The sequence below is a fragment of the Streptomyces sp. LaBMicrA B280 genome (genome assembly GCF_049222185.1).
Lineage (GTDB): Bacteria > Actinomycetota > Actinomycetes > Streptomycetales > Streptomycetaceae > Streptomyces > Streptomyces murinus.
This window is the reverse complement of record NZ_JBMJCT010000058.1, coordinates 1-57671: the sequence shown is the minus strand read 5'-3', so window position 1 is coordinate 57671 and position 57671 is coordinate 1. Positions and strand designations below refer to the sequence as shown.

The window sequence follows — 57671 nt, the reverse complement described above, 5'->3', positions numbered from 1 at the left end:
GCGGGGACGGCGGCGCGTCCGCGTCAGCGGCGCGTCAGCGGTTCCTGCCAGTCTTCTTCCTGTGAACGGCACCGGGAACCACCGGGGCCGGGAACAGGGAGAGGTGCCCGGAGCGGCTTATCGGGGACCACCGAGCTCGTCTCGAGGTCGGGCCCTTCGGGGCCCACGCAGGTTCAAATCCTGCCCTCTCCGCCTCCAGGGCCCGCGTGCCGGGCCGTGCGGTCATGGTGCCGGTCGTGTCGGGGTACCGGTGGACCACTGCGGCGGCCGGATCGTCGCGATCGGAGCGGTCCGCAGGGCGGAGAGCCGGGCGGCGGTGTCCGCGGCGCGGGGTGAGCCGAGTCGGCGGTAGAGGGCGAGGGCTTCCTCCAGGCCGGACAGGGCGGCGGCGCTGTCCCCGAGAGCCAGGGCGCAACGGGCGGCGCCTTCCAGGGCGCGCGCCTCGTTCAGCGGGCTGTGGGTGTCCTGGGCGAGCGCCAGCGCCTGCTGATGGAGGAGCAGCGCCGAGCGCGCGTCCGCCGTCCGTTCGCTCAGCGCTCCCAGCGCGAGCAGGGCACCGGTCTCACCGACCCGGCTGCCGATCTCCCGGTAGAGCGCCAGCGCCTGCCGGTAGAGCGCGACGGCGTCACCGCTGTCACCCAGCGCGTCGCGGGCCCGGCCCAGGCCGAGCAGCGAGTCGGCCTCGCCATGGCGGCTGCCCGCTTCCCGGCAGGTGTCCAGCGAACGCTGGTGCAACTCGGCCGCGGCGCGGTGGTCACCGACGGCGTGCCGGACCCGGCCGAGCCCGCGCAGGGTGTTGGCCACGCCCTGCACGCTGTTGAGGTCCTCGTAGATCGACAGCGCCTCCTGATAGAAGTCCCCGGCGCTGTCCCGGTCACCCATGTCGTCCAGGACGTAGGCCAGGTCGTGCAGGGCGGCGGCCTCGCCCCGGCGGTCTCCCATGGTCCGGTAGAGGGCGAGTACCTGCAAGGTCAGCTCGACCGCGGCGGGGGAGTCGCCCGAGGAGTGCCGGGCCCGGCCCAGATCACACAGCGCGCGGGCCTCGCCCAGCCGGTCGCCGAGGGCCCGGAAGGCGGCCACGGCCCGTTCGTGCAGCCAGGCCGCCTCCTGGATCTCCCCGGTGAGCAGCCGGATGCGGCCGAGCTCGTGCAGGTCGTTGGCCTCGCCGTGCCCGTCGCCCAGCTTCTGGTGGATCGCCAGGGCCTCCTCGTACAGCTCCGCGGCGGCCCGGTAGTCGCCGGTCGCGTGCCGGGCCCGGCCCAGATCGCACAGGGCGTCCGCCTCGCCGCGGTGGTCATCGGCGGCCCCCGCCGCGGCCACCGCGGACCGGTGCAGCGCGGCGGCCTGGTCCCAGTGCCCCTCCAGCAGGAGGAAGGCCGCCAGGTCGGCGGAGAGCGACACGGTGAACGAGGGCAGGGTGGTCAGGGCGGGGTGGCCGAGGAGCGCGAGCAGGTTGCGGTGCTCGCTGCGCATCCAGGCCAGGGCTTTCGGCCGGTCGGTCAGCGCGGGGAGGGCAGCCGGTGCCGACGGCTCGGGGCGCCGCCCGGGGCGGGTACGGCGTGCCAGGTGCGCGTTGGCCCGCGCGGCGGTGTCCTGGTAGTACCTGGCCAGCCTGCGCAGCGGGGCGTCGCGGTCCGCCTCCCCGGTCTCTTCCCCGGTCTCTTCCCCGGTCTCCTCCTCGGCTTTCGAGCGGGCGTAGAGACCGACGAGGTCGTGGAAGAGGTAGCGCCCCGGGGCGCGCTGGAGCAGCAGGTTGTGGTGCAGCAGGGATTCCAGCAGCCGCTCCGCGCCGCGGTGGTCGATGCCGGCCAGGGCGGCGACGGCACAGGCGTCGACGTCGTAGCCGGGGAATCGGCCCAGCAGCCGCAGCAGATGCTGTTCGTCGGGGGCGATGGAGGCGAAGGAGGTCGCGAAGACGGCGGTCAGGCTCCGGTCCTCGTCGGTCAGATGGGCCAGGCGCTGATGCTCGTCGCGGAGCCTGTCCACCAGGTCCTCGACGTCCAGGCCGCGATGGTGGCGCAGCCGCGCGGCGGCGATACGGATCGCCAGCGGCAACTGGCCGCAGAGCCGCACGAGTTCGTCGGCCGCCGGATGACCGGCGGGGATCCGGCCGGGGCCCGCGCCCTCGTGCAGCAGCGCGACCGCGTCCGCGTCCGGGAGCACGCCGACGGCGAGACCGTGCGCGTCGTCGAGGCCGGTCAGCCGCTCGCGGCTGGTGATCAGGACCAGGCAGCCGGGCGTGCCGGGCAGGAGCGGACGCACCTGCGCGCTGCTCGCGGCGTTGTCGAGGACGATCAGGGTGCGGGTGTCGGCGAGCCGTTCCCGGTACAGCGCGGAGCGGGTGCTCAGGTCCTCGGGTATCTGCTGCGGCGGTACGCCCAGCGAACGCAGCAGCCAGTCCAGGGCGTCGGCGGGCGGGACCGGGGCGATCCCGGCGGTGTGGCCGTGCAGGTCCACGAAGAGCTGCCCGTCGGGGAACTGGCCACGCGCCCGGTGTCCGGCGCGGATGGCCAGCGCGGACTTGCCCACGCCGCCCATGCCGTCGAGCGCCGAGATCACCACCATGCCGGAGGCGCTGCCCGCGGGCGCCGACCTGGCCAGCGCCAGCAGTTGGTCGAGCTCCCGGGCCCGGCCGGTGAACAGCCGGGTGTCGTAGGGGAGCTGGCAGGGCGCACCCGGGCGTGGCCGCGCCGTGCCGCGGGCGGCGGCGGGGCGGGGCGGCGCGGATACGGTGCGCGCCGCCGCGAGCAACTGCTCACGGCGGCGCGGATCGAGCGCGAGGGCCTCGGCGAGGCGGCTCACCGAGGAGAGCCGCGGCTGCCGCCGCCCCGCCTCCAGCACGCTGATCGAGTGCGACGACACACCTGACCGGTCGGCTAACTCGTCCTGTGTCCAGCCGGCCGAGAGCCTGCAGTCGCGCAGAAGCTCCCCAAAGGCACTACCGCCCATTTCCCCCCCTGGAAACGGTTGGCCGTCGAAACGGCACAAGTCAGTCGAACCATTCTCGGCCAAGGGCCGGTACGGGTTCAACCGCCGCTCGTTCTGGGGCAGGTAAGGACAAGTCGGCACCGGGCTCGCGGCCGGTCCGACAGGGGGAAGCGCGGTGCGAGGGCCCCTGTTCAGGGTGCGGGCTCCTCACTCAGCCATGGTGGCCACCCCCGTTCAGGACGGCGGTGGCGTTGCGCACGGTCCGGGCGATGACGGCTGGGACGGCAGCGAGTTCGGCGGCGTGGCGGGCGGCCGCCTCGGTCTGCAGGGTCCGTTCGACGGAGTACCAGACCGACAGGAGCCCGACCTGGCGTTTGCAGGCCACGTCCGCGCGGGCCACCGCCACCTCGCGCGGGCCCGGCGCCGGGACCGGGCCGGTCCCGCTGGGCGCCGTGCCGACGAGCGCCTTGTCGCGGGCGGGCGCGGTCGGGTCCGGATAGTGGTACCCGGCCTGCCGCATGCAGGCCGACCAGGCGTGGAAGACCGCCTGAACCTGGGCGGTGCGCCGGGAGAGCGCGTAGCTGTCGTCGGCGATGGCGCGGATCACGTCGGGGAGGTCGACGCGGCCTCCTCCATCGGCCAGTGCGCCGCGGGCCGAGCCGAAGCAGCCGCCCGTGGGGACGGGGCGCCCGTTGCGTCCGTGCCGGGACGTGCCGAGCAGCGCGCCGTACTCCTCACCGGTCGGGTTCAGGGCACCGGCGCCGTCGGGCGCGGCCTTGCGCAGCATCCAGCGGTATCCCTGGGCCGCCTGGGCCTCCGTCACCGGGCCGTAGCGGAAGGCGTTGTGGTCGGGGCCCGGGCGCAGCCGCGTGGGCAGGTCGGTGGAGTAACCCAGCTCGCGCATGCAGGAGTTGGCCAGCGAGTAGACGGCGGCCTGGAGCTCGGCGGACTGGGCCGGTGTGTACTGGTAGGCGTCCATGGGCAGTTGCCAGGCGGTCGGGGACGCGCCGACCGATGTCACCGGGACCCGGGCGGGCAGCGGCATGTCGGCGGCGCCGGCCGTGGCGTGCCCGGCGCCGGGGTGGGGCCGAGCCGTCGGCGGCCCGTCGCAGGCGGTCGCGGCGCCCGTCAGTACGGCCGCGAGCAGGAGCGGCGCGGCGGCGCGGCCAAGGCGGTTCGGCTTCGGGATCACGGGCGGGACCTCGGCTCCATCGTGATGCGGATACGGCGGGGACACGGCAGGGATGCGGTGAGGGCAGGACCGGCCGGCACGGCGGCCACTTCCGTGGCACGCCGCACCGGCCGGTCCGCGATCGCGGTTCCGGACGCCGGTGTCAGTTCCAGTCGGGCGTCCAGCTCAGCGAGTTGAGGAGCCCCAGGCCCTCGAGGTTGTTGCTGGAGGTCCCGGCGTACTGGATGTGCAGGTTCCCCTGGCCCCAGGCGCCGGAGTACATGTTGGCGTTGCGCCAGCTGTCGTTCTCCGCACTCCAGACCTGACCGCCGGTGACCGTGACACCGTTGCTGAAGGTGATGCCGGAGGTGTCGTGCCAGGTCGCCCAGAACTCCTCGCAGGGCCCGGAGTAGCCGGTGAGGTAGAAGGCCCGCAGGGCACCGTAGGAGTTGGAGCACTTCGTCGACACGTTCGCGGAGGGCGACCCGGTGGCGGCCTGTGCCTCGCCGGCGAACGCGAGCCCGGAGGCCAGCAGGCCGGCCGTCGCCGCCACGGCGAGCTTTGTGCGGAACTGCATCGGAGGCTGTCCCTTCTGCCGACAGGAGGCGACGGGTGCCGGGGTGGCCCCTGTTCTCGCCCCTGCCGTTGCATCACATCCTCGGCGCCCCGGGCGGCCGCCTCCATGACGGCGGCTTGACGTTCGCCTGGCGTTCGGACCCGGCCTGGTCGCGCTCGGCGGTGGTCGACCGCGGGGCGCGTGTGCGTCAGGGGCGAGGACCGGCGCGCCCCGGGGAACCGGCCCGGCGGCGAGGCCGACGCCACCGGGCGAAGCCGCAGGCTCAGGCGTCCGACGGCTCGCCGGTGCTCCAGGCGATCGCCGGGTGCGGCACCCGCCCGCACAGCGGTTGGCCCTGGGCGTCGGTGAGGGCGAGCCGGGCCACCAGTACGCCGCTCAGCCGCGCCTCGGCGAGCACCCGCGGCGCGATCTCGTCGAGCATCAGCTTGGCGCGCCGGAACATCCGCGAGACCTCCTCGCCGGGCCGCGTGCCCAGCCAGGAGAGGTAGACGAAGCGTCCGCCGAGCCGGTTCTGCACGTACGGACCGTGCGGTGCGCCGTCGTCGGTGAACGCGCAGGGAAGCGTCCAGGCCACCGTCGGCGCGTCGCCGGGCTGCGGATCGAGCAGCTCGGCGGGCCGGTCCTTGCGCTGGACCGCGACCTCGATCCCGCTGACCTCCGGGAAGCGGGCGTCGGGGCCGCAGTTCCGGCCGGGCAGGGTGTGACCTTCGATGCGCAGATACATGCCACCAGTGTGGACGCGGCGGGGGAGGGGGCATGCCCCTTCCCGGGCTCCGACGCCGGAGGACGCGCGCGGACCGACGCGAGCCGTGCGGTCGCCGCACCGGCGGCGGGCCGGGCCGGGAGGGGGCATCGGGGACGCCGGGATCAGCTGTTGTTCAGGCGTTCCGCCAGGTAGGGGCTGCACGCGGACGACTGGATGCCGTTGGCGGAGACCCAGTATCCGGGCGGGGTGGGGGAGTCGGCGCAGGCGATGATGCCGTTGTAGGCCACGTTCAGGCGGCCGCCCAGATACTGGCCGCATCCGCTGATCTGGAAGTTCGCGGTGATCACGTAGGTGGCGGGGATCGGCGAGTTGCCGCAGAACGTCATGCCGTCGGAGGCGGTGTTGAGCCGGGCGCCGAGGTAGATGCCGCAGGCCGCGTTCTGGTAGCTGGAGGTGATCACGTAGCCGGCCGGGATCGGCGAGTTGCCGCAGACGGCGATGCCGTTGCTCGCGAGGTTGACCGTCTCGCCGTACCACTGCGCGCACGTGCTGTCCGGTCCCTCGCCGGTGATCACATAGCCGTTCGGCAGTGAATCATTGGAGTTCCCGCAGATCCGCATGCCGTTGGTGACCGTGTTGATCCGGCCGGTCTGGTACTGGCCGCAGTTGTTGCTGCTGTAGATCGAGGTGACCGCGTAGCCGGTCGGGACCGGGCCGTTCAGGCAGACGGCGAGGCCGTTGGACGGCGGCTGGATCGTCTCGGTCAGATAGCCGCCGGTACAACTCGCGGTGAGCGACTCCGAGGTGATCACGTAGCCCGGCGGCACCGAGACGTTGCCGCATATCGTGGCGGCCTGGGCGGTCCCGGATAAGAAGACGACTCCGCCCGCGACCAGCGTGAGCGCGGACAACAGGCGCACCAGCCATGCGGTGGCGGTGCCGAGGGGTCTTGGAGAGGCCATGTGCGACTCGCTTCCGATCGAGTGGAGAGGCTGCCGAGAGATTAGTGGCCGCGCCCGTCGCCCGGCCATGCCGCGTCCTCCACCGGCGGCCAGGACCTCACGCCACCGGCCGGCACCACGCCCGGAATCCCGGCCTCCGCCGCGCTGGACGGATCCCGCCGAGAACCGGTCCCGGATCGCTCACGGCCGACGGCTATACACTCCTCGCCGGGATCGACTTGTGTGGGGGAGACGGCCGTCATGGGCACCGAGATCTACTTCAGCAACAACCACCGCGACCTGTGCGTCCAGCAGGGCACCGGCGCGGGCTTCCAGTTCGAGTTCTCGTGCTCGCGCTGCTGGGACACCTGGCGTTCCCCGTTCGAGCCGTTCCGGGCCGGGCAGATGGCGGGCTGGCTGTCCCGGGGCGTGAACGCCGCCTGGTCGGTCATCGGCGGCAGCACCGGCCAGAGCGTGACCAACGCCGCGGACGGGCTGGCGGGAGCGAACTTCGGCAGCCAGCGGGACGCCGCCTTCACCCGTGCCATCGAACGTGCCCAGGGGCATTTCAACCGCTGCCCGCGCTGCACCTCCTACGTCTGCGCCCGCTGCTGGAACCAGGGGCAGGGGCTGTGCCTGACCTGTTCGCCGGACACCGCGGCCGAGGCGCAGGCGGCCCAGCAGCGCGGCCTGAACGACATGGTCACCGAGCGTGCGTACGACGTCGGCCGGCAGCAGGGGACGGGGTACGACGTCACCACCCCCCGCCAGCTGGTCTGTCCCAACTGCCGTACGGAGACCCGAGGCGGCGCCTTCTGCCACGGCTGCGGCCACCATCTGGCCCAGCCCCTGAGCTGCTCCGCGTGCCGGCAGAGCCTCCCGCACGACGCCGCCTTCTGCCCCTCCTGCGGAGCCAGGCGCTGACCCCGGTGTCCCAGGGCTCTGCTCGGCCCCGCGCGGCGTGCCTGGGCCTTCAGGGGAGGAGCTGTGTGAAGTCGTACACCGCCCAGTCGGTCACCCGGACATAGCCGAGGCGCTGGTAGAGGGCGTTGCTCGTCGCGTTGGCCGCGTTCGTGAACAGGACGACGCTCTCGGCGCCCGCGGCCAGCGCCGCTCGGCTCACCTCCACCGTGACCGCACCCGCGTACCCGCGCCCCCGGAGGCGGGCCGGGGTGTAGACGGGGTCCACCTGGGCCACCCCGGCGAGCATCGGGTTGACCCCCGCCATGGAGACCGGCACGCCGTCGGGCGACTCCCAGAACGTGTACCGCTTGCGGGCGAACCGCGTGCCCGCCCAGGTATCGGCGTCGATGGCCACCTCCTCCCCGACATCGGCCGCGAACTCCCGGCACCAGTCCATCAGTCGGTCCCGGTCGCCGCCCCGCTCGCCGACCGGCCGCCCGCGCCCCGCCGGTACCGGCCGCCGCGGTGTCAGTTCCCCGAGCCGGTACAGACACAGCCGCACCCGCACCGCCGCCTCCACCCCGGCGTGCCGCCGCCACGCCTTCGCGAACGCGGCCGCGGTGTCGCGGTCCGCGCTGACATAGGGCAACGCGTGTCCGAGGCCGGCCAGCCGGGCGGCGAGAGCGTCCGCCCGCGCGGGGGAGAGGGGGGTGAGCCCGATGCCGCCGGAGGGCAGGTGATAGAAGGTCCCGCCGATCTCACCGGCCCGCTCCACCCACCCGAAGACGGGCCCCCGCGTTCCCGCCGCGGGGGCCGGTGCGCCGCTCGCCGCCGCTTCCCGCTCGCGCAGTCTCTGGAGCGCGGACAGGGTGACGAGGTGCCGTACGGGACGCGCGCGCAGGAACGCGCCGGTCCGGCCGAGGAAGCCGTCGGCATCGTGCGTGAGGTGCCAGTCGTCCGCTCGCATGCCTCACCCTCCCCGGTCGCCCGGCCGGGTGGGAAGACCGGATCCGGGATATTCTCGCGGTCATGTCGCCTCGGGAATGCTCTATAACGGACACCTTGAGTCTTGTGGGGGAGCGGTGGGCCCTGCTCATCGTGCGTGAGCTCAGTCATGGTGTACGGCGCTTCGGGGGGATCGCGGCGAACACGGGCGCGCCGCGGGACATTCTGACCACCCGGCTGCGCAAGCTGGAGGCCGGCGGCATCGTGCGCCGTGAGCTGTACAGCGCCCATCCCCCGCGTTACGAGTACCACCTGACCGAGGCGGGCGCGGAACTCAACGATGTGCTGCTGACGTTGATGGCGTGGGGAGACCGGCATCTGAACGCCGAGGACCCGCCGATGCGCCTCCAGCACGCGTGCGGGCACCGCTTCGAGGCGGCGGTGGTGTGCGCGCACTGCGGTGGCCCGGCCCGCGAGCAGCTTCACTCGCCTTCCGGCCGCGGCGTCATCACAGAACCGACCGGATAGACCGGGCGGACGGGGCCTCACCGGTGCCGGTTCACGGCGCTGCCGCCCCCTTGGCCGGGCGTCCCTGGAGATGGTCGCGGGTGACCTTGGTGATCTCGTGCCAGAACGGAACCGCGGTCAGATAGAGCCCCAACGCGCTGAGGATGCCCAGGGAGACGTCCACACTGACGCGTCCCTGCCTGGCCCAGTACACGTCCTTGAGGTCGAGGAGCAGGGCGAACTCGTCGGCGATCAACGCCGAACCGGCACCGTACAGGGCGCCGATCCCGGGGTGGCCGACGTAGGCGTCGTCGCCGCGGACCGCCACCAGTCCGACGCCCGCGAGCGTGGCGATGCCGAAGTTGTAGTGGTGCAGATGTGTCTGACCGGCGGAGATGTTTCCCCAGGGCAGCCAGCCGCCCCGGATGCCGTGAGTGATCAGCCGGGCCGTGCCGAAGGTGCACCCGAAGCCGAGCCAGGCGGCCATGAGCGAGCGCTGGGCGGGCACGGTGTGATCGTTCAGCGCCCTGCGCCAGCGTGCCCGCAGAGGAGGGCGCCGGACATCGTCCGCGGGCCAGGACGCCAGGTTCGGGGACATTCGCACTCCTGATCGTGGCCAGAGTGACCGGGAGGTCGCGCTCGCGCCCGGCCACCGCTCAGACCTACCACCAAGGGGACGGGCTGATGCCGATGTGTCGCCCGGATGACACGCGGCCGGACACGACAGGCTCCCGCGACGCCCACGCCGTCCGTCCACTCCCACGCCTGAGACCGCGCCGGCCGGGCATACGGGTCTCACTTCCTACCGAGAGGGGCTTGTCATGCTCGGCATCGTCGCGGCAGTGCTGTTCTTCGTGTCGTTCCTCGTCAACGCGGCCGAGATCAGCACCAATCACACGTTCTCGTCCGTCAACATCATGCTCCTGGGACTGACCGCGCTGGCCCTGCACATCGCGGGGATCGGCAGCGGCTGGACCCGCAGAAGGTGACGGGGCCGCGTACGGCCGCGTCGGCCGACGTGGGGCCGGGGCGGCGGAGACACGGGTGGCACCCGGGCCGCACAGGCCCGGGTGCCACGGTCATGCGAGCGGGAGCGGGACGGCTCAGTGCACGTCGACCCCGGTCCAGGCCGCCTCGACCGCCTTGTACTCGGCGCTGTCGGCGCCGTACAGGTCGGTCGCCGCGGACAGCGTGCCCGTGCGGGCGGCGGCGTAGTCGGTGGTCGACGTGAAGTACGTCGTCAGCGCCTTGTACCAGATCTGCAGCGCCTTGTCCCGGCCGATACCGGTGACCGTCGAGCCGTCCTTGGTCGGCGAGTCGTAGTCGACCCCGTTGACGGTCTTCGCGCCGCTGCCCTCGGACAGCAGGTAGAAGAAGTGGTTGGCGACGCCGGACGAGTAGTGGACGTCCTCGTCGCCGACGGAGGAGGTCCAGTAGTCGGCGGAACCGCCGTCCTTGCTGGGCTTGTCCATGTAGCGCAGCGGGGTGCCGTCGCCGTTGATGTCGATCTTCTCGCCGATGAGGTAGTCACCGGGGTCCGAGCTGTTGTTCGCGTAGAACTCCACGCCGGTGCCGAAGATGTCGGAGGTGGCCTCGTTCAGACCGCCCGACTCGCCCGAGTACTCGAGGCCGGCGGTGTTGGAGGTGACACCGTGGCTCATCTCGTGGCCGGCGACGTCCAGCGCGGTCAGCGGGTCGTTGTTCCCGGAGCCGTCGCCGTACGTCATGCAGAAGCAGCTGTCGTCCCAGAAGGCGTTCACGTACGAGTCGCCGTAGTGGACACGGGAGTAGGCGCCCACTCCGTCGTTCTTGATGCCGCTGCGCCCGAACGTGTTCTTGTAGAAGTCCCACGTCTCCTGCGCGCCGTAGGCGGCGTCGGCCGCGGCGGTCGCGGCGTTCGACGTGGTTCCGTCGCCCCAGGTGTCGTTGTCCTGGGAGTACAGCGTGCCGGTGCCGTCCTGCTGGTGGTCCAGGTTGTACGTCTTGTGGCCGCCGCGGGTGTCGTCGGTGAGGGTGTACGACGAGCCGGACTGCGCCGTGGCCAGGTCGACCTTGCCGCTGTACTGGGTGTTGCCGACGCCGGTCTCGATGCCCTGGTACTGGAAGAGCTTCTTGCCGGTGGCGGCGTCGGTGACGACGTGCAGCTTGCTCGGCGTGCCGTCGTCCTGGAAGCCGCCGATCACGGTCTCGTAGGCGAGGACGGGCTTGCCGCTCGCCGCCCAGACGACCTTGCGCGGAGCCCGGTCGACGGCGGGCTTCGCCGAACGGTCCTTCTTCGCCAGGCCCAGGGCCTGCTGCCGCGCGGTGGCCGCGGCGATCCGCGGAGTGAGCGAGGCGAGCTTCAGCGTGGCCTTCGACGCTCTGGTCACGCCCTCCGTCCTGCCGGACTTGGCGGTGTGCACGATCAGGTCGCCGCCGAGCACCGGGAGACCGGCGTAGGTGCGCTCGTAGCGGGTGTGGACGGTGCCGTCGCCGTCCTTGACGACATCCTTGACGACCAGCTTCTCCTGGCTGCCCAGGCCGAGGGCCTTGGCGGTCCCGGCGAGTCCGGCCTGCGCGTGCCGGATGAGACCGGTGTGGGCGGCGGCCGACAGGGCGACCGGCGCTCCGGCCGGGCGTGCGGCGTCGGCGGTGGGCCGGGCGGTGGCCGAGGCGGTGAGCGAGGTGCTCAGCAGGGCCGCCGCGGCGGCGACGGCGGTGGCCGCCGCGAGGGTCGTGCGCCGGCGACGTATATTGCCGTGGGTCATGCGGGCTTCTCTTTCCGTGGGGGGATTTCCCGGTCGGTGTGGGGCCGGCCGGGGTGAGCCACATGAGGGGCACACCCCTGGAATGGCAGGGGCATGCCAATGCGAAATGAAGGTCGGTGTCCTGCCAACTCCCCTTGTCGCGTGGGGGTTTGGCGGTGACACCCAGAGAAAACCCCAGCAACGGCCGCTCGCGCTATGCACCTGGGGCACAAACGACAACAACCCCACGCCTCCTTCACAGGCGACGCACAGCCTGTTCGGCATGTGTACACCGCGCGAACTGCCGCGAAGGCGCGCGCACCGCCCCGCGGTGGAACGGGACGGGCCGCACGGCAGGTCAGGGCCTCGGGGCGGCTCCCTCGTCGACGGGCAGGGCGACGGGTTCTTCGGCCGGGAGCGGCCCGGCCTGCCCGGATCCCGCGGCCGTGCCGGGTGCCGTACCGGCCTCCCGGGTCCGCGCCGCCCGGTTCGCGCGGCGCAGCGCCAGATGGAGGACCGGGATCAGCACGCAGGTCACGGCGGCCGACTGCCACAGCAGGGCGTCGAGCCGCCCCGCCGCCAGAAAGGCGCCCGCGGCCACCGCGGCCAGGGCGCACACACCGCGGTCCACGATGCTCTCCATCGACAGCAGGGTGGCGCGCGGAGCGCCCTTCGGGATCGCGTCGTTGATGAGTTTGCGCTGTACCGGATAGCAGAAGCCGGTGATCGCGGCGAATCCGCAGAGCAGGGCGGCCACCGTCCACGGGCCGCCGACGGTGGTGCCCGCCAGCGTGGCCGCGAGCGCGACACTGAGCAGGGACACCCAGGCGGTGGGCGACAGCCGGGAGCCCAGCCACTGGGGCCGCGCGGACGCGACCGCCTCGGCGACGGTCATCGCCGCGAGCACACCGCCGGTGTCGCTCTCGCCGATGCCGTGGTGCAGCAGCATCGGCTGGAAGAGGTTGACCTGGCAGATCCGCGACAGCGTGAAGACGGCCACGCCCTGCACCATGAGCAGGGCGAGCCACGGCGACGACCGCAGGACCCGCAGCGCGGCGCCGGTGTCGCGCAGCAGCGCGGCCTCGCGCCGCCCGCGGGCGCGCCCCCGCGGGCGCGCCGCGCCCCGCTCGCGTCGCGCGGAGCGAGCCGTGGCAGGGCGAGGGCGCAGCCGAGGGAGCCCGCCGCGCTCGCCGCGCTCAGTACGTACGGAGCCTGGGGCGCGAGCATCATCAGCGGCCCGACGAGCGGCCAGCAGACGACCTTGGCGGCGAGGCCGAGGGCCCGCGCCGTGCCCTCCGCACGGAGATAGTGGGCGTCCGCTCCTTCCGCGCGCAGCCCGTCGTAGAGGCAGGCGCTGGCCGCGCCCGAGGTCAGGGAGCGCCCGGCGGCGATGGCCAGGAAGTGCAGGAGGAAGCCCGGGTAGGAGGGGGAGAACACCGGCATCAGGTTCGCCGCCGTCATGACCACCGCGCCCGCCCACAGGCAGTTGCGGGCGCCGATGCGGTCGGCGACGAGTCCGGTGGGGATCTCGAAGAGGCAGAAGGCGATGTAGTAGATGCTCTGGATGCCGAAGATCTGGCCGTCGGACAGGCCCGCGTCCCGCTGGTAGGCGTAGAAGACGGGCATCCACCACAGCAGGTTGAACAGCAGCTGGAACCCGTTGTTGAGGCGGATCACCCGGCGGGCCGCCGGGGTCAGGTCCTCCCGCGGAGCGCGGCGCCACGGAGCGGGCCCCCGGCGCCTCATCGGGCGTACGGGCGGACCTGGACCAGCTGGAACGCCCCCTCGTCGGTCAGCAGCCACTCGATGTCCAGGGCGTCGTCCGGGTCGTCCTCGCTGAAGTGGGACTGCAACAGGCGCCCCGCCAGGGCCAGTTCGGCCAGCGTCTTCCTGGTGTCCGCCGGCAGGTCGGTGCCCGAGGATCCGACGGCCACCGTACGGCCGCCGCCCTCGACCGTGTTGTACAGGTACTGGTGGGGCAGGACCGTGCCGTCCACCACGCGCTCGGGCGAACCGGCCGTGCAGTTGAGGTACACGTTCCGGAAGTCCTCCGGGCGCGTCGGGTTGCAGGTGACCAGCACGCCCCCGAGGTCGGCCGGCGTGTACTCCTGGACGATCACCCCCATGTAGGTGTCGTCCAGCGAGATGCCGACCTGGTGCCGCATCCGCACGCTCCGCGGCGACAGCAGCGACGCCCACACCTGGATGACGGCGTCCATCAGCTGATCCGCGCCGTGCACCGTCGTCACCGAGTCGTAGATGCCCGCCGCCGAGAACCCCGGCAGATCCTCGGCGTTGGAGGAGGAACGCACCACCAGACGGCGGCCGTCGGCCAGCAGCCGCGGCACGGCTCCGGTGATGGCTCGCGCCACCTCCTCGGGCATCGGCGTACCGCGCATCAGGTGCTGGAGATCCAGCGAGAGCGAGTCGATCATGTCGAGCGCGTCGAGTTCGAGCGCCATCTTCAGCTTGCCGATGCCCTGTTGGAGCGCCGGTGACGAGGTCAGATACAGATGGTGCAGATGGAACGGCAGCGCCACGCCCCGGGGCGCCCGGACCGCCCGGGCCACGCGTTCGGCGGCCGTGAACCGGAGCCGTTCCAGGGGCACTTCGGGCTCACCGAGCCGGGTGCCGAGATGGGCGAGCAGATCCGGGCGCGGCGGGCGCGGGCGGGCGTAGAAGGCCGTCAGGTCCGCGGTACGGCTGTCCAGCACATGGTGCAGTTCGCCGAGGTGGGCGGCCTTGGTGCCGTAGCCGTCGCGGTCGGCGAGCCGCAGCCGGTGCAGTTCCATGATCGGCGCGTCCCCGATGAGCGGCGCGTCGATATGGATGCGCTGGGTGTCCCAGACCGGCCGCTCCAATGCCGGGGCGCAGGACAGCGGTTCCAGGGTGACGGCATCCTCCCGTACCCGGTAGCGGACCCAGGCGTCGTCCAGGCCGTGCCGCTCCACCAGAGCGTCCAGGTCGCGGACGATCGCGTTCGGGATGCCCCAGCCCGAGGCCAGCACGTTGGTGTGCGAAAGCGGTGTCGTGGGGCGGGTGTTGATGAATCCGGCCACCCGGGGCACGTCGTCGGGCAGGCCCGCCATGGCGACGATGTCCGCCCAGCCGAGGTCCGCGGCCCCGGCGTCGTACTCCTGCGGACTGCGGAAGTACCGCAGACGGCCCTCCGCCACACCCGGGTTGAGGCAGGTCCGGGTGCGGCTGCCGAACAGCTCCTGGCTCAGGATGCGCGGGATGCGGGCGTCGCCGACCTGGGCCAGCTCATGCTCCTGGCCGTGGTTCGCCGGTTTCAGCAGCAACGGGAGGCGGCCGTCGACGCGGTGGCGGACGTAGTCGTAGAACTCCTGGAGCAGGGCGCCGTGCATGGTGTCCGCCTCCGTCGTCTCCAGGACGAGGAAGGGCCGTTCGGCGCCGCCGGAGTCCTCGTCGCTGTGCAACGAGAGGATGCCCAGCAGGAAGCGGCGGTCCGGCGCCATGTACACCGAGGCGTTGAACGCGTCCAGCTCCGCGTCGAGCGCCTGCGGTGTCATGCCGAGGACGCGGGTGGCGATGTAGTCCACGTGGAAGGGGTGCACCCGGGTGTCCAGCAGATGCCAGGTGTCCTCGGCCCGGTCCACCACGACCTTCAGATACGGGTGCCCGGCGAGCACGCCGGACAGCGTGCGGAACAGCGGCAGCGACAGGTTGACGCCGACCACGGTACGGTCGCCCGCCGCGTCCGGAGCGCGGGCCTCGTCCGGCGCGGGCGTCATGCGCGTGCCTCCTCGGCGGTGTCCACATGGAGGATGTCCGGCAGCGCGGCCACCAGGGCGGTGAAGTCGCGCACGACGGACTGCGGCCGGTCCGCCGACAGCAGGCACAGCCCCGCCATGGTGTTGGCGCCGCCCGCCGGGTCGTAGACGGGGACCGGCGAGCCGTCGGGCAGGGAACTCTCCCGGACCACGGACAGCGTGCTCCCGGCACCGATCGGGGCCTTGCGGACCACCGACGAGGAGTCCCACAGATGCCGCCGCGGCCACGGCGTGCCGTCGCCGTCGACCGCGAGCACCACCAGGGAGCCCGTCGCGCCCTCGGCGTCCGCGGGCGTCAGCGTCCGCGCGGGCCAGCCGGGCGAGCGGCCGAGCAGCTGGTCGGTGAACATGCCGACCAGGTCGAGGCCGAAGACGTCCTCGATCTGCGGCACGGTCATCGCGCCCCCGAACCGGGCGGCCGTCTCGATGACCCACATGCGGCCGTCCGCGCCGAGCTTGATCTCGGTGTGGGTGCCGCAGTTCTCCAGCCCCAGCGCGTCGACGGCCCGCCGGGCCAGCTCCACGATCCTGCGCTGGGCCCCGCTGTCGACGGCGGCCGGAGTGATACCGGCGCGCTCGGTGAACGGCCACACGGTCGGCATGCGCCCGCTCAGGCAGACCGGCCGGAAAGTGCCGTCGTCGACGACGCCCTCGACGCTTACGTAGTCACCCCAGCCGGGGCCGTCGAACCACTCCTCGGCCCGTCCGGTGACGATCTCCTCGACGATGAAGTCCTCCGACGCGCCCCGCACATGCATCTCGGCGAAGCCGAGCTGTGCCGACTCCGCCATGACCTCGCGCGAGCGGCGCCAGGCGCCCCGTGCCTGCCCGGGCTCGTCGATGATCTGGTGCGCGGTGGAGCCCGCGCTCCAGGCGGCCTTGAGTAATAATGGGCATGACAATACGGTGGTGGCCTGCTCCAGTTCGGCGAGCCCCGCGACCGGGCGGAAGCGGGGCTGCGGAACACCCTGGCGTTCCCACTCGGCGCGCATCAGCCGCTTGTCCCGGGCCAGGGCGGCGGCCGCCCCGGCACCCCTCAGGCCGAGCCGCCGGCACGCCTCGGCCACCGCGACCACCGCGTACTCCGAGAAGGTGACGACGGCGTCCGCCCCCACCTCGCGGGCGCGCGTGGTGATCAGCTCGACGAGGTCCGCGTGCCCCGTCCGGGGAGGCGTCAGCACCGAGGCGCACAGCCGCGCCGCGTCCTCCGCCACGCCCACGGGCAGCCCGCTCAGCGCCAGCAGGTGCACCGTGGCCCGCCCGGCCACCCGCGTCAGAGCGTGACCCACCGGGGGACCGCCCTTGGCATGCACGTACAGCACCTGGCTCACGTAGACCCATCTCCTTCGATGTCGAGGCACTTGATGTCGGGGTACTTGATGTGTGTGGGGGGAGCGCTCACGCCCGCCGGTTCTCCTCCTTCAAGCGAACCAGTCCGAACCCACCTCCCGATGGCCGCACCACGCGAACCATTCAGGCAAATGCCTTATCCGGTACGGCAGTCGGCGTCATGTGAAGGTGCCGTGATGCGCTAGCGCCCGGATGGTGCAGAGCCTGAGAGCGCCCGGTCCTCCCGTGTTCCCGGAGTGCTACGGCTTACGCACGAGACGTCACCCAACGTCATGTCGTGCGGTATTGAAGGAGTGGGCCCGTGGACGAGACGGAACGCAAGGCATCGTCGGACGAAGCGGCACCGCCCGACCGGAACCCCTTCGGAGCCCTTGCCGAACTCACCCCGGCCGCCGCGTTCATGCGCGACGGCACCGGCCGCTACGTGTGGGCGAACCACGCCTACGCCCACCTGTACGGGACGACCCGCGACGCGGTGATCGGCCGCCATCTGTCCGACCTCGACGAGCCCGCCAACGCCGGCCGCTTCCTCGCCATGGACCAACAGGTCCTGACCGACGGCAAGTCCATACGGCACGCCCTCACCTACCGCCGCCCGGACGGCACGCCCGCACACGCGGCGGGTTACCGGTTTCCCGTCCGCTGGGGCGACGAACGCTGCGTCGCGGGCATCTACGTCGACGTCACCGACTACGTCCGGGCGATGGACCAACGGCACCGCGCCGAGGCGGACTTACGCGCCCTGCGCGACCACAGCGGACTGGCCTGCGTTCGGCTCGCCCCGGACGGCAGAGTGAGCGAGGCCGGCACCGCCACGGCCGAGATCCTGCGCGTCCGCCTCTCCGACCTCACCGGTCTGCGCGCCGCCTCCCTGCTCGCCGACACACCCGAACGCGGCGCCCTGCTGCGCGTCTGGGACGACCTGATCGCCGGGCGGCGCAGGAGCGCCCGCGCCTCGGCGGTGCTCGTCGACGGGGAGGGCTGGCAGCGCCGGGCCCGCATCCGGCTGACCACCGTCGGCGCGGCGGCGCCGGGCGTGACCGGCGTCTGGGCCGTCGTCACCCATCTGGGCCGACGCCAGCGGACCCAGCCCACCCTGACCGCCGCCCAGGTACGCATCGTCGCCCTGCTCGCGGCCGGCCGCAGCAACGCGGGCATCGCCGAGGAACTGCGGCTGTCGCGGCAGACCTTGGACTACCACCTGAGCCGCCTTCGCGTCCTCCTCGAAGCACCGACACGCCCAGCGCTGGTCGCCCGGGCCTACGTCCTCGGCATCCTCTCCCCCCGGACCTGGCCACCCCGCTCACCCACGGCGGCCCACCCCTCCAGCCCGGTGTGACGTCCGCCGCGATGTGCGCGGACACCGTCCGGCCGGTTGAACTCCACGCTCACACGGGCCCGTTCCGTCCCCGCACCCGTTGCGATCAGTCGCCCGTCGCTCCGTCGATCCGCTCTCGCAGGAGGTCGGCGTGGCCGTTGTGGCGGGCGTACTCCTGGATCATCAGCATGTAGACCCAGCGCAGACTGAGCGAAACCCCGCGAGAGGACATGAAGGTCTCGTCGAGGTCGTGCCCGGCCGCCGCCGCGTCGCACGCTGTGACCTCGGCCCGGAACAGCCCGAAGTCCCTCTCCGCGTCGGCCGGGTGAACTCCGTCGAGTCCCTCATCGCCGTCTGACGGGCCGGTGAAGACATCGCCGATGGCCTCACCCGCGAAGCTCCGCCGGAACCACCACCGCTCCACCTCCGCCATGTGCCGGACCAGGCCAAGCAGGGTGAGGCTCGACGGCTCTGCGCTCGGCCGCGCCAGGTGGGCCGACTCCAGCCCGGCACACTTGGCGAGCAGCGTTTCCCGGTGCCAGCTCAGCCAACCCTCCAGCATATGACGCTCAGTTACGGTACCCAGGTCGCCCAGCTGCTCGGCGCGCTCGACCGGTGGTGCTGTCCATGTCATGGCTCCACCTTGCGTCGCCGTCCTGGAGGGTTCAAGCAGGTGACATGGCGGTCCGTGGACTGCGGCCGACCTGCTGCCGGATCACTGTGTGGTAGGCATGAGCGGTGATCGGTCGCCTCCCACTCGATGAGCAGCTCGCCGCCCTGAAGTCTGTGCTCTCCCGCAATGAGGTGCTGTTGGAGGTGTTGAACCGTACGGCTCGATTGGGGCTGCCGGGCTGGTACTTGACGGCCGGCTGCCTGTTCCAGACCGTCTGGAACGTGGCCACGGACAGGCAGCCCACCAGCGGGATCAAGGACTACGACGTCTTCTACTTCGACGATCACGACCTGTCGTGGGAGGCGGAGGATGCCGTGATCAAGGCCGCGAAGGTTGCGTTCGGCGGGTTGCCGGCAGAGGTAGAGGTCCGCAACGAGGCCCGTGTCCATCTCTGGTACGAGCGGAAGTTCGGCGTCGCGTGCGCTCCCTACACCTGCACCGAGGCTGCCATCGACAGCTTCGCTGCCACCACCTGTTGCCTGGGCGTGCGCCAGGAGCCGGACGGGCGGTGGCGCGTATACGCCCCGCACGGACTCGCCGACGTGTTCAATCTCGTCGTCCGGCCCAATCCAGTGCTTGCCCCGCGTGAGGTGTACGAGACGAAGGCGGCTCGCTGGCGACAGCAGTGGCCCGAACTGACCGTGCTCGACTGGCCGTCCGAGTCCCCCACCGGACGGCCGCTCCGTCAGACGAAGTAGGACAGGTTCACGAAGAAGGCGATATAGGCGATGGCGAGGAGCACCACGAGCGTGGTGAACCAACCGAAGTGCACCTGGCGCCACGGCACTTTGGCGCCGGGGAAGCGGGTGCGGAATTGGGGCCAGGTCAGCATTCCCTGCTGCCTGACCGGCGCCTGAGCCGGTGGGGTGGTCAAGCGGCCCAACAGGCGCCGCAGCGGCTCTTCTTCCCACAAGCGGGTGTCGAGAACCAAGGGCGTGTCGTCCGAGGAGGTGAGCACCAGGCGGTCCTTGTGGCCGTCCACGGGTATCCGGACGTGGTGCAAGCCGGTGACGTCGGACTCCAAGGTGAGCAGTACCAGCCGCCCCCACCGGTCGTGGACCCTCAGCACACCGTCTTCCAGGACGATGCCGGCTCTCACCCGGCGCAGTGCCAGCCCTCCGGCGAACCACACCAGGGGGACGACCACGGCGAGTATCGCGACGATCATGCCCGGCCAGCCTGCCCCCGGCGAACTGCCGCGTCCATTGGCCAGCCGGAGCCCGAGCCGTACCGTCCCGAGGCCGATGGGCAGCGCCCCGCCCAACAGTGGTGCCTTGTAGACCCTGTTGTCGGCTCTGACCTTGATGGGCGCATGCGAAGAACCCGTCATCTCTGCGGACATCGGCCGATCGTGGCAGCACGGGCAACCGCTCCGTGCAGCTTTGACCAGAGCTATAGCATCCGTCGTCTCGCCATGGCCACCGCACCCCTCGCCGGAGCCGGAGCCGGAGCCGGAGCCGGAGCCGGAGCCGGAGCCGGAGCCGGAGCCGGAGCCGGAGCCGGAGCCGGGGCACGGATCGGCGGGGAGGCACTCCCGGGCCCGCGGCAGCCCCGGACGCCCCGGCCCGGCACCGGGACCGGGGCGGACAGGTGCCGCCGGACGGTCGTCGAGAGGGGGTCAGACCTGGCCGCGCCAGGCGCCGGTCTCGACACCGCCGCGGGACTCGATGAACTCCTTGAACCGCTTCAGATCACCCGTGGCCTGCCGCTTGACGAAGCCGAGCTTGTCGCCGACGGTCTCGGCGAGGCCCTGGGGGTCGTAGTCCAGTTGGAGCATGACCTTGGTGCGGCCCTCGTCCAGGCGGTGGAAGGTGACGACTCCCGCCTGCCTGGCCTCACCGTCGACCGTGGTCCAGGCGACACGCTCGTCGGGGATCTGCTCGGTGATCTCCGCGTCGAACTCTCGCTTCACTCCGCCGATCTCGGTGACCCAGTGGGTGAGGGTGTCACCGCGCTGCTCGATCCGTTCGACACCTGACATGAACTGAGGGAAGTCCGCGAACTGGGTCCACTGGTTGTAGGCGGTACGGACCGGGACGTCGACCGCGATGGACTCTTCTACCTGAGACAAGAGCAATCTCCCTTCTGGGAAGCGGGCAGCGGACCGACCGGATGGCGCCGGACCGCCCGCCCTGCCTGTGATCGTCACGGTCCGGGTTGCCACCAGTGGGCGGTTGATGCGTCGATGAGCCGTGCGAACGGCCGAGGCGGAAGCCCGGCCGCTCGACTCCGGCCTTCCTTCGAGGCTCCCGCGCCAGGAGGCGAAGCTCAGATCGACCCGCGGTGCGGGGTGCTCGTCACACATCGGGGTACACGGCCCGGCATGGCACCGAAGAGCGAAGGCATCGAGTTCCTGCGGGCCGCGCGGCAGTTGCGCCGTGTCCGTTCCTTTTACGCGGCGGGCGCCCTGCTGTGGGCGGGATGCACGATGTGGTCCGGCTGGCAGGCGCCGGGGAGTCGGCAGATGTGGGTGGCCGTCCTCCTCCTGACCGTCTTCACCGCTCTCCTCGTCACCGCGGGCCTGTCCCTGCGGCGTCTCGCCGTCCCCGCGACGGGCCGGCCCGCGCATCACGCCGCCCCGCACAGGACGACCGGCTCCCACCACGCCCACGCCTGAGCTGTGCGGAAGCCGTACCGGCAGCGGGGGCGGGCGCCGTGCCGGTGGCAGTGGTCAGGTGACTCGACCGAGCCGGGGGCCGCCCCGGTCGCGCAGTCGTCTGAAGAAGGCCAGTACGCCCGCGGAGCCGCCCGCCCAGGTGGCACTCGACCGGGTGAGCCCGGTGTCCGGGAACACGGGCCGGGACCAAGTGCCGCCGCTGCGGCTCAGGATGAGCAGCGCGGTGGTCTCGGCCGCGTCCCAGAACTCCTCGGACCCGGACGCCTCCGCGACATCCACCATCAGCTCACCCACTCCGGCCAGCCCGCAGCACTGAGTGACCAGCGGCATCCGCGGTGCCAGTGCTGCGCAGGCGCGCGCGGCCCGCTGGGCCAGTTCGAGGTGTCCGGGTTCGTCGAGGCGTTCGGCGGCACGGACGAGCACGGTCCCGATGCCCGCGAGCCCCCGGCACCACGAGCCGTAACGGCGTGTCGCCGCCGGCCCGTTGGCCGCCGCGATGATGTCCGGTGTCACGGCGGCCAGGTGCGCCCCGGCCTGCTCGGAGCGGCTGATCGCGTCCATGTCCCCGCTCACGCCGCCGTATTCGAGGAGGAAGCAGACGACGCCCGCCCGGCCGTGGGCGATGCCCTCGCTGAGCGCGGCGCTACCGGCCGTCTCCGAGCAGGCCGGGGTCAGCCGGGCGGTGCCTGACGCCAGCATCCGGTCGCAGTCGGCGGCGACGGCGAGGTGCCGGTGCGCGGCGTCCGGGTGACCGGACCGGAGGGCGTGGCGGGCCAGCAGCAGTCGGCCGAGGCCGATCCCGGCGGCGCCCGCGATCAGGTCCGCCTCCGGCGGTCCGCCGTCCGGCGCGCGGTCCGGCAGGACGGGGTGCCCGGACCACGTGTCGTCGTACGCCCCCGCCGCTGCCGTCAACCGCGCCTGGGCGAGGAAGAGTTCGACGCCCGTGCGCCCCGTGTAGAAGCCGGGCGGGAGATTCCTGGACTGTTCCGCCGTCCACCGCGCCAGCGCGGTGACGGCCGGACGCACGCCGGGCCGGTGCACGTGGTGCAGGAGCTCCAGCCCCAGGCCCGAACTGCCGCCGTAGACGTCGATCGAGGTGGGCACGTTCAACTGGGCGGCCCGTGCCGGGTCCACGATCGCGCTCGCCTCACTGACGCAGAACGCGGCCGTGTGCTCGATGATTTCGTCCAGCAGGTCGTCGTCGATCCGGGGCCGCGCGGGTCGGCGTGTGGTCCCGCCCGTGCCGGTGCGCAGGCGGTCGGCGGCGGCGGTGCGTACGTCCGCCTCGAAGCTCAGGAGGCCGGATACCGACGACCGGATCTGCCGGTGGGCGGGGCCGGGCAGTGCCCACGCCAGGCAGTCCAGCGTACGGTCCCGGTTGACCGCGCGGTCACTGTCGACGACGACCGGGTCCATGCCGGTGGCGGCGAAGAAGAGGGTCGCGCCGAGGGCGTAGTAGTCGTCGGCGGGGGCGGCCGGGCCCCTCGCGCGCAGAACCGGCGCGCTGTACCCGGGGGTCGCGCCTCCCGGACCGACGCCGTCCCGCTCGCTGATCCCGAAGTCGATCATGTGGCAGCCGCCGGGGCCGGAGGCGTCGAGCACGACGTTGTCGGGCTTGAGATCGCGCACGACCACGTTTCGTCCGTGGATCGCGTCCAGGATGCGAAGGAGCCGGGAGGCGAGGGCGGACAGGGCCCGCTCCGGCCGGGTGCCGTCGTCACGGTACGGGCCGTCACGCAGCACCTCCCGGCGCAGGTCCCGGTCGCCGCAGGCGCTCATCACCAGGTACTCGTCCGACTGGTGAGCGAAGTAGTCCAGTGCGCGGGGCACGCCCGCGACGCCGTCGAGGGCGGTGAGGACCGCGCGTTCGTTGCGCAGCCGGTGGCGGGCGTCCGTGCCGGATTCGTCCTCGCCCACGAAGGCCCTCGCCTGTTTCACCACCACCGGCTGCCCGAGAGCGCGGTCGACCGCGCGGTAGACATTGCCCTGAGGTGCGCGCGCGATGCCGGCGGTGACCGTGTAGCGTCCGCCGCCGAAGTGGGGTGCGGACGGCGTGTCGCCGGGTCCGGAATCGCACGCGAAGGGGTCCTCGGCCCAGGGCGGGCACCGGTAGCGGCCGACGGCCAGGCCGTCGAACATCCGGCCGTCCGGCCCGGTCATGACGGATTCGAGCCGCCCGCTCCGGCCGGTCCGGTAGTCGCCCGTGAAGGGGCCGTAGCGGTAGTAGACCGGTGCCCGGTGATCGACCCGCCGGTCGCTGACGATCCGCGGGCCCTCCCGGTCGCGCAGCACGGCGGCGAGTTCCCGGGCGACGCCGACCACCGTGTCGGCCGGGCAGTAGACGGTGATGGCCTTGCCGACAGCTCCGGCGCTCACCACCCCGGAGTTGAGACGGCGCAGGATCTCCGGATCGCGGGCGAACTTCGCGTGGCAGACGTGCCGGGACAGGACCGGCAGAACGAGCCCGGTCACGGTGTCGAGATCGCCGGGGCGCGCCGAGACGTGCAGTTTCCAGCCGTGCTCCATCGCCGGCATCCGCGGATCGTTGAGGTACGACCACGTCTCGTCGGACCAGCCGCTGCGGCCGGCGATGGAGACGACCACCGCTACGAGTTCAGGTCACACGAGAAGCGGGTGGTGGCGGTCACCCAGGGGTCGGACAGACACGCCGTGGGCTCGCGGTCGCCACGGTCGTCGTCCTCGAACACGATCGCCTCGTCGTCGATCTCCAGCGGACCCGCGTCGCGGAATCCGTCGGCTTGAAGAAGATCCGGCACGGCTACGGGCATGTGACGCCTCCATGGTGTGTCGTGCGCTGAGGAACAGGCAACGGCCGATGCGGGACGGTGCACCCGCCGGGCCGAGGACTCGCTGCACAAAGGTATGGAGGGGCACGCTCGCTGACAAGGGGTCAGGTGGGACGGCGGGGCGCGGGGTGGCCTGCCGTCGTCGGGGCGGACGCCGGGATACGGAAGGGGAGAATCGGGTTCCTGTGGCGCGGGTCCCGGAAAGGGCTGACGGCCGGTCGGCCCTCGCCTGCGGTCGTCACCTGTGGTCATCACCTGCGGTCGTCACCTGTGATCGTCATCTGTGGTCGTCATCTGTGGTTCTCGCCCGCTGTCACCATCCCGGTCCCTGCGGGTGGCTGGGGGTCCGAGGGATGTGCCGTTCACGCTCCGCCGGTGCCTTCGGGGGCCTTGGCGGCCTGGGCGGTCCCAGTGGGTTGGGTGGGTTGGGTGGCTTTGGTCTCGGTCTGGTGGGAGGTCTTGCCGATGCTGCCGACGAAGAGGCTGGCGATCGCGGCGGCCGCGGTGGCCCCCAGTGTCATCTCCCAGCCCCGGTCGAAGGCGTCGGCCTGGTGGGCGGCGCCGGTGCCCAGGGTGGCGACCAGCAGGGAGATGCCGAGGACGGTGCCGGCCTGGCGGGCCATGGTGATGACGCCGGAGCCGGTGGAGAAGCTCTGCGGGGGCAGGCCGGAGACACCGGCGCTGATGAGTGTGGGCAGGGTCAGGCCGACGCCGATGCCGGTGAGCAGCATGCCGGGCAGCATCCCGCTCGCATAGCCGGCGTCCGGTTCGAGGAGGGTGAGCCACCAGGCGATGCCCGCGCCGAAGACGACGCACCCGGTGAAGGCGACCACGCTGGAGCCGAAGCGGTGGATGACGGGCCCGATGCTCATGGCCAGCGCGGGCGGCAGCAGGGTCCCGGGGAAGATCGCGAGCCCGGTCCGCACCGCCGACCAGTGCCACACGTCCTGGCACCACAGCACGGCCGACAGCAGCATCGCCGCGAAGGCGACGGCGAACAGCACGTTGGAGAACGAGGACGGGCTGAAACCGCGGAACCTGAACAGCGGCAACGGCAGCACCGGCGAGGCGTGGCGGGCGGAGCGCACCGTGAACCAGACCAGCCCCAGCACCCCGAGCACGAGGGCGCCGGTGAACTTCTCAGACGCCCAGCCCCAGTCGTCGCCCTTGACCAGGCCGAGCGCGACCAGGGCGATGGCCGCGGTCAGTACGGCGGCCCCGAGTACATCCGCCCGCGGCAGGTCGCGGGATGCGACACGCGGCAGCACCCGCAGGCCGCCCAGCAGCGCGGCCACCCCGATCGGCACGTTCACCAGGAACACCCAGTGCCAGCTCAGTTCGGTCAGCAGCCCGCCCAGCACCGGACCCAGCGCACTGGCCACCCCGCTGATCGCCGTCCATCCGCGCACCGACGCGAGCCGCTTCTGCTGCGGGGCGGTCGCCAGCAGCAGACCGAGCGAGGAGGGGATCAGCAGGGCCGCGCCGACCGCCTGCAGCACCCGCGCCCCGACCAGGAACCAGATCCCCGGCGCCAGCGCGCACAGCACCGAGGAGAGCGTGAAGAGCACGATGCCCGAGAGGTAGGCGATCCGCGGATTGACCCGGTCCGCGAGATTGCCCGCCGGTACCAGCAGCGCCGCGAACACCACCGCGTACGCGTTCAGCACCCACGACAGGGACGCCAGCGAGGTCCCCGAGAACTGGTGCCCGATGTCCGGCAGCGCCACATTGACGATGAACACGTCCAGGTTGGCCATCGCCACCCCGGCGGCGATCACCGTGAAGACCACCCCGAGCCGCGGTCGTTCCTCTGCGGGACCGGGGGCATCGGCGGTCCGGCCGTCAGGGAGGCTCATGTTCGTCACCCATCAGTTTGAAATTCCAACTCACTTGCGCAGTGAAGTTAGCAACGAACGAACACAGACGGCAACGCCCACCGGCACGCTGTGACGCGTACCTCTTCCGGCGCGCCGGGGAGCCCCCGCACAAACCATGACAACCCGTCAGCCGACAAAGGACACCGTCCGCGCCACACCAACGCCCCTGCCCCGCAACCCCGTTGTCCGTCTCCGGCTCCACGCGCTTCCGCCCTGCCCGCTCCCGACGGCGTACCCGACCGGGAGTTCCCGTTGCGCTGGAGCGGGCCCCTCAGGTGGGTCACCGCCCGCCGTCGCTCCTGGTCGAGGTCGAGTTGTCCGGCGGCGTGCAAGGGGGCGGGGTGGGGGTGGCGGTCGCCGGGATCGTGTCCGCCGCGGTGGGGCTCTCGGGGGAGGTCGGCGGTGTTGGTGCCGGGGTACTGACCGGGGCGCGGGGTGTCCCTCCTGCCGGTGGCGGGGAGGAGGCGCACGGCGACGACGGCGCGGTGGACGGCGATGAATCCGGCGAGGGAGCCGGTGTCGGCCCGGGGCACGAGGTGGTTGTCGCGGTGGGGGCGGTCGGGGCGGTCGGGGCCGGTTCGGGGGTGGTGCTGTGCTGGGGGGTTTCTGAGGCGGTGGGGGAGGGGCGCAGGAGCACGGTGACGGTGGTCGTGGGTGCCGGGGCCGGGGCGGGGGCGGCTGGCGGAAGTGCGCCCGCTGGGGTGGGGGCCGGGGAGGGTGCGGCCGGGACGACGTGGACGTCGGCGTTCAGCGGGGGGACGGACGCGCAGCCCATGGCCGCGAGGGCGACGCCGACCAGGAGGACGAACAGCGGTATGCGCATGGCCCTTCTCCTATTCCTGCGGGACCGACGGGTGTGTGCCGGCCTCATGCGCTGAGGGTTTCGACGAACTTCCTCAGGCCGGTGAAGAATCTCTCGATGCCGTGGACGAGGTTGATGAGGGCGTGGGCGGTCTGGACGGGGGCGATGGCGATGAGGAACAGCAGGATGATGACGACGAGCCAGAACAGCAGGCCACGGGGTGCGCTGAGCACAGTGATGCCTCCTTGCGGCGGGCTCGGCGGCCGGGGAGGTGCCGCTAGCGGCGCCGGTGCTCGCGGCGTCGTAACCAGGTGAGAACGAGGAGCACGGCGACGGCGTCGCGCAGCGGCTTGTTGCGGGCCAGGGGCAGCCGCTCAAGGGCGCGGTGCAGGGGCAACTGGTTGACCTGGACGGTCAGTTCGCGGTTGGACAGGTCCCTGATGATGCTGCGGGCCTGCTGCGGCACGGTGGCGCTGCCGAGGATGAGATCGAGGACGGTGCGGGCGGCCTGCTTCTCGGAGAGGGCCTCCGCGGCGAGTTTGAAGGCGATGTGGCGGAACTCGTCTTCGAAGACGTCGAGGAGGGACAGCTCGGGGCACAGGTTGCGGATGGAGCCTTCGAGGTTGGCGAAGGACTTTCCGAGCACGGAGATCATGGGACTGGTCTTGATGCCGCGTTTGGTGGAGTACTGGAGGACGGCGGTGAGGGTGACGCCGAAGTTGAGTTCTTCGAGGGTGGCGGTGGCGACCTGGGGGACGAGAGCGGCCATGTCCTCGACGAAGTTCGTGATCTCGGCCCAGGGGGTGGCATGGCCCATCTCGATCCAGGCTTTGGCGACGGCGGCGCCGTCGTTCTGGGCGAGACCGAGCAGGACCAGCAGGATGCTGGTGCTCAAGGAGCGGTCGATGCGGCCGACCATGCCCCAGTCGATGAGGTGGGCCGGCTCGCCGGGGGCGACGAGGATGTTGCCCGGGTGGGGGTCGGCGTGGAAGGTGCGGGTCAGGAAGTAGGAGCGGTACATGAAGGCGAGCAGGTCCCGGCCGATGCCTTCGCGTTCCTCGCGGTCGAAGTCGGCCGGGCGGGCGTCCGCGATGGAACAGCCCGGTGCCAGGCTCTGCACCAGGACCCGAGGCGTGGCGGTCAGCACCGCCGGGACCGCGAGGTGCTTGAACTCCGCGGTGTACTCGCGGGCTTGGCGCATGTTGCGGGCTTCGAGGGTGAAGTCGAGTTCGGGGCGCATCGCGTCGAAGACGACACCGAGCATGGCGTTGGTGTCGACGACGGCGTTGAAGCGCGGGGAGCGGCGGCCGACGAAGCGGGCCGCCTTCCCGAGCAGGGCCATGTCGGCTTCGACCAGGGCCCGGATGCCGGGCCGCTGGATCTTCAGGGCCACCGGGGTGCCGTCGGCGAGGGTGGCGGCGTAGACCTGGGCGAGGGAGGCGGTGCCCAGGGGCCGTACGGTGTCGATGTCGCGGAAGCCGGCCGCCCAGCGGGGACCGAGGTCACGGGCCAGGACGGGCTCGAAGTCGGTGAAGGGGGAGGCGCTGACCTGGTCGTGCAGCCGCTCCAGTTCTTCGATCACCGCGGGCGGGACAAGGTCGGGGCGGGTGGAGAGGATCTGGCCGACCTTGATGTAGAAGGGGCCGAGGCTCTCCAGCGCCTCACGCACCTGGCGGGCCCGGTCGCGCGCGGCGCTGTCGGTGTCGGCGTCACGGTGCAGGGTGTGGCGGGCGAGGCTGTGGACGGCCTCGCCCGCCGCCAGGGCGCCGAAGGTGGCCAGGACCTTGCGGGCACGGCCGGTTGCCATGGCGGCTCCAAGGGGTGGGTTCAGCGTGCTCCGGCAGGCGGTGCCCCGCCCTGGTACAGCCCGGTCAGGACAGCGGCCGGGTTCAGCGCGGCGGAGGCCGCACCGGTGGGCAGGACGGCCGCGAGCGCCAGGGCGAGCACCTCGGCGAGCACCTGATAGGTGCAGTCCCCGCCGGTGGGGTGATCGCGGACGGTGAAGCGGCCACCGGCGCGCAAGTCCTGCGCCAACTCGTCGAGCCCGACGGGCTCATGCAACTGGACGTCGATGAGCTGCCCGCCGTGGTGCCGGCTGAGCAGGCGGTCGGGCGGCGGCCCCGGCCGAGACCGGCGCGGACCGGCCGCGGAGGCACGGCCGGGGCCGCCGGGCACCGTCACGAGGATGACTGCTGGGGGCGCTCGGCCGTCGCGGCGGGCTGCTGCCGGCGCAGCAGTTCCTCGATCTGGCCCAGCCGGGTCCACAGGGCCGCCAGCTCGACCTGCCCGACCTGCTCCTCGCCCGCGGCCGACTCGTGCCGATCCTCGTCCCGATCCCGATCCCGATCCCGATCCCGATCCCGGTCCCGGTCCCGGTCTCGGTCCCGGTCCCGATCGCGGCAGGGGCGCACGGTCCTGCTCAGGGAGGAGCGGGCGTCGTGTTCGAGGTCGCCCATGCTGTCGAGGGCGTCGTCGATCGTCTCCTTGAGGTCGTCGATGATGTTCGAGATGGTCTTGGTGATGCCGGTACGGCGTGCCACGGTGAGTCCTCCTTCGGTTGCGGTGCTTCGGCCCGGCAGCTTTGCCGAGCGGGTCAGTGAAGTGCACGGGCGGTGCCCGGTCGGGACGGGTGCGCCGGTGTCAGGGGCGGGGGGTGAGGGTGCGGGGCAGGGCGAAGTGCTGGTGCTCCTCTGCGGCCCGCACCACCTCGACCTGGTGGTAGCCGCGTTCGGCGAGCCAGGTCAGTACCTCGTCGACCAGGAGGTCGGGCACCGAGGCGCCGGAGGTCAGGCCCACGGTGCGGACACCGGCCAGCCAGGCTTCGTCGATCTCCTCGGCGCCGTCGACCAGGCGGGCGGCGCGGGCACCGGCCTCCAGGGCGACCTCGACCAGGCGCACCGAGTTGGAGGAGTTCCGGGAGCCGACGACCAGCACGAGATCGGCGTCGGCGCCGAGCTGTTTGACCGCGGCCTGCCGGTTCTGGGTGGCATAGCAGATGTCGTCGCTCGGCGGGGACTTCAGGCCGGGGAAGCGGGCTTTGAGGACGGCGACGGTGGCCAGGGTCTCGTCCACCGACAGGGTGGTCTGGGACAGCCAGGCGACCTTGTCGGGGTCGCGGACCTCGACGGTGGCCGCCTGTTCGGGGCCGTCGACCACCGTGATGTGCTCGGGGGCCTCCCCGCTGGTGCCGATGACCTCCTCGTGGTCCTCGTGGCCGATCAAAAGGATGTCGTAGTCGTCGCGGGCGAAGCGCTCGGCTTCCTTGTGGACCTTGGTGACCAGCGGGCAGGTGGCGTCGATGGTGTGCAACTGCCGGTCGGCGGCCTGCCGGTGTACGGCGGGCGCGACGCCATGGGCGGAGAAGATGACCGTGGCGCCCTCGGGGACCTGGTCGGCCTCGTCGACGAACACCGCGCCCTTGCGCTCCAGCGTCCGGACGACGTACTGGTTGTGGACGATTTCGTGGCGGACATAGACCGGTGCCCCGTACAGCTCCAGCGCCCTTTCGACGACGGTCACGGCGCGGGCCACCCCGGCGCAGTAGCCGCGCGGCGCGGCCAGCAGTACCCGTCCGACGGCAGGAACCTCGGTCTTCGTCATCGGGTGCGCTCCGTAAGGGTGCGGGCCACGTCGCGCAGTGCCTCGACGGCCCGGGGCGGCAGCGGTGCGTCGTCCAGGGCCCGCAGGGCGGCGCGCCGTTGGGCGTCGATACGTTCTTCGGTCCTGGCCCGGGCGCCGGTGTCGGTCAGGACGGCGCGCACGATCGCGGCTTGGTCCGCGTCCAGGTGCGGATCGCCCACCAGGCGGCGCAGCGTGGCGCGCTGGCCGGGGTCGGCGTGGCGTACGGCCAGGGCGAGCAGCACGGTGCGTTTGCCCTCGCGCAGGTCGTCCAGGACGGGCTTGCCCGTGTCCGCCGGATGGCCGAAGACGCCCAGCAGGTCGTCGCGGAGCTGGAAGGCCTCGCCCAGGGGCATGGCGTAGGCGCTGAGCACCGCGCGGATGCCGGGGTCGGCTCCGGCGAGCACGGCGCCCAGGTGCAGGGGGTGTTCGACGGTGTACTTGGCGGTCTTGTAGCGGATGACGGCCAGCGCCCGGTCCATGTCGTCGGTCGGCTGGTCCGTGACGTCCAGGTCCATGTACTGGCCGTAGACGATCGCGTCGCGCATGGCGTCCACGATCTCCAGCGCGGCCACCAGCTGTTCCGGGGACAGCCCGGCGTCGTTGAACATTTCCTGCGACCAGGCCAGCGCCAGATCTCCCATCAGGAGGGCGGCGCTCTCCCCGAAGGTGTCACTGCGGTGTCGGGCGGCGAGGGCGCGGTGGACGGTGGGGCGGCCGCGGCGGGTGTCGCTGTGGTCCATGAGGTCGTCATGGATCAGGGCGAAGGCGTGGAAGAGCTCCAGGGACGCCGCCGCCCGGATGACGGGGCCGGTGTCGCCGTGGCCGCGGCCGGCGTGCCAGCCCAGCACACACATCAGTGGGCGGATGCGCTTGCCACCGGCGAAGACGAAGTCGCGCACCACTTCCAACGGTGCCAGCGGCAGCCGGTGTTCCCGCGCCTGGCGCGCCTTACCCCCCAGATAGTCCTCCAAGGCGGCGTCGACCCGCTCGCGCAGTCCGGACAGATCCAGCAGGTCGCCGTTCGAGGCAAGGGCGCTCACCGCGTCGCCTCCCGGCCCGGGCCCTGCTCGGCGGGGGCCGTGCGGGCGTCGGCCGCCTGATCGGCCTCGGCTTCGCCGATGCGCAGGGCCTCCTCCACCAGCGTCTCCACGATCTTGCCTTCGGGGACGGTCTTGATGACCTCGCCCTTGCGGAAGATCTGGCCCTTGCCGTTGCCGCAGGAGACGCCGAGGTCGGCTTCGCGGGCCTCGCCGGGCCCGTTGACCACACACCCCATCACCGCGATCCGCAGGGGGTAGGGCAGACCGTCCAAGGCGGCGGTGACCTTCTCGGCCAGCGTGTACACGTCGACCTGGGCGCGGCCACAGGACGGGCAGGAGACGATCTCCAGACGGCGCCGGCGCAGGCCGCAGGATTCCAGGATGCCGATGCCGGCCTTGACCTCCTCGACCGGCGGGGCCGACAAGGACACGCGGATGGTGTCGCCGATGCCGCGATTGAGGAGGGTGCCGAAGGCGACGGCGGACTTGATGGTGCCCTGCAGCAGCGGGCCCGCCTCGGTCACGCCCAGGTGCAGGGGGTAGTCGCAGGCGTCGGCGAGCAGTTCGTAGGCGCGGACCATGGTGACCGGGTCGTGGTGCTTGACGGAGATCTTGATGTCGGTGAAGCCGTGCTCCTCGAACAACGAGCACTCCCACAGGGCGGACTCCACCAGGGCCTCGGGGGTGGCCTTGCCGTGCTTGGCCAGCAGCCGCTTGTCCAGCGACCCGGCGTTGACACCGATGCGGATCGGCACCCGGGCGTCGGCGGCGGCCCGGGCGATCTCGTGGACCTTGTCGTCGAACTTCTTGATGTTTCCGGGGTTGACGCGCACGGCGGCGCAGCCGGCGTCGATGGCGGCGAAGACGTACTTGGGCTGGAAGTGGATGTCGGCGACGACCGGGATCTGCGACTTCTTCGCGATGGCGGGCAGGGCGTCGGCGTCGTCCTGGGAGGGCACCGCGACCCGTATGATCTGGCAGCCGGCCGCGGTCAGTTCCGCGATCTGCCGCAGCGTGGCGTCCACGTCCGCGGTCAGCGTCGTGGTCATCGACTGCACCGAGACCGGGGCGCCGCCGCCGACCGGTACGGAGCCCACGTGCAGCTGCCGGGTGGGGCGCCGCCGGGGCGCGGGGATGGGTAAGACGGGCAGGGGAACGCCGGTCGTGGTCATCAGGGACTCCTCGTCAAGCAGGAAAAGCAGGAAAAGCAGGAAACGGGGGAAACGGGGGAAACGGGGGAAAGTCAGACGATGCGGCGGGCGGCCTGGTGGGCCAGGCGGACGGCGGTGGCGATGCCGTCGGGCACCAGTCCGGTGGCCGTCAGCAGCTCGGCACGTGAGCCGTGCGCCAGGAAGGTCCGCGGCAGCCCCATGACGTGCACCCGGGTGCCGGTCCCGGCGTCGGTGCAGGCCTGCGCGAGCGCGGTGCCCAGACCGCCGGTACGGGCGCAGTCCTCGACCGTGACCGTCAGCGGGTGTCGGGCGGCCAGACGCACCAGGTCGGCCGGCATCGGCAGGGCCCAGCGCGGAGACGCCACCGTCACCGACAGACCCCGCGCCGCCAACTGATCCCGAGCGGCCAGGCAGGGCGCGGCCATCGCCCCGAAGCCCACCAGCAGCACATCCGTACCGGTGGCGGTGAGCAGGTCCACCTGTCCGTGGCGGCCGACGGCCGGCAGGTCGGTGCCGACGGCGCCTTTGGGGAAGCGCAGCGCGGTGGGGCCGTCCTGGTCGGCCAGCGCCTCGGCCAGCAGTTCCCGCAGGGTGGCGGCGTCACGTGGCAGGGCAAGGCGCAGGCCGGGCACGAGGGAGAGCAGGGTGTGGTCCCACATACCGTGATGCGAGGCCCCGTCCGGGCCGGTGATCCCGGCCCGGTCCAAGACCAGGGTGACCGGCAGCCGGTGCAGGGCCACATCCATCAGCAGCTGGTCGAACGCCCGGTTGAGGAAGGTGGCGTAGAGGGCGACAACGGGGTGCAGGCCGCCCATGGACAGCCCGGCGGCCGAGCACAGCGCGTGCTGTTCGGCGATGCCCACGTCGAAGACCCGCCCGGGGAACCGCTCGGCGAAGGAGGCGAGCCCGGTGGGCCGCAGCATCGCCGCCGTCAGCGCCACCACGTCCCGGTGCTCGGCGCCCAGCCGGGCCAGTTCACCGCCGAAGACGTCGGTCCAGGTGGGCGCGGCGGCCTTCGCGGGGGCGCCGGTGGCCGGGTCGACGACGCCGACCGCGTGCAGGCGGTCCGCGTCGTCGGCCTCCGCCGGCCGGTAGCCCTTGCCCTTGACGGTCACGGTGTGCACCACCACCGGCCCGCCCGCCGCCCGGGCTTGGCGCAGCGCCCGCTCCACCGCGGCCTGGTCGTGGCCGTCGACGGGGCCGAGGTAGGCAAAGCCCAGGTCGGTGAAGAGGTTGGAGCGGCTCGCCCCCGTGGCGCGGTTCAAGGGATCCTTGAGCGCGGACAGGTGCCCGGCCAGGGCGCCGGAGGTGGGGGCGTAGGAGCGGCCGTTGTCGTTGAGCACCACGATGACGTGACGGTGCCCGGCAGCGCCGAGATTGTTCAGCGCCTCGAAGGCCAGCCCGCCGGTCAGGGCCCCGTCGCCGATCACCGCCACCACCCACCGGTCGTCCTGACCGCGCGCGGCGAAGGCTTTGGCCAGGCCGTCGGCGTAGGACAGCGCGGTCGAGGCGTGGGAGTTCTCCACCCAGTCGTGCACCGACTCGCTCCGGGACGGATAGCCCGACAATCCGCCGCGCCGACGCAGCAGTCCGAACAGCTGGGCCCGGCCGGTGAGCAGCTTGTGCACGTATGCCTGGTGGCCGGTGTCGAAGAGCAGGGCGTCGCGCGGCGATTCGAAGACCCGGTGCAAGGCCATCGTCAGCTCCACCACCCCCAGGTTCGGCCCGAGGTGACCGCCCGTGGCGCACACGTGGTCGATCAGGAAGGATCGGATCTGCGCGGCCACCGCGGCGATCTCGCCGGGATCCATCGTGCGCAGAGCCTGCGGCGACCACCGCTCACGGGTCATGGCTAGGTCGTCGCCGTCGTCGTCGGCGGTGGATATGGGAGGTGAACTGAGGGTGAGCCGCATGGGTTTCCCATCAAGGTAAGGCCAGGGCGAACACCTGAGGGCAGGCACTTTCGTGCTTTCGGGCAGGGGAAGTCACCGGCATCGACAACTGCGGCTTTCCCTGCGGGGCCTGCGCTGCGGGGGACTTAAGCGGTCCACCCCGACCCGGCAGCGCACTCGAACGGTCAGTTCGAGGGCACCACAATGCCCGGTAGCTGGCAAGGCCGTCCCCCCAGCGCACGGTAGTGATCCTCCCCGGTGCCGGTTCAGCGCACGCGCGGTTCGGCACCGGCGTGCCCGCCGCCTCCGCTCAGCCCGGCGCACCACCCCACATCAGCGGCCCTGAATCCGCCCCGCCCCCGGCGCCGACCAGCCCCCCGCAGCTCACCGCTTCTCGTGAACCCGGCACCGCGCGGCCGACAATGCGCCCGTAGCACACCGCCGCCCTCACCAGGCCCGCCCGGACACCACCGGCCTGCCCCCGGGGGCCGCCCGCGCGCACATCGCACGCCCCCGACGGCCGTCAGCAACCCGCACGCCCCGCTACGCCCTTGGCGCCGGATGCGGCCCTGCCTAACGTCCAGGGAGACACGCCGTTTCAGACGCAGCGCACCAGTGCCCCTGCTCCCTTTGCCGGGGGTCTCGCGCACCGGATTTCACCGCGGGCCGGAATGCTGCAGTCACCGCAGAGTCTTCGCACCTGGCAGACCGGCGGCCACCCGAGGCCGGCGAGGAGCCCATCACCTTCTCGCCCCTGAAGGAACTCCACCGCGACCTGCGCGCTCGCCCCAAACCGCCGCAGCACGAGGAGTAGTGCCCGCAGACGACAGCCAGGCACCGCGGCTCCTCGCCCGCACCGCCGTGCAAGCAAGAAGAGATTCCACGCAGAGCCGTACGTCCACCTCCCGAGAGGAAACCGTCATGGGCCGTGCCGAGTGGGACCAGATCTGGCCGTCCGACACCAGCAGGCGGCTGCTCCCTTATCTCCGCAACGTGCATGACGAGGAAATCCAGGAGTCATTACGGTCCTGGCTGCATGAGTCGGGAATGCTGGCCGCACACCCGCAGACGGTCGACCGGCACGTCCAGGACTTCGCCGCGTACACCAGCTATTCCTACCCGGGGGCCCCGCGGGACGGACTGCTGCTCGCCGCCAAGTGGATGACGTTCTTCTTCCTCTTCGACAACGAACTCGACGACCAGCCCGTCGCCTCCATACCGGCAGAGACCCGCTCCCTGCTGTGCGACCTCGACAAGATCGTCTCCCTCGGGACGAAAACACAGCCTGAACCGGACACCTGGAATTCGCCGTACGCCCAGGTGCTGGACCATCTGTGGAAAGAGGCCCGGGAATTCTACTGCAACCCCGCCTGGGAAAGGCTGTTCGTCAACCTGTTCGCCAGGTACCAGCGGGCACAGCGCTGGGAGCTGTACTCGAAGTCGCTCGGCCGCCAGTGGGACTTCACGACCTATACAGAGTGGAAACGCCACGGCACAGCGGGGCTGCTGGGCGGGTCGTTCGTCGCACTGTTCACCCGGCGGCCCCTGCCCGACGAACTGCTGCAGGGGCACGTGCTCCGGAGGATGAGCGATATGGCCTGTGACGTCCTGCATCTGGCCACCGACATCAATTCCGCCGCGCGCGAAGCCCGTTTCGAAGGAGTCCCGAGCGTGCTCACCACGCTCCTGCACAACGGCGCCGACATCACCCGAGACGAAGCCTTCCGCATCTTTCTCACCCACCTGTGGCAGCCCCGGCTCAACAGCCTTCTGCAAGCCGCCCAGGACCTGCCCCACTTGTTGGACGCGATGGGCCAGAACACCCCGCAGAACCTGTCGGACGCCGAGAACTTCACCGAGGACCTCTTGCTGTGGACGGGAGGCCACCTGCAATGGCTCACCTATGCCGCCCGCTACCACCACGAGAGCGAGACGACCTGACCGGCAGCGGCAGCCTGACAACGGCCGGCACGATCGGCTGCGTTGTCGGGGCGTGAGGAGGCGGCAGGCGAGTTCGAGGAACGCTTCGTGGAGGTCGGCCTGCCGCCGCACGTGGCTCCGGAGGCCGGGGTGTCGGATTCGCGGGTGACGATGTTCAGGTCAGCAGCTCAGCGATGCGGTCGGTGACCTGGACGAGCCATGCCGGATCGCCGTACTCGCGCCCCCAGTGGGCGGCCATCACGGCCCGGGCCTGTACCCAGCGTCGGGCCCGTTCGCCGTCCACCTCTGCGGCGTCGGCGAAGATGGCCAACCGGCGCAGCAGCGCGGCCTTCAGGTCATCGGCGGCGAGCAGATCCTCGAAACGACTCCGCACGAGTGTGATCGCGTCGTAAGCCAGGTCGCCGGCATATCCCTTGGGGTCGATGGCCAGCCATGGCTCCCGCTCGGCCCGCAACACGTTCCCGAAGTGCAGGTCGCCGTGGACGAGCGTGTCCGGCTGGTCGCGGCCGAGTTCACGTACGGTCGCGATCGCAGCCTGCACGACGTGCGGCGGCAGGGGCCGAGGCAGCCGCGCGTCGTCCTTTCGAAGGTCCTCCTCCCATCGCTCGGCCTGATCGCGAAGTCGTGGGAGACCGGGCGGGGCCTGGACGGCCAGCCTCCGCGCGAGCCGTCCGGCGACGGCGACGGCCTCGTCGACGCTGTCGAGATCGGCCAGGGTTCCGTCTCCGGCCTGTTCCAGCAGCATGGCGAACCGCGCGTCGTCACGCTCATGCAGCAACACGGCCCCGTGTCCGCCCCAGACCGCGAATGCGTCCGGTTCGTGCACGTTGCCAGGATGCGGGAACGAGACCTTCAAGACCGCGGACGCTCCGCCGGTCGACCGGACCGGAAGGATGATCCCCACCTGCCCATGTCCGACCGGCCCGGTGGGCCTGAAGTCCCAACGGTCAGGGCCATGCCGGGGTCCTCGGGAATTACGTCGTCGTCCCACAGGCCAGCGGGTTCGCAGGGCCCGCCGGTCACTCGGTGCGGGGCTGCGACGGGCCGGTGGCGGCGCGTTCGAGGACCCGGCGGATCATGGGCCCGCGCGTCCCGTTGCGGAGAGGGCAGGATTTGAACCTGCGTGGACCTGTGAGGGTCCGACTTCGGGCTATTGCCCTGGTCCCCGATAAGCCGCTCCGGGCACCTCTCCTCGTGTTCGGCCTGTGCTGGTGTGCCGTTCACTGGTACTACCGTGCCAGGACCCGCTGACACACCCCTGACCGCCTACTGACGGGCGGCCCCGCGCCCCGGGACACGCGCGGGCGCCCCGGCCTTCTGCCGCGACTCCGGCTGCGGGACCGCTTTCCGTCTTCGTACGGAGCACCCTGCCGGGGGAGGGACGGGGGTGTGTGGCCGCCGCTCCGGGCAGGTGCGGCGGCCATGGGCGGGCGAGGCTCGGTTCGTGGTGCGGGCCCGACAGGCAGCGCGGCGGATCAGCCCGGCGCCACCGCGCACTCCGGCGCCCCGAACCACTCCTCCAGCGCCTGCGCCAGCCCGGCCGTCGGTGTCGGCGCTCCCGTGTCCATCGCCCAGGCCGTGAAGCCGTCCGGCCGGACGAGGACCGCCGCCAGCTCCGGGCGGGCCGGGCAGTCGGCCGTCAGGGTGTCGACACGGTCGGTATATCCCGCGGCGAGGGCCCGCAGCTCCGGGTCGTCGGTGAGATCGAGCAGGAGCGCCCGGCCTGCGTGGAGGTGGTCCGCGAGGCGGCCGGCGCCGGTGAGTTCGAGGTCCGGGGCGCTGCGGCCGGTCAGCGGGTGTTCGCCCGGAAGGTCGTACCGTATCCCGCTGCCGTTGAGCCGTGCGGTGAGATACGTGGTGCCCGTGACCGTCCCCGCCAGGTCGCCGACGATCTCGCGCAGGGCCCGGGACCGGGGGTCCGGGCGCATGGCCGCGACCTGGGACCTGGTCCAGTCCAGGACCCCCGCACCGACCGGATGCCGCTCGCGGGTGTACGTGTCCAGCAGCCCCTTCGGCGCCCGGCCGCCGATCACCGCGGCGAGCTTCCAGCCGAGGTTCATCGCGTCCCCGATCCCCAGGCTCAGCCCCTGGCTCCCGAACGCGGAGTGCACGTGCGCCGCATCGCCCGCCAGCAGCACCCGGCCCCTGCGGTACTCGGTGACCTGGCGGGCGTGGTCGGTGAACCGGGTCGCGGTCCGTACCTTGGTGATCGTGGCGTTGACGCCCGTCACGCGCCGCAGCCGCGCCTGGAGGTCCTCGGCGGTGACCGGCGCGTCCCGGTCGGCCGGCGGGCCGTCGAACTCCACGGTGACGACGCGGCCCGGCATCGGCCCGTGGGCGTACACCCCGGTGTCCGTGGCGCTCCAGCCGACCTTCCGATCCTCGGCGCCGGTCATCTCCACGACCGCCTGGTGGCAGGTGATCTCCGGGTCGGTGCCGGGGAATTCGAACCCCGCGAGCTTGCGGACCGTGCTGCGGCCGCCGTCGCAGCCCACGAGCCAGCCGGCGCGTACGGCCCCGTGGCCGGTGTACACGGTGACGGCCCCGTCGTCCGCGTCGAAGCCGGTCAGTTCTACTCCCCGGCGCACATCGACGCCGAGCTCGTCCGCCCGCTCGCCGAGCAGCCCCTCGATGTCCTGCTGCGCCACGAAAGCGATCTCGGCGGCGGGCCCGGCGTCGCCGAGGCCCGGCCCCGTACGGTCGACCAGATCGGCGCGCAGCATGATCCCGGCGAAGTGCCCGACGATCCCGAGCCCCTGCCCCGCGGCCCCGCCCCCGTCCCCGCCGTTCTGTTCGCGTATGAACGCCCGGAAGCGGTCCATCGCCTGCCGCTGCACCTCGGCCATCGCGGGCAGCATGCCCCGGCGGTAGAGCGCCTCCGCGGCGGGTGTGGTGATCGCCCCGCCCTTGATCGTCGGGTCCACCTCGGTGCGGCGCTCCAGGACGGCCACCCGCGCGCCTCCGAGCCGGAGTTCGCAGGCCAGCATCAGTCCGACCGGGCCGCCTCCGGCCACCACTACGTCATAGTTCATGGCGCCGACTATGACCGAGGGATGGAAAAGCCAAAAAGCCGCCGCGGTGTCAAGAGACGGGCCGCGCCGGGGGAATGGGGCGGGCATGTGCTTCTCGTTGCGGAGAGGGCAGGATTTGAACCTGCGTGGACCTGTGAGGGTCCGACTTCGGGCTATTGCCCTGGTCCCCGATAAGCCGCTCCGGGCACCTCTCCTCGTGTTCGGCCGGTGCTGGTGTGCCGTTCACTGGTACTACCGTGCCAGGACTCGCTGACACACCCCTGACCGCCTGCTGACCGGTCGGACCGGCCGACCCGGCGGCGGACCGGCGGACGGCGGACACGGCCGCGCGCCGGGGCCGGGGCCGGGGCCGGGTGGAAGCCGCCAGCCGGAACACTCGAACCGACAGAAGGCGCACGGGTGATCGGCGTCCGGCCGGACGGACCCCCTGCACCGCTCCGTGAGCACCGGGCGCCACCCGCATCCCCCAACGACGCGCCCGTCCCCCCTCGCCCTCACCGGCCTGCCCTCGGACGCGCGCTCACGCACGGCCCGCGGCCGAGGGGCCGGGCGCCCCAGCGCAGGTCTTCCGATCTCAATGCCCGGTGCGACGGCCGTGCAGCGCACCGCCTGCCCCGTCACGGCCGCGGCGGCATCACTCGCGCCGAGCGGCCCCGGCCCGCAGCCCATGACGTGACCGGCCGTCAAGCGCCGGGCCGCCGCGCGAACCGCAGACGGACATGCCCTCTGAGGCGAGACACATCACGAGAAGCGGGCAAGTTTCAACCGATTCACAGATTTACGGGCCGTCACCCGTCGACGGGTCCGCCACCCCTGCCCCAGACTCGGCGGTATCCACTTCCCGTACCCCTCTTCACGAAGCTCGGTGGCTGCCGTGGGTCGTCCAGTTCGCGTTGCCGTCGAAGGAGCGGGCGTTCCAGGGGGCCGCGCGCTCCGGTGCCACCGTGGCCGACAAGGCATCTCCCCGATCGGCTGCCGCAGGCCCAGGCCGCGATCCCGCCTTCCGGGTCCATGCCCCCTACCGCTTCCCGAACTCCCCTATCAAGTAAGGCCGTTACCGCCCTGCGGCAACCGGTCCCCGCCCGCGGCAGCCGACGGCCGGGCGCACCCCGACCCCATCGGCACCGATCCACCCGCCACCGCCACCCGCCGCACGCCAGTTCCGCACAGGAGCCGCCCATGAGGAGCCCGACACCGCGACCAGACCCGTGTTCCCCCGAGGCACAGAGCGCACAGAGCGCCGCGCCCGGCCCGCCCGGAACCAGCGGGCAGAACCCCGGGCGGCCCCCCCGCCCGCCCCGCCGCAAGCCCCCTACCGCCGAACGCCCGCCCACCCGGCCGGTCGGCCCACCGCCCCCGCCCGGCCGCGCCGGCAGATCCGTACCGCCTGCCGGTCGGCCGCTGCTCACGCACCGACAAGGAACACCGTCATGACCGTCTTTGCCGAACCGGCCGAGGACATCGCCCTGGCCCACGCCCGACAGCAGCTCGTCCTCCTCGAAGGCGCCGGCCGCGGTCCCGGAGGACTCATGCGGCTCACCAGCGGCACCACCGCCCTGTCCGACCGGGTGACCGTCGCCTTCTACGGCCGCCACCAGCACTTCACCCGCACCCAGGAGACCCGCGCCGTGTCCGGGCTCGAGGTACCGCTGTACCGCTGGACCTACAGCACCGCCATCGCGGAATAGCACCCGAGGGAAGGAATGGCACACCGTCATGCCAACGACCGGCTGGCCGCCCTGCTGCGGGAAGCCGGCTGGACCAACGGGGAACTCGCCCACGCGGTCAACACCCTCGGGGCGGCGGAGGGACGCACGCTGCGCTACGACCGTACCTCCGTCGCCCACTGGCTCTCCGGCACCAGACCCAGACCGCCGGTGCCCGACCTGGTCGCGGCGGCCCTCACCCAGCGCACCGGACGGCTCGTCATCGCCGAGGACACCGGCTTCTTCCCCCAGGCGTACGCGCGCGATCCGCTGCCGGGCACCGATCCTGGGCACAGTCCCCTGAGCGCGCTGATCGCCCTGTGCCGCCAGGACTGCGATCCCGTCCGGCGGCCGGCACTCACCTCGGCGACGTTCCGCGTCGCCCCGCCCCCGCCCCCACCCCCACCGCCCGTACCGCCCCCCGTCCCCGCCCCGGACGGCCCCGCGTCCCCGCCACCGGCCGCCGAAGCCGACGTGGCCATGCTCGACTGCGTGATCCTCGTAGCCGCCCGCAGCACCGGCCTGTTCGGCGGCAGACACGCCCGCAGCGCCCTCGCGCAGTACCTCGCCGACGACATCAGCAGCCAGAGCCGGCACACGCTCGGCACCCCCCTGGAACCGCTGTGGCTCACCCGCACCGCCCAGCTGACCCATCTGCTGGCCCTGAAGAGCGACGACACCGGGCACAGCGGACTCGCCCAGCAGTACTTCCGTACGGCGCTGGCCCTGGCCTCGGCCGGCGGGGACCGCGTCCAGTACGCGGTCACCTTACGGGCCATGAGCTGCCAGGCGGCCCGCCTGGGCCACACCGAAATAGCCCACACCCACGCCGAACACGCGCTGGCCGCCGCCGAGAACCTCGCCGACCCCGGCACCCGGTCCTACCTGCTGGCCCAGCGGGCCTACACCCACGCTCTCCGGCAGGACGGCCGCCACGCGCTGGCCGACCTCGACACCGCCGCACGCCTCCACGAGCGGCACGGCGACGCGCCCGGCGCCCGGCCGCGGCCGTTCGCCTCCTATCCGCGGGCCGGCCTCGAATACCAGCAGGCCCTGGTGCTCCTGCAACTGCGCGAGCACGAGCGGGCCATCGTCCATCTCGCCCATTCCTTCGGCCACCGCGCACCCGGTGAAAGGCGCTCCATCGCGCTCACCCACGCGCTGATGGCCGATGCCCTGCTCGGCGTCGGCCGTCTCGACGAGGCATGCGTCCACGGACACCGGTTCCTCGACGAGATCGCCCCGTTGGACTCGGCCCGGGCCCACCAGGCGCTGTCCCACCTGTGCGGGCGCCTCACCCCGCACCGGCGCACCCCCGCGGCGGCGGCGGTCCTGGAGCGGGCACGCGCCCACGGCGCGGAGAACCGGCCCGTCCTGTGAGCCGCTCAGCCGTGCGGAGGCGGCGGCGGGCCCGCGTCCTGCGGGGCGTACGGCGGCGTGCGGCGGCAGTCGGTCGCGGCGCCCTGGGCGTCCGCCTCGGGCAGCTCCGCTTCCCCGACCTCTTCGAGGGGCGGGAACGCGGCCAGTTGGTACATCTGAGGATCGTCCATGGCTCCGAGGTATACAGGCGGCCCGGCACACCGGGACGCGGAGGACAGGGGCATATGCGCGCGGTTCACCCGTTCGAACTCGCGTGAGCCGAGGGGCGCGCGGACGGGCTCCGCGACCGGCCGGCCGCTTCTCGCGGGGCCCGCTTTCAGCAGAGTTCTCTTTCAGCAGGGTTCTCCTTCAGCGGGCGCAGGGCAGGCGGCTGATGCCATGGATGAGGCCGGAGTAGGTGTGGACGGGCGCGGCGGTGGCGTGGACGCCGGGTGCCCGGGTGAGTAGTTCCCGGTAGAACAGGGCGGTCTCGCGGCGGGCGAGGTGGGCGCCGAGGCAGTGGTGCGGGCTGGGGCCGCCGAAGCTGAGGTGCGGGTTGGGGCTGCGGCCGATGTCGAACGTGTGGGGGTGCTCGAAGACGTCCTCGTCCCGGTTGGCGGAGTTGTAGTAGAGGATGATCCGGTCCCCGGCACGCAAGGGGTGGCCGTCCACGGTGGTGTCGCGGGTGACGTTGCGGCGCATCCAGGTGCCCGGGGTGGCGTGACGCAGGGTTTCCTCGACGGCGCCGGGCATGCGTCCCGGCAGGTCGGCCAGGAGCAGCTGCTTCTGGCCGGGGTTGTCGGTCAGCAGGTGCAGCATGTGGGCCAGGGTGCTGCGGGTGGTGTCGTTGCCGCCGACCAGCAGGATGCGTAGGAACGCGCCGAGTTCGGCGTCGGTGAGGGGCCGGCCGTCCACGGAGGCCTGGACGAGGGTGGTCGTGACGTCATCGGCGGGGCGGTCGCGGCGCAGGCGGGCGAGGTCGCCCATGAGGGTGCTGAAGTAGGTGACCGCCTCGGCCACGGCACCGAGACCGGCGCGGTCGGTCGTGTTCGCGATCTCGGTGATCGTGTCGGTCGCTCGCACCACGTCCTCGTAGGCCGAGGCGGGGACACCGACGATGGCGCAGATGGCACGCAGCGGCAGCTGGACGGCGGCCTCGGTGACGAAGTCGCACGGGGTCTTCTCCAGCAGCTCGTCGACGACCCGCCGGGCCGCCGCGGCGATCATGCCGTCGTGGCGGCGCAGGCCACTGGGGTTGAACGCCCGCGCCACCACGCGCCGCATCACGGTGTGGCGGGGGGCGTCCATGTGCAGCAGGGAGCCTTCGGCGCTCCCCCCGAAGGCGGGCGAGCGGTCTTCGAGGGTACTGCTCGACGGTGCCGAGCCGAACAGATCGGGACGGCGGGAGACTTCGGTGATCTGCGCGTGCCGGGTCAGGGCGTAGAAGCCGTAGGAGCCGGAGCCGGAGCCGGAGCCGGAGCCGGGGCGGGTCGGCCGGTAGGGGAAGAAGACGGGTCCCCTTCCGGCGCGCAGCCGCGCGAAGAACACGTCGATTTCACTGATCGGCCTCTGCCAGAACTCCGGACGGAGCGGGTTGCCGGCGGTGCCGTTGCCGTTGCGGTTGGTGTCCAACGGGGTCACCTCGCGTTCATGGGCCACAGGTAGGAGGGGGTGTCGGCGGGCATGGGGCCACCGGCCAGACCCCACAGGACGCACAGCACCAGATAGACGAGGGTGGCGACGTTCCCTGCCCCGATGCCGGCGAGGATCCGGATGATGTTCTGTCCCCGCGCGGTGGAGGCGAGTTCGGCGCCCCGGTAGATCCACGGGACGGCGCCCCGGGTCCGCTCCAGGTGCCGCATGACGACGAAGGGGGTGGTGAAGAGCGTCGCGGTGAACGCGGCGGACAGGGGGATGTCGTACCAGTGCCCGGCGAAGAGGGTGACCGGCTTCCAGGCGTGGGCGTAGGAGTAGACGCCGGTGTTGAGCAGGGCGGCTTCGATCAGGGCGTCGGTGACGATGCCGGCGGCGACGATGACCGTCCACAGCCGCAGCGGCCCCCAGCGGGGAAACCGGTCGGCTATTTTGCGGCCCACGAACGCCTGGGCCCACACCCACAGGATGAGCAGGCCGAACCCGACGCCGGTGACGGCGATGGGCGCCTCGATCTGGAGCTCCGGGTGAGGCGGGCCCCAGCCGGGAATGTACGGACCCCACGAATTGACGTGCGCTACATGCTGGTTCACCACGATGGTGATGTCGCGGTAGTCGAACAGCGGGCTCTGCCAGGAGGAGATCAGGAAACCGGCGGCGATGCCGGCGTCGAGGGTGACCTGTCCGCGGCGCAGGCTGGTGCGGGTCAGGTGCACGGCGCAGGCGATCAGGGCGATGACGAGGAGGACCTGCACGGTGATGACGACGGCGGTGCGCGCGGGCGAGATGCTGTCGCCGCTGTAGTGCGGGGAGCGCACCCCGTGGACCGCCCAGGGGGTCAGGACCGCTGCCCCGGCCAGGGTGAACACGATGCCGGTGAGGGCCCACCAGAAGGCGGGGGTGCGGAGGAGGCGGCGAGGGGGAGTCGCGGTGGCCGTGCCGAGTGTGCTGGTCATGACGGATCGTCCCGTGTGTCTGTGTGTCCCGGGCCGCGCAGGAGACCGATGAAGCTGCCCGAAACACGTGGCCGGGTCCACCGGTTGGCGATGCGCAGGAGTTCGGCCATATGCGCGGTGAGCGGGAGCGGGGTACCGGCGGTGCGGGCGGTCGCCAGTGCGGCGTCGAGGTCTTTGACCAGGTCGGTGAGAGTGCCGAGAGTCTCGTCGTGCGGGTCGAGCATGTGGGGCAGGAAGTGGCGCAGAAGAGGGGTGTCGGCGAAGCCCCCGGCCAGTCCCCCGAGCAGCCGCTCGGGCGGGATGCCGGCGGCCTCGGCCAGGGTGGCCGCTTCGGCGACACCCCACACGTTCGCCGCGACGATGACCTGGTTGCACAGCTTGGTGGCCTGCCCCGCGCCGAGGGGGCCCATGAGGGTGATCTGCCGGGCGTAGACGCGCAGCAGCCCGCGGACACGGTCGAAGTCGGACCGGCTGCCCCCGGCCATGACGGTGAGGGTCCCGCCTTCGGCCGCGGGGATACCGCCGGAGACGGGTGCGTCGAGCCAGGAGATCCCGTTCGCGGCGCTCAGCCGTCCGGCGACCGTACGGGTCGTACCGGCGGGGATGCTGGAGTGGTCGATGACGAGCTGCCCGCGGCCGGGAGCCGTGTGCAGGCCGTCCGCTCCCAGCGCGATGCCGGTGACGGCCTCCTGGTCGGTGACGCACAGGGCGATGACGTCGCACGCCCGGGCGAGCTCGGCGGGGGAGGCGGCGACGACCGCGCCGGCCTCCCGCAGGGGCTCGGTCTTGTCCGCGGTGCGGTTCCAGACGGTGAGCGGGAAACCTGAGACGAGGATCCGGTGCGCGATGGGGGAGCCCATCACGCCCAGCCCGATGAATCCGACGGTGAGGGTCACGGCTGCTCCGGACACGGGGTGGGTCAGGTGATCTGCCGGGTGATGGTGGTGAGGTTCCAGTAGGAGACCTCCGTCCGGAACTGTCCCCCGGGTGAGAAGGTGAAGACGCTCAGCCCGTGCTTGGTGAAGCGGCGGCCCATCACGGCGTTCTCGGTCACGCGCGGGAAGTGCCCGACGACGGTGGCCGACAGGGTCCACTTGGTGCCGATCTCACCGTCCGGACCGACGAGATAGCCGTCGAGGGTGAGCTGTTCGTCGTGGAAGGCGTCGAACCAGGTCTCCACGTCCTTGCGGAGCTTGGCCTTGTCCTCCACGACGCTGTCCAACGCGATGTCTTCCAGGCGCAGTTCGTCGGCGAAGCACGACAGATAGGCTTCGAGGTCGTTGGTGCACAGGGAGTTCGCCCAGGTGCGGAAAACTTTGTCGTGTTCGGGTGAGATGTTCACTGGTCCTCCGTGTTCCGGTTCGGTGCGAGCGTTCAGGCGGACAGGCGATCCAACAGGCGTCGTATGTCGTCCAGTTGCGCGGTGGCCGCCGCGCAGGCGGTGTATCCGTCGGGCCGGATGAGCAGACACTGCTCCCTCTGGCCGTCGACGTGCTGGTGGGTGACGAGGGGGCGGCCGCGCGCGAGTTCGTCGGCCCGCTGCCGCAGCGCCGAGCGCCCCGCGCCCCGCGTGACCAGCCGGTAGGCGGTGGTGGGCCGATCCGCCCGCGCCCAGTCGGGGCAGGGCAGCCCGACCGCCGCGGCATCCGAGAGGCGTCCGATGCGCCGGGGCCGGTCGGGGGCGGGCGCGCCCAGCGGGGTGTGGGGGTAGGAGGTCTTGAGCCCGGCGAGCCTCGCCGTGTACCAGCGCTGGACGGCCGGTACCGAGGCCGCCGCCCTCAGCACGAGATCGCGGGCTCGGTCGGCCGGCGGCCCCGCCAGGGCGACACGGGCCACCAGCCCGGTCATCCGCAGCACCTGCTGAGCGGCGGCACGCCGCTCGGTGTCGTAGGTGTCGAGAACGCCGCCGCACAGACGCCGGTCCATGACGCCGGCGAGTTTCCAGGCGAGGTTGCGGGCGTCCTGCATACCGAGGTTCGCGCCCTGCCCGCCGACCGGGTAGTGCGTGTGGGCGGCGTCGCCCAGCAGGAACACCCGGCCGGTACGCATCTCGTGGACGAGGGACTCCTGCGAGGTGAACTCGGTCAGAAGCGTCAGGTCGCTGACCTCCAGGGTGCGCCGGCCGCGGCGAAGGAGGGCCCGGACCTCCTCGATGCCGGGCTGGATTCCCTCGGCCACGTTGCCGGCGACCCGGTAGGGGCCGTGGGGGAGGGGAGCGATGAGGAGTGCTCCCCGCGCGGTGAGGGTGTACTCGATGTCGGTGACGGGCGGTGCCGGGGTGAGGGCGCCTTCGGCGAGCAGGAACCGCGACACGGCCTTCGTCCGGGTGGACGGCGTGCCCAGCGCGGTGCGGATGGTGGAGTGGGCACCGTCCGCACCGATGAGCCACGCCGCGGTGAGGGTGCCGGTCCGGCCGCTGCCGTCGGTGGTCTCGACGTGCACCTCGTCCGGTGTCCGGGTGAGGCCGGTGGCGCGCCGTCCGCGTTCGACGGTGACCCCCATGGCGGTGAGGGCCTTCTCCAGCAGCCGGTCGGTGTGGTGCTGGGGCAGGACCAGCGGGGCGGTGCCGGGGGTGAACCGGAAGCGGGCCAGGCGCCGGGTGCCGGTGCTGTAGGTGAAGGCTTCGGGCTGTCTGCCCAGGGAGAGTGCTTCGTCGAGGACACCGTAGTCGGCCAGGACGGCGAGCTGCGGCGGCCACAGCAGGATGGACCTGGTGCCGGTCGCGGCCTGTGGGCCGGCGTCGATGACGCGGACCGTCGCGCCGTGGCGCGTCAGTTCGCACGCGGCGGTGAGCCCGCACGGGCCCGCGCCGACGACGAGGACGGAAGCAGGGTCCACCAGAGGTCCCCCCTTGGTCACTTCGGGAGCCGGTCGGTGAGGAGTTCGGCGAGGTCCGCCGGGGTGGGGTGGGTCCACAGGGCGGTGGTGGGCAGTTCGACGCCGGCCTCGTGGGCGATACGGTTGCGCAGCTGGATCGCGAGCAGGGAGTCCAGACCGAGTGCGACGAACGCGGTGCGGTCCTCGACGCTGTCGAGGGGGCATCGGAGCACGGCGGCCGTGTGCTGCTTGATCTTCTCGTGCAGGAACTGGGTACGCCGCCCCGGATCGGCCAGGCCGTTCCATTCGGTCAGGAACGTGCCCGTGTCGTCGGCGGGGCCGTCGGCGCGGTCGATCGCCGCGTAGTAGGCGAGGCGGGCCGCGTCGGGGTGCAGGGAGAGCCGCAGGTCCAGATCGTGCGGTGAGTAGACCGTCAGGGGCCGCCCGGAGCGGGTGACGATCTTCTCCAGCGCGGCCATGCCCTCCTCGGGGGAGATCATGGCGTAGCCGAGGGATTCGATGCCGGTTCCCCTGCCGTGCCCGGACCAGGGCCCCCACACGATGCTGGTGGCGGGCAGCCGCTGGGCGAGCCGCCAGCGGGTGAACTCGTCCAGCCAGGAGTTCGCGGCGGCGTAACAGGTCTGCCCGGGCTGGCCGATGACGGCGGCGACGGAGGTGAAGTTGATCCACCAGTCCAGGGCGCAGGTCCTCGTCGCCTCGTGCAGGTTCCACGCGCCCAGTGCCTTGGAGTCCCACACCCGTTGCAGCTGCGCGGCGCCGATGTTCTTGAGGACGGAGTCCTCGACCACGGCGGCGGCGTGCAGGACGCCGCGCAGGGGACGGCCGGTGGCCTCGGCCGCGGACACCAGGCGGTGGGCCGTCGCCGGGTCGGCCAGGTCGCCGAGCGCGACGGTGACATCGACGCCGCGCGCGGTGAGCTCCTCGATGACACGGCGGGCCCGCTCGCCCGGTTCGGACCGCGCGCCGAGGACGAGGGCGCGGGCCCCGTGACCGGCGAGCCACTGCGCCACGTCCAGACCGAGACCGCCCAGCCCCCCGGTGATGAGGTAGGACGCGTGCGGTTCGACCGGCCGTACGTCCTGAGGGGCGACCGGCAGCGTGACCTTCCCCTCGGCCGGCCAGACAAGCGCGAGGTTGCCGGTGTGCCGGGCACCCGCCATGGTGCGGAACACCTCGGACGCCTCCAGGACGGGGGAGGAGGTCATGGGCAGCGGCGGCAGCAGGCCCGCCGCGTAGGCCCGGCCGATCTCCTGTACGAGGGAGGCGATCAGGCCGGGCTCCTTGTGCAGGAGCAGCGCGATGTCGACGCTGCTGAAGCTGATGTTGCGGCGGAACGGCAGAAGCCCGAGGTGGGTGTCCTCGTAGATGTCGCGTTTGCCGATCTCGATGAACCTGCCCTTGCGGGCGAGCAGATCGAGACTGGCGGTCTGCGCCGGGCCGGTCAGTGAGTTGAGGACGACGTCCACCCCCCGGCCCTGGGTGATCTCGCGCACCTGCCGGGCGAAGTCGAGGCTGCGGGAGTCCATCACGTGCCGGACGCCCAGAGAGCGCAGGTAGTCCCGCTTCTCCTCCGTCCCGGCGGTGGCCAGGACCTCGGCCCCTTTCATCCGGGCGATGTTGACGGCGGCCAGCCCCACACCGCCGGAGGCGGAGTGGACGAGTACCCGTTCCCCCGCTGCCAGACGTGCGAGGCGGCACAGCCCGTACCAGGAGGTGAGGTGGGCGATGGGGAGCCCGGCCGCGTGCGCGAGCTCTGCGGGGGAGGTGAGGGGGACGGCCCAGTCGGCGCGCACCGTGACGCGGGAGGCCATCAGCGTCTCGTGATCGCCGGCCCAGCACACCGGCACCGCGACGAGGTCGCCGACGGACGCGGAACGGACGCCCTCGCCGACGGCGGTGACCGTACCCGCTCCGTCGAACACGGCCTGCGGGACGATGTCGGTCCCGGACAGCAACTGGTCGTAGGTGCCGACCGCCTTGAGGACGTTGATGAAGTTCAGGCTGGTGGAGTGCAGTCGGACCTGGATCTGCCCGGAAGCGGGCGGCTCGGGCACCAGCGCGCCCAGGTGGAGATCGTCGAGGGTCCTGCTTCGGCCGCGGAGCAGCTTGGCGCCCTGCGTACGCCAGTTCACGCCCGCACGGACGCGGTCGCCGGGACCCAGGGGGCGATGGGTGAGGCGGGCAAGATAGCGGGCCTCTTCCCGGTAGGCGATGTCGTCTTCGGTATCGGGGCAGGTCAGCAACTCGCGGGCGAGTCGCTCCGGCGTGGTGCGCTGGTCGGCGTCCAGGTGGGCGGGACGCAGCGCGGCCTGCTCCAGAGCGAGGACACGCAGGGCGCCGCGCAGTCCTGATCCGGCGAGGCCGGGCGTGTCCTGAGGGGTGACGTGCGCCGCGTCGCGGGTGAGCACCCACAGCCGGGGCATGCCCTCGCCGTCGGGGGCCGGCGACTGGGCAATACGTATCAGGTGTTCGAGGTTGGTCCGGGCACGGACCGCTGGACCGGATGCGCCGTCCAGGGCGGGCAGGTAGACCACGGCACGCGTCGCGGCGCGGGGCGTGCCGCTGACGCCGGTGACGGGGTGGAGGGCGGCGGTGGCGCCGTGTTCTTCGAGGGCCGCCTTGAGGTCCGCCGCCTCGCCTGCGCGGTCCGTCTCGTAGTACAGCTCCCAGTGGCCCGTCTCGGTGATCTCCCGGGTCCCGGAGGCTTCGAGCCAGGTGACGTCGAGGGTGCGCCGGTCGAAGAGATCTTCGCCGTCCTCGGAAGGAACGTTCACGCAGTCGATCGCGTCCGCCTCGGCGAGGACGGTCCCGGTGGCATCGGTCAGCAGGCAGCGGGCGGTGCAGGAGCGGTCGCCCACGTCGGTGAGCCGTACGTGGGCGTACGCCGCCGTGGTGGTGTCGCCCAGGACCCTGAGCCTGCCGAGCCGGCGCGGCAGCATCCCGCCGGGCGGCACGGGGTGGCAGGCCAGCCAGGTACTGCCTACCGCCTGCAGGCAGAGGTCGAGCAGGACGGGGTGCAGCCGCAGGTTCCGGCTTCCCGCGCGCCCGGCCGAGGGCAGCACGACGTCGGCCAGCGCGCACGGCTCGTCGTCCCCCAGTTCCGTGTCAACGCCTGGGGTCTGCCGCACGCCGTCGCCGTGCCCGTGGATCAGGCGCAGGCGGGTGATGCCCTGGAACGCCGGACCGTGGGTGATGCCCCGCTCCTGGCGCAACCGCCGGTACAGCTCGGCCGGTTCGACGTCCTCGCACGGCGCCGACAGCAGGGCGGCGATGTCCACCGGCGCGGGCGGGCGTTCCTGCGGGGCGTGGTGGAGCCGGGCACCCGCGTGGGCGGCGAAGGCGCCGTCCGGCCCGACCGCGTTCAGGGTCCAGTCGGCGAGGGCGGGCCCGAGCGTGGTGGCGACCGCCGTGACCTCCCGGCTCTCGCCGAGGGCGAGTATGCGGTGCAGGTCGAGGTCGCGGACCTCCACCTCACCCAGGGGCGCGGAGAACACGTCCGTGGCGCAGGCGACGGCCATCTCCGCCATCGCGGCACCGGGGAGGACGGGCACGTCGTTGACACGGTGCTCGTCCAGCCAGGGCAGGGTGGTGCGGGTGAGGGTCTGCTGCCACAGGTGGCGCCGGGCGCTGGCCGGGTCGGCCAGATGGATGCCCGTCAGGACACCCTGGCCGCCGCGTCCGGCGGTGGGCAGGGCGGTGCGCAGCGGTGAGGGGGCGATGCTGTGCCGGGTGCGTTCCCAGCTCATGGTGGGCACATCGGCGAGCGCGGCGTCCTGGTAGGGGGTGTCAGGCCAGGTGACCGGGTGTCCGGTGCAGTGCAGGGCGGCCACCTCGGTGAGGAACGCGGTGCGTTCGTCGGTCTCGCGGTGCAGGGAGCCCAGGACATCGACGGGATCGGGCCCGAGGGCGGCGGCCGTGGCGTGGACCGCGTGCGCGAGGACCGGGTGCGGGCTGATCTCCACGAACCGGTGGAAGCCGTCCTGGACGGCGGCCTGGACGGCGGAGGCCAGCAGGACCGGCTGCCGCTGGTTGGCGGCCCAGTAGTCCGCGTCCAGCCGTACGCCGCGACGGGCGTCGTCGAGGACGGTGCTGTAGAAGCGGACGTCCGGGGTGCGCGGGTCCAGACCGGCGAGGGCGGTGCGCAGTTCGTCCAGGATGGGATCCATGTGCGCGGTGTGCGCGGCGATGTCGACGTTGACGAACGTGGCCGCGATGTCCTCCCGCTGCCAGGTGCGCACCAGCTGGTCGACGGCGTCCTTGTCGCCGCCGACCACGGTCGCCTCCGGTGAGGTGACCACGGCCACGCTCACCCCGCGCACCCCGCTCGCGGCGATCCTCGCCTCGACGTCGGCGCGGGGCAGCGCGATCGAGGCCATCCGGCCGGCCCCCGCCCGGCGCACGTTCAGCCGGGAGCGGCGGCAGATGACGCGGGCTCCCTCCTCCAGGGTGAGGGCGCCGGACACGACGGCGGCCGCGGCCTCGCCCATGGAGTGCCCGATCACCGCGGCGGGCCGTACCCCGTACCCGGCCCACATGGCGCACAGGCCCAGCTGGATGGCGAACACGGTCGGCTGGACGCGGTCCATGCCCTCCACGAGACGGGCACCGGCCAGGGTTTCGCGCAGGGAGAACCCGGACTCCTCGGCGACCAGCGGCTCGAGCCGGTCGATGACCCGGGTGAAGCCGGCGTCGCGGTCCAGCAGGCCCCGGCACATGCCCGCCCACTGCGAGCCGTGGCCGGAGAACAGGAACACGGTGTCGGCCCCGGGCCTGGCCGTGCCCCGCGCCACACCGGTGGTGGCCGTCCCGGGGGCGGCCTCGGTGAGCCGGCCGATCAGTTCGGCGCGGGTGGCGGCGACGACCGCCAGCCGCTCCCGCAGCGGGGACCGGCGCACCGCCAGGGTGTGGGCGACATCCGGTAGCGCGACGCCGCCCCCTTCCCCCTCCAGCCAGTGGGCCAGGCGGTCCGCGGCCGTGGTGAGCGCCGGCCGGCTCCGCGCCGAGAGCAGGAACGCCAGCGGCTCACCGTCGTTGTGCCGCGCGCCGCCCGCACCGGACGCCGCCGTACGGCGGCGTCCGTGTCCGGGCCCGTCGGGGGGCTGTTCGACGACCACGTGCACGTTGGCGCCCGTGACGCTGAGGGAGGACACGACGGCCAGCCGCCGCCCCTCGCGTTCGGGCCAGGCGACGGTCTCGGTGGGCACCAGGAAGCGGGTCGCTCCGGCGTCGATCTCGGGATTCCAGCGCCGGAAGTGCAGGTTCGGCGGGATCTCACCGCGCTGTACCGACAGGAGGGCCTTGAGGACCCCGGCCAGGCCCGCCACCGGTTCGGTGTGCCCGATGTTCGTCTTCACCGAGCCGAGCGTGCAGACGCCGGGCCCGCCGCCGTAGACCTCGGCGAGCGCGCGGAACTCCAGGGGATCGCCGACCTCGGTCCCGGTGCCGTGGGCCTCCACCAGACCGACGTCCCCCGGATCGACACCCGCGGCGGCCAGGGCCCGGCGGCAGACCCCGATCTGCGCGTCGGTGGAGGGCGCGGTCAGCCGGGTGGAGCGGCCTCCGTTCTGGTTCAGTGCGCTGCCCCGGATCACGCCGAGGATCCGGTCGCCGTCGCGCAGGGCGTCGTCCAGGCGCTTGAGCGCGAGGACCACGCAGCCCTCTCCGCGCACATAACCGTCGGCGGCGGCGTCGAAGGCCCGGCACCGGCCGGTGGGCGAGAAGAACGACCAGCGTGCCGGCGGCACGGACTCCTCGGGCCCCAGGATGAGGACGCACGCCCCGGCGAACGCCAGGTCGCTCTCCTTGTCCCGCAGCCCCTGGCACGCGGCATGCAGGGCGACGAGCCCGGAGGAACACCCCGCCTCCAGAGTCATCTGCGGGCCCCGCAGATCGAGGAGGTAGGCGATGCGGCCGGCGGCCATCGAATGAATGCTCGCGTTCATCGCATAGGCGTCGATCTCCTCCAACGGCCGCTGGGCGCGCAGGAGATACTCCTTGTTGTAGACACCGAAGTAGGTACCGACCGGCTTGCCGGACAAGGACTTCGGCGGCACTCCGGCATGCTCGGCCGCCTCCCAGAACGTCTCGCACAGCAGCCGGTGATGGGGATCGACCCAGGCCGCCTCATGAGCGTTGATGCCGAAGAACGCGGGATCGTAGGCGTACACGTCCTCGTCGAGGAAGGCCCCCCATTTCAGCCGGGCGGCGACATCGGCGGGAAGACCGAAGACCTCTTCCTGGCTCCACCGCTCCTCGGGAACCTCGCGGACGACGTCCCGCCCGCCGGTCAGCAACTTCCAGAACGACGCGGGGGAGTCGACACCCCCCGGCAGCCGGCACCCGGCGCCGATCACCGCCACACGCTCTTCACTGGGTCGTTGTTTCACCCCGGTACTCCTTTGCACACACGAGCTGCGTCGTCCGGCGACAGCGTCCGGCCCGCTTCCGCCCCTGGGGGGCGGAAATACGGGAACTCCTCTACCGGTACGGGGACATGGAGGGACGGCGGACAGGAACAGAAAAATGGGGGAGAGGCATGCCTGGCAGGAGTGCGCTGCTCCGCCCGGACCGGTCACCAGGCGGCGGGGGCGTCTCATGCGAGCCGGGGCAGCCTGTGGGGGGTTCGCCTCAGCCCCCATCAAACCGGGGGCACACCTGCCCGTAAAGTCCCGGGCGCCGCGTAATGCGTGAACGCGATGAAAGGCCGCCCGGACGCCGCCACCTTTCTTCACCTATCGAAACTTATCGAATCTCGATAGATTCCCATCGTTGCTCGATGGAAGGAAGGTTCGTGGGGAAGCTGACCGTGCGTGCGCTGCGCGCCGTGCTCGTGGTGGTGTTCATCGGCACCGTTCTCGTACAGACATCGATGGTGTGGACCCTGGTCAGCGGGAACGACCCGGAGGACGGGACACTCCCGCTGACCGCGCTGCGCCTGATCACGGTCGTGGGCATGGTGACGGTCCAGTTCGCCCTGGCCTGCGTCGGGCGGCTGGTGACGATGGTGCGACGCGGAACCGTGTTCTCCCACGCCGCCTTCCGGTACGTGGACGGCGTGATCGGCGCGATCGTGGCAGCCGCCCTCGCCTGGTTCGCGGTCACGGCCGTCAACGCGCCCGGCCGGCGCGACGATCCCGGCGTCACCCTCATCATGGGCGGCATCGGCGTGGCTGTCCTGGGGGTCGCGCTCCTCGTCCTCGTCCTGCGGACGCTGCTCGCCCAGGCCGTCGCGCGCGACGGCCTAGCGGTCCAGCTGCGGGCCGAGTTGGACTTGGTGATCTGATGCCGATCGCCGTCGACATCGATGTGATGCTGGCCAGGCGGAAGATGTCCGTGGGCGAACTCGCGGACCGCGTGGGGATCACTCCCGCCAACCTGGCGGTACTCAAGAACGGCCGCGCCAAAGCAGTCCGCTTCACGACCCTCGCCGCACTCTGCGAGGCACTCGACTGCCAGCCGGGCGACCTGCTCCGCTGGGAAGCGGAGGACACCGCCGACGCATGACGCGCCCTTCCCGCAGCACGATCGCCCGCTGCCTCTGACCGGTGAGGACCGGCATCGTGGTGTCACCGCCACGGTGTTCACTGTCCTGTGCCGCTACTGGGGCATGGTGGCGGGCGCGGCGGTGCGTGTTGTCGGTCTGCCCGGGGTGGCCGGGCTGCTGTTGACGGTCCTGGTATTCGCGTTGTCCTGGCCCGTGCACGCGGATGCGTAACCGGCGCGTCTGGTACCACCACCTGTAGGACCCCTACCTGCACGACCACATCACCCTGGCCGACCGGACCCCGTGATCCGTTCTGTGTTTCGTCTGGGGCTGGGGTTGGGTGGCACTGTCTTCGACTACCTGAGCGTGCCTGAGAACGCGTTCGCGCGGGGGCAGAACCTCGGTCTCGGGGAACCGGAGGCGCTGGGGGCTGTGAGGATCGATCCGCTCTCGCCGGATCCGGTCTATGTCGAGGAGCTGCGGCAGGCCTTCTGTCACGACGTGCCCGTCGGCCGCTTCGATCGCTGGCGTTCCGTGCTCGGCCCTGATCTGCCGCTGGCGGTCCCGGCGACCCCCGTCGTCCTGACCGCACAGCGGTGGGGCCGTGTCCCGCGTATGTACGTGCGCTGCGCGCAGGACCGGGCATTGCCGGTGTCCGTGCAGGACGTGATGATCGCGGAGGCCGACCGGGCTCTGCCGGGCGAGCCGTTCACCGTGCGTACGCTGCCGGGCGGCCACAGCCCGTTCGCCGCCCGCCCGCGGGAACTCGCCGAGACCTTGGCCCGGTGAACGGCCGAGGCTCCCCGCGGCCGGTGATCGGCGTCTTCGGGGCGGCCCGCGTGAGGTGCCCAAATTCTGGGCTATGGCATCGCGTCGGGTGGTATCTGCTGTGTCGGTGCTGTGTGTCGGTGCTGTGTGTCGGTGGTGCGTGGGGCGGGGGAGAGGGGGAACCGTTCGGGCAGGGGGTGCGCGTATGCCCCTCACTTCATAGAAGTAACTCATGTTTTGTGTGCTTGTAGGGGTGAAGTAAGGGCATCCGGTGGCCAGGAGGTTGATAACGATGGTTCCTTTGATTCTTGTTCTTCTTCTGGCTCTGATCCTTTTCGGTGCGGGTTTCGCGCTGAAGGCGTTGTGGTGGATCGCGGTGATCGTGCTCATCGTGTGGCTGCTGGGCTTCGTCGTCCGTTCCGCGGACGGCGGGGGCCGTAAGGGCCGCTGGTACCGCTGGTAGACAACAGGCACCCCGTATGACACGAAGAGCGCGCGCCCTGCACGGGCGGCGAGTGGGCCCGGCCGGCATGGCCGGGCCCACTGCCGTGGACAGGTTCCTTCCGGAAGCGCCGGAAGGTACCGGGCCTGCCGGGCACGCCGCGGGGTGCGCGAGCCGTGCACCGGCCCCGCGGGCCCGGCAGCAGAACCCCGCTCCTCCTGCCCGTGGGGCCGTCGCCGCGCCCCGGAACCGGGCCCGCCCCCCTCTGGCGCCTCGTGCTCACCAGTCACCCGTCCCGCCGGACCCCTTGTCGGGCCCGCTCCGCCGCGAGCCGGTAGCGCCGAACAGCGGTCCCTGGCAACGGTGCCTCGTGCGCCCCAGCCACCAGATCGGAAGAGCACCTGGCCCGCGGGCGTCGCCCGGCGTGTACGACGCGCTGCACGGCCTCCTCGGCGCCCAAGACCCCGGCCCGCCGGCCCCCAGCCCGCCGCCCTCAGCCCTCAGCCCCCGGCCCCCGAGCCCCCCGCCCCGCCCGCACCCCCAGTCCGTAGTTCCCTCGAGTCCGCGATGCCCCCGCCCCCCGGCCCCGCCGCCGGCCGGTAGCGTCGCGATCCGCCCCGCCGGGCCCGCCTCGCTCTCGCTCCCGGCGCTTCGTGCGCCCCAGTCACCCGCATCGCCGGGCGTGCCCCGCCGCGAGCTGGCAGCGCCGCGATCCGGCGATCCGCCCCGTCGTGATCCGGCGGTGCCGAACAGTGGCCCCTGGCGACGGTGCCCCGTGCTCCCCAGCCACCCGCCCCGCCCCGCCGCGGGCCGCTCTGCCGGGCCCGCTCCGCCGTGAGCTGGCAGCGCTGCGATCCGGCGATCCGCCCCGTCGTGATCCGGCGGTGCCGAACAGTGGCCCCTGGCGACGGCGTTCCGTGCGCCCCAGCCACCCGCCCCGCTCTGCCGGGCCCGCTCCGCCGTGAGCTGGCAGCGCCGCGATCCGGCGATCCGCCCCGTCGTGGTCCGGTAGCGCCGAACAGCGGTCCCTGGCAACGGTTCCCCGCGCACGCCAGCCACCCGCCTCAGCCACCCGCCCCGCTCCGCCGGGCCCGCCCTGTCGGCCGCTCGCCCCGCCGGGCCCGCT

47 protein-coding genes, 2 tRNA genes and 2 pseudogenes are annotated in these 57671 nt (G+C 72.2%); 14 read left to right on the top strand and 37 right to left on the bottom strand.

The window, feature by feature from the left end; genetic code table 11:
• Nucleotides 1–97 precede the first annotated feature (97 nt).
• A pseudogene (locus ACLF5H_RS31780) lies at nt 98–192 on the top strand.
• A gap of 30 nt (nt 193–222) precedes the next feature.
• On the opposite strand, the gene ACLF5H_RS31775 reads toward ACLF5H_RS31780, so the two are convergent.
• The 5 genes from ACLF5H_RS31775 to ACLF5H_RS31755 all read right to left on the bottom strand — a co-directional run bounded on the left by ACLF5H_RS31775 (nt 223) and on the right by ACLF5H_RS31755 (nt 6344).
• The gene (locus ACLF5H_RS31775; RefSeq protein ID WP_421679468.1) at nt 223–2949 is read right to left on the bottom strand and encodes an ATP-binding protein; all 2727 of its coding nucleotides are present in this window, start codon (nt 2947–2949) and stop codon (nt 223–225) included.
• A gap of 190 nt (nt 2950–3139) precedes the next feature.
• Nucleotides 3140–4120 (bottom strand): hypothetical protein, encoded by a 981-nt coding sequence (locus tag ACLF5H_RS31770; protein ID WP_421679467.1) that lies wholly within the window; start codon nt 4118–4120, stop codon nt 3140–3142.
• A 142-nt stretch (nt 4121–4262) separates the two neighbouring features.
• Complete coding sequence (locus tag ACLF5H_RS31765; RefSeq protein WP_421679466.1) at nt 4263–4676, bottom strand: hypothetical protein; 414 nt, start codon at nt 4674–4676, stop codon at nt 4263–4265.
• Nucleotides 4677–4938: 262 nt separating this feature from the next.
• Nucleotides 4939–5400 carry a DUF5990 family protein gene (locus ACLF5H_RS31760; RefSeq protein WP_421679465.1) on the bottom strand — a complete coding sequence of 154 codons (462 nt, stop codon included), beginning with the start codon at nt 5398–5400 and terminating at the stop codon, nt 4939–4941.
• A gap of 143 nt (nt 5401–5543) precedes the next feature.
• Nucleotides 5544–6344, bottom strand: coding sequence for a hypothetical protein (locus tag ACLF5H_RS31755; RefSeq protein ID WP_421679464.1), 801 nt, complete (start codon nt 6342–6344; stop codon nt 5544–5546).
• A 240-nt stretch (nt 6345–6584) separates the two neighbouring features.
• Here ACLF5H_RS31755 and ACLF5H_RS31750 point away from each other — a divergent pair, with 240 nt between their 5' ends.
• Nucleotides 6585–7247, top strand: coding sequence for a zinc ribbon domain-containing protein (locus ACLF5H_RS31750; protein WP_421679463.1), 663 nt, complete (start codon nt 6585–6587; stop codon nt 7245–7247).
• 49 nt (nt 7248–7296) lie between these two features.
• Here the strand turns inward: ACLF5H_RS31750 and ACLF5H_RS31745 are convergent, their stop codons facing one another.
• Nucleotides 7297–8193: a GNAT family N-acetyltransferase gene (locus tag ACLF5H_RS31745; protein ID WP_421679462.1), complete on the bottom strand. Its 897-nt coding sequence runs from the start codon at nt 8191–8193 to the stop codon at nt 7297–7299.
• A 104-nt stretch (nt 8194–8297) separates the two neighbouring features.
• Between ACLF5H_RS31745 and ACLF5H_RS31740 the strand changes: the two genes are divergently transcribed.
• Nucleotides 8298–8699 (top strand): winged helix-turn-helix transcriptional regulator, encoded by a 402-nt coding sequence (locus ACLF5H_RS31740; protein ID WP_421679672.1) that lies wholly within the window; start codon nt 8298–8300, stop codon nt 8697–8699.
• Between the two features lie 31 nt (nt 8700–8730).
• Here ACLF5H_RS31740 and ACLF5H_RS31735 read toward each other — a convergent pair whose 3' ends face one another.
• The gene (locus tag ACLF5H_RS31735; RefSeq protein WP_421679461.1) at nt 8731–9276 is read right to left on the bottom strand and encodes a hypothetical protein; all 546 of its coding nucleotides are present in this window, start codon (nt 9274–9276) and stop codon (nt 8731–8733) included.
• Between the two features lie 223 nt (nt 9277–9499).
• Between ACLF5H_RS31735 and ACLF5H_RS31730 the strand changes: the two genes are divergently transcribed.
• Entirely contained in the window at nt 9500–9667 is a 168-nt protein-coding gene (locus tag ACLF5H_RS31730) for a hypothetical protein (protein WP_421679460.1), read from the top strand.
• 114 nt (nt 9668–9781) lie between these two features.
• On the opposite strand, the gene ACLF5H_RS31725 is transcribed toward ACLF5H_RS31730, so the two are convergent.
• The 5 genes from ACLF5H_RS31725 to ACLF5H_RS31705 form a co-directional block, all read right to left on the bottom strand.
• On the bottom strand, nt 9782–11425 hold the full coding sequence (locus ACLF5H_RS31725) for a M4 family metallopeptidase (protein ID WP_421679459.1): 1644 nt from the start codon (nt 11423–11425) through the stop codon (nt 9782–9784).
• Between the two features lie 337 nt (nt 11426–11762).
• On the bottom strand, nt 11763–12404 hold the full coding sequence (locus ACLF5H_RS31720) for a hypothetical protein (RefSeq protein WP_421679458.1): 642 nt from the start codon (nt 12402–12404) through the stop codon (nt 11763–11765).
• A complete protein-coding gene (locus ACLF5H_RS31715) occupies nt 12296–13150 on the bottom strand; it encodes a hypothetical protein (protein ID WP_421679457.1) in 855 nt (284 codons plus the stop codon). The genes ACLF5H_RS31720 and ACLF5H_RS31715 overlap by 109 nt, the downstream gene beginning before the upstream one ends.
• Nucleotides 13147–15159, bottom strand: coding sequence for a PEP/pyruvate-binding domain-containing protein (locus ACLF5H_RS31710; RefSeq protein WP_421679456.1), 2013 nt, complete (start codon nt 15157–15159; stop codon nt 13147–13149). Before ACLF5H_RS31710 ends, ACLF5H_RS31715 begins: the two co-directional genes overlap by 4 nt.
• Nucleotides 15156–16529: an ATP-grasp domain-containing protein gene (locus ACLF5H_RS31705; protein ID WP_421679455.1), complete on the bottom strand. Its 1374-nt coding sequence runs from the start codon at nt 16527–16529 to the stop codon at nt 15156–15158. The genes ACLF5H_RS31710 and ACLF5H_RS31705 overlap by 4 nt, the downstream gene beginning before the upstream one ends.
• A 320-nt stretch (nt 16530–16849) precedes the next feature.
• On the opposite strand from ACLF5H_RS31705, the gene ACLF5H_RS31700 reads away from it, so the two are divergent.
• Entirely contained in the window at nt 16850–17887 is a 1038-nt protein-coding gene (locus tag ACLF5H_RS31700) for a PAS domain-containing protein (protein ID WP_421679454.1), read from the top strand.
• 85 nt (nt 17888–17972) lie between these two features.
• Here ACLF5H_RS31700 and ACLF5H_RS31695 read toward each other — a convergent pair whose 3' ends face one another.
• A complete protein-coding gene (locus tag ACLF5H_RS31695; RefSeq protein ID WP_421679453.1) occupies nt 17973–18500 on the bottom strand; it encodes a DinB family protein in 528 nt (175 codons plus the stop codon).
• 104 nt (nt 18501–18604) lie between these two features.
• Between ACLF5H_RS31695 and ACLF5H_RS31690 the strand changes: the two genes are divergently transcribed.
• Nucleotides 18605–19237 carry a nucleotidyltransferase family protein gene (locus ACLF5H_RS31690; protein WP_421679452.1) on the top strand — a complete coding sequence of 211 codons (633 nt, stop codon included), beginning with the start codon at nt 18605–18607 and terminating at the stop codon, nt 19235–19237.
• Here ACLF5H_RS31690 and ACLF5H_RS31685 read toward each other — a convergent pair.
• Nucleotides 19225–19881: a hypothetical protein gene (locus ACLF5H_RS31685; protein ID WP_421679451.1), complete on the bottom strand. Its 657-nt coding sequence runs from the start codon at nt 19879–19881 to the stop codon at nt 19225–19227. The two genes, ACLF5H_RS31690 and ACLF5H_RS31685, sit on opposite strands and share 13 nt — an antisense overlap.
• Nucleotides 19882–20157: 276 nt before the next feature.
• Nucleotides 20158–20610, bottom strand: coding sequence for an SRPBCC family protein (locus ACLF5H_RS31680; protein ID WP_421679450.1), 453 nt, complete (start codon nt 20608–20610; stop codon nt 20158–20160).
• A 252-nt stretch (nt 20611–20862) separates the two neighbouring features.
• Between ACLF5H_RS31680 and ACLF5H_RS31675 the strand changes: the two genes are divergently transcribed.
• Nucleotides 20863–21156, top strand: coding sequence for a hypothetical protein (locus tag ACLF5H_RS31675; RefSeq protein ID WP_421679449.1), 294 nt, complete (start codon nt 20863–20865; stop codon nt 21154–21156).
• 54 nt (nt 21157–21210) lie between these two features.
• Here ACLF5H_RS31675 and lanL read toward each other — a convergent pair whose 3' ends face one another.
• The 11 genes from lanL to ACLF5H_RS31620 all read right to left on the bottom strand — a co-directional run bounded on the left by lanL (nt 21211) and on the right by ACLF5H_RS31620 (nt 34325).
• A complete protein-coding gene (lanL, locus tag ACLF5H_RS31670; protein WP_421679448.1) occupies nt 21211–23760 on the bottom strand; it encodes a class IV lanthionine synthetase LanL in 2550 nt (849 codons plus the stop codon).
• Nucleotides 23761–23762: 2 nt separating this feature from the next.
• Nucleotides 23763–23945 carry an SflA family class IV lanthipeptide gene (locus tag ACLF5H_RS31665; protein WP_111581453.1) on the bottom strand — a complete coding sequence of 61 codons (183 nt, stop codon included), beginning with the start codon at nt 23943–23945 and terminating at the stop codon, nt 23763–23765.
• A 380-nt stretch (nt 23946–24325) separates the two neighbouring features.
• Nucleotides 24326–25819: an MFS transporter gene (locus ACLF5H_RS31660; RefSeq protein ID WP_421679447.1), complete on the bottom strand. Its 1494-nt coding sequence runs from the start codon at nt 25817–25819 to the stop codon at nt 24326–24328.
• Nucleotides 25820–26707: 888 nt separating this feature from the next.
• Nucleotides 26708–26875, bottom strand: coding sequence for a hypothetical protein (locus ACLF5H_RS31655; RefSeq protein ID WP_421679446.1), 168 nt, complete (start codon nt 26873–26875; stop codon nt 26708–26710).
• 44 nt (nt 26876–26919) lie between these two features.
• A complete protein-coding gene (locus tag ACLF5H_RS31650; protein ID WP_421679445.1) occupies nt 26920–28449 on the bottom strand; it encodes an ABC1 kinase family protein in 1530 nt (509 codons plus the stop codon).
• 20 nt (nt 28450–28469) lie between these two features.
• Nucleotides 28470–28817 (bottom strand): hypothetical protein, encoded by a 348-nt coding sequence (locus ACLF5H_RS31645; protein ID WP_421679444.1) that lies wholly within the window; start codon nt 28815–28817, stop codon nt 28470–28472.
• 2 nt (nt 28818–28819) lie between these two features.
• On the bottom strand, nt 28820–29182 hold the full coding sequence (locus ACLF5H_RS31640; protein WP_421679443.1) for a hypothetical protein: 363 nt from the start codon (nt 29180–29182) through the stop codon (nt 28820–28822).
• A gap of 100 nt (nt 29183–29282) precedes the next feature.
• Nucleotides 29283–30242 carry a 4-hydroxy-3-methylbut-2-enyl diphosphate reductase gene (locus tag ACLF5H_RS31635; RefSeq protein ID WP_421679442.1) on the bottom strand — a complete coding sequence of 320 codons (960 nt, stop codon included), beginning with the start codon at nt 30240–30242 and terminating at the stop codon, nt 29283–29285.
• Complete coding sequence (locus ACLF5H_RS31630) at nt 30239–31303, bottom strand: polyprenyl synthetase family protein (protein ID WP_421679441.1); 1065 nt, start codon at nt 31301–31303, stop codon at nt 30239–30241. The genes ACLF5H_RS31635 and ACLF5H_RS31630 overlap by 4 nt, the downstream gene beginning before the upstream one ends.
• Nucleotides 31300–32475 (bottom strand): flavodoxin-dependent (E)-4-hydroxy-3-methylbut-2-enyl-diphosphate synthase, encoded by a 1176-nt coding sequence (gene ispG, locus ACLF5H_RS31625; protein WP_421679440.1) that lies wholly within the window; start codon nt 32473–32475, stop codon nt 31300–31302. The genes ACLF5H_RS31630 and ispG overlap by 4 nt, the downstream gene beginning before the upstream one ends.
• Nucleotides 32476–32546: 71 nt before the next feature.
• Nucleotides 32547–34325: a 1-deoxy-D-xylulose-5-phosphate synthase gene (locus tag ACLF5H_RS31620; RefSeq protein ID WP_421679671.1), complete on the bottom strand. Its 1779-nt coding sequence runs from the start codon at nt 34323–34325 to the stop codon at nt 32547–32549.
• Nucleotides 34326–35288: 963 nt separating this feature from the next.
• Here ACLF5H_RS31620 and ACLF5H_RS31615 point away from each other — a divergent pair.
• The gene (locus ACLF5H_RS31615; RefSeq protein ID WP_421679439.1) at nt 35289–36308 is read left to right on the top strand and encodes a terpene synthase family protein; all 1020 of its coding nucleotides are present in this window, start codon (nt 35289–35291) and stop codon (nt 36306–36308) included.
• A 154-nt stretch (nt 36309–36462) separates the two neighbouring features.
• Here the strand turns inward: ACLF5H_RS31615 and ACLF5H_RS31610 are convergent, their stop codons facing one another.
• From ACLF5H_RS31610 to ACLF5H_RS31595, 4 genes are all read right to left on the bottom strand, one after another.
• Nucleotides 36463–37299, bottom strand: coding sequence for an aminoglycoside phosphotransferase family protein (locus tag ACLF5H_RS31610; protein WP_421679438.1), 837 nt, complete (start codon nt 37297–37299; stop codon nt 36463–36465).
• Between the two features lie 107 nt (nt 37300–37406).
• A tRNA-OTHER gene (locus ACLF5H_RS31605) sits at nt 37407–37500 on the bottom strand.
• Nucleotides 37501–37783: 283 nt separating this feature from the next.
• Nucleotides 37784–39340, bottom strand: coding sequence for an FAD-dependent monooxygenase (locus ACLF5H_RS31600; protein WP_421679437.1), 1557 nt, complete (start codon nt 39338–39340; stop codon nt 37784–37786).
• Nucleotides 39341–39440: 100 nt separating this feature from the next.
• A tRNA-OTHER gene (locus ACLF5H_RS31595) sits at nt 39441–39534 on the bottom strand.
• A 1236-nt stretch (nt 39535–40770) separates the two neighbouring features.
• Here ACLF5H_RS31595 and ACLF5H_RS31590 point away from each other — a divergent pair.
• Together ACLF5H_RS31590 and ACLF5H_RS31585 are read left to right on the top strand one after the other, a co-directional pair.
• Nucleotides 40771–41028: a DUF5988 family protein gene (locus tag ACLF5H_RS31590; RefSeq protein WP_421679436.1), complete on the top strand. Its 258-nt coding sequence runs from the start codon at nt 40771–40773 to the stop codon at nt 41026–41028.
• Between the two features lie 15 nt (nt 41029–41043).
• Nucleotides 41044–42426 carry a hypothetical protein gene (locus ACLF5H_RS31585; protein WP_421679435.1) on the top strand — a complete coding sequence of 461 codons (1383 nt, stop codon included), beginning with the start codon at nt 41044–41046 and terminating at the stop codon, nt 42424–42426.
• Nucleotides 42427–42431: 5 nt separating this feature from the next.
• Here the strand turns inward: ACLF5H_RS31585 and ACLF5H_RS31580 are convergent, their stop codons facing one another.
• The 7 genes from ACLF5H_RS31580 to ACLF5H_RS31550 all read right to left on the bottom strand — a co-directional run bounded on the left by ACLF5H_RS31580 (nt 42432) and on the right by ACLF5H_RS31550 (nt 54238).
• Nucleotides 42432–42596, bottom strand: a complete 165-nt coding sequence (locus ACLF5H_RS31580) for a hypothetical protein (protein WP_421679434.1) — start codon at nt 42594–42596, stop codon at nt 42432–42434.
• Between the two features lie 178 nt (nt 42597–42774).
• Nucleotides 42775–44046 carry a cytochrome P450 gene (locus ACLF5H_RS31575; protein ID WP_421679433.1) on the bottom strand — a complete coding sequence of 424 codons (1272 nt, stop codon included), beginning with the start codon at nt 44044–44046 and terminating at the stop codon, nt 42775–42777.
• A complete protein-coding gene (locus ACLF5H_RS31570) occupies nt 44043–45014 on the bottom strand; it encodes a spirocyclase AveC family protein (RefSeq protein WP_421679432.1) in 972 nt (323 codons plus the stop codon). The genes ACLF5H_RS31575 and ACLF5H_RS31570 overlap by 4 nt, the downstream gene beginning before the upstream one ends.
• Nucleotides 45011–45910, bottom strand: a complete 900-nt coding sequence (locus ACLF5H_RS31565) for an NAD(P)-dependent oxidoreductase (protein WP_421679431.1) — start codon at nt 45908–45910, stop codon at nt 45011–45013. The genes ACLF5H_RS31570 and ACLF5H_RS31565 overlap by 4 nt, the downstream gene beginning before the upstream one ends.
• A gap of 23 nt (nt 45911–45933) precedes the next feature.
• Entirely contained in the window at nt 45934–46356 is a 423-nt protein-coding gene (locus ACLF5H_RS31560) for a nuclear transport factor 2 family protein (RefSeq protein WP_421679430.1), read from the bottom strand.
• Between the two features lie 32 nt (nt 46357–46388).
• On the bottom strand, nt 46389–47852 hold the full coding sequence (locus ACLF5H_RS31555; protein ID WP_421679429.1) for an FAD-dependent oxidoreductase: 1464 nt from the start codon (nt 47850–47852) through the stop codon (nt 46389–46391).
• A 17-nt stretch (nt 47853–47869) separates the two neighbouring features.
• Nucleotides 47870–54238: a type I polyketide synthase gene (locus ACLF5H_RS31550; protein ID WP_421679428.1), complete on the bottom strand. Its 6369-nt coding sequence runs from the start codon at nt 54236–54238 to the stop codon at nt 47870–47872.
• A gap of 404 nt (nt 54239–54642) precedes the next feature.
• Here ACLF5H_RS31550 and ACLF5H_RS31545 point away from each other — a divergent pair, with 404 nt between their 5' ends.
• The 4 genes and pseudogenes from ACLF5H_RS31545 (at nt 54643) to ACLF5H_RS31530 (ending at nt 56566) form a co-directional block, all read left to right on the top strand.
• Nucleotides 54643–55134 (top strand): DUF2975 domain-containing protein, encoded by a 492-nt coding sequence (locus ACLF5H_RS31545; protein ID WP_421679427.1) that lies wholly within the window; start codon nt 54643–54645, stop codon nt 55132–55134.
• Nucleotides 55134–55355 carry a helix-turn-helix domain-containing protein gene (locus ACLF5H_RS31540; protein WP_421679426.1) on the top strand — a complete coding sequence of 74 codons (222 nt, stop codon included), beginning with the start codon at nt 55134–55136 and terminating at the stop codon, nt 55353–55355. The genes ACLF5H_RS31545 and ACLF5H_RS31540 overlap by 1 nt, the downstream gene beginning before the upstream one ends.
• Nucleotides 55356–55689: 334 nt before the next feature.
• Nucleotides 55690–56124 (top strand): annotated as a pseudogene (locus ACLF5H_RS31535) (alpha/beta fold hydrolase); the annotation flags it as partial.
• Nucleotides 56125–56395: 271 nt separating this feature from the next.
• On the top strand, nt 56396–56566 hold the full coding sequence (locus tag ACLF5H_RS31530) for a hydrophobic protein (RefSeq protein ID WP_361680711.1): 171 nt from the start codon (nt 56396–56398) through the stop codon (nt 56564–56566).
• Nucleotides 56567–57671 lie beyond the last annotated feature (1105 nt).

Coding starts and splice junctions, on each gene's coding strand:
- ACLF5H_RS31775 (WP_421679468.1), bottom strand. CDS start 2,949: ATGGGCGGTAGTGCCTTTGGGGAGCTTCTGCGCGACTGCAGGCTCTCG.
- ACLF5H_RS31765 (WP_421679466.1), bottom strand. CDS start 4,676: ATGCAGTTCCGCACAAAGCTCGCCGTGGCGGCGACGGCCGGCCTGCTG.
- ACLF5H_RS31760 (WP_421679465.1), bottom strand. CDS start 5,400: ATGTATCTGCGCATCGAAGGTCACACCCTGCCCGGCCGGAACTGCGGC.
- ACLF5H_RS31755 (WP_421679464.1), bottom strand. CDS start 6,344: ATGGCCTCTCCAAGACCCCTCGGCACCGCCACCGCATGGCTGGTGCGC.
- ACLF5H_RS31750 (WP_421679463.1), top strand. CDS start 6,585: ATGGGCACCGAGATCTACTTCAGCAACAACCACCGCGACCTGTGCGTC.
- ACLF5H_RS31745 (WP_421679462.1), bottom strand. CDS start 8,193: ATGCGAGCGGACGACTGGCACCTCACGCACGATGCCGACGGCTTCCTC.
- ACLF5H_RS31735 (WP_421679461.1), bottom strand. CDS start 9,276: ATGTCCCCGAACCTGGCGTCCTGGCCCGCGGACGATGTCCGGCGCCCT.
- ACLF5H_RS31730 (WP_421679460.1), top strand. CDS start 9,500: ATGCTCGGCATCGTCGCGGCAGTGCTGTTCTTCGTGTCGTTCCTCGTC.
- ACLF5H_RS31725 (WP_421679459.1), bottom strand. CDS start 11,425: ATGACCCACGGCAATATACGTCGCCGGCGCACGACCCTCGCGGCGGCC.
- ACLF5H_RS31715 (WP_421679457.1), bottom strand. CDS start 13,150: ATGAGGCGCCGGGGGCCCGCTCCGTGGCGCCGCGCTCCGCGGGAGGAC.
- ACLF5H_RS31710 (WP_421679456.1), bottom strand. CDS start 15,159: ATGACGCCCGCGCCGGACGAGGCCCGCGCTCCGGACGCGGCGGGCGAC.
- ACLF5H_RS31695 (WP_421679453.1), bottom strand. CDS start 18,500: ATGACATGGACAGCACCACCGGTCGAGCGCGCCGAGCAGCTGGGCGAC.
- ACLF5H_RS31685 (WP_421679451.1), bottom strand. CDS start 19,881: ATGTCCGCAGAGATGACGGGTTCTTCGCATGCGCCCATCAAGGTCAGA.
- ACLF5H_RS31675 (WP_421679449.1), top strand. CDS start 20,863: ATGGCACCGAAGAGCGAAGGCATCGAGTTCCTGCGGGCCGCGCGGCAG.
- ACLF5H_RS31665 (WP_111581453.1), bottom strand. CDS start 23,945: ATGCCCGTAGCCGTGCCGGATCTTCTTCAAGCCGACGGATTCCGCGAC.
- ACLF5H_RS31660 (WP_421679447.1), bottom strand. CDS start 25,819: ATGAGCCTCCCTGACGGCCGGACCGCCGATGCCCCCGGTCCCGCAGAG.
- ACLF5H_RS31650 (WP_421679445.1), bottom strand. CDS start 28,449: ATGGCAACCGGCCGTGCCCGCAAGGTCCTGGCCACCTTCGGCGCCCTG.
- ACLF5H_RS31635 (WP_421679442.1), bottom strand. CDS start 30,242: ATGACGAAGACCGAGGTTCCTGCCGTCGGACGGGTACTGCTGGCCGCG.
- ispG (WP_421679440.1), bottom strand. CDS start 32,475: ATGACCACGACCGGCGTTCCCCTGCCCGTCTTACCCATCCCCGCGCCC.
- ACLF5H_RS31620 (WP_421679671.1), bottom strand. CDS start 34,325: ATGACCCGTGAGCGGTGGTCGCCGCAGGCTCTGCGCACGATGGATCCC.
- ACLF5H_RS31615 (WP_421679439.1), top strand. CDS start 35,289: ATGGGCCGTGCCGAGTGGGACCAGATCTGGCCGTCCGACACCAGCAGG.
- ACLF5H_RS31600 (WP_421679437.1), bottom strand. CDS start 39,340: ATGAACTATGACGTAGTGGTGGCCGGAGGCGGCCCGGTCGGACTGATG.
- ACLF5H_RS31590 (WP_421679436.1), top strand. CDS start 40,771: ATGACCGTCTTTGCCGAACCGGCCGAGGACATCGCCCTGGCCCACGCC.
- ACLF5H_RS31585 (WP_421679435.1), top strand. CDS start 41,044: ATGGCACACCGTCATGCCAACGACCGGCTGGCCGCCCTGCTGCGGGAA.
- ACLF5H_RS31580 (WP_421679434.1), bottom strand. CDS start 42,596: ATGGACGATCCTCAGATGTACCAACTGGCCGCGTTCCCGCCCCTCGAA.
- ACLF5H_RS31570 (WP_421679432.1), bottom strand. CDS start 45,014: ATGACCAGCACACTCGGCACGGCCACCGCGACTCCCCCTCGCCGCCTC.
- ACLF5H_RS31540 (WP_421679426.1), top strand. CDS start 55,134: ATGCCGATCGCCGTCGACATCGATGTGATGCTGGCCAGGCGGAAGATG.
- ACLF5H_RS31530 (WP_361680711.1), top strand. CDS start 56,396: ATGGTTCCTTTGATTCTTGTTCTTCTTCTGGCTCTGATCCTTTTCGGT.